The organism is Tissierella simiarum (assembly GCF_018917865.1).
In the GTDB taxonomy this organism is placed as follows: domain Bacteria; phylum Bacillota; class Clostridia; order Tissierellales; family Tissierellaceae; genus Tissierella_C; species Tissierella_C simiarum.
Genome location: NZ_JAHLPM010000020.1, coordinates 1 through 57,671, shown reverse-complemented (window position 1 = coordinate 57,671; position 57,671 = coordinate 1). Strand labels below are relative to the sequence as shown.

Sequence of the window (57,671 nt, the reverse complement as noted above, 5' to 3'; positions counted from 1 at the left end):
AAAAAAGTAGAAGAAGCTTATACTGAAAATTTAATTCCAGACTTATATTTTAAAGATACTTTTCTACGGCATTTTGTACAAGGAATTATGGGTGCTGGTGATTCTAGGGATTGTGATAACTATAAATGGTTTAACTATATTTATTTAACTGATAGTGATAAACCTGAAAATATAAATGATCAAAGGATTATGGGAAATATTATTGGTTTCGCAAACAGGGATGAACCATACTCAGGGAATGATCCAATAAGAGGAACTATTAATAGAAATGAAACCAAATTTGAAGTAACAGATAATAAGATAAAGATTAACTTTGTATTTGACTTCCCAACCCATGCTGCAAATGGAAGAATAGAAAGTATATATTGGGCAGAAAGCACACCTGATAATATAGACTATTTTTATAGAGGTCCTGCTATTTATGGCAGAGAAAATAGTGATAGTAGATATAGTATTCCCAGTGATTTAAATCCTAGAAGATATTATGCTGTAAATCGATTATTTGGTAATGCGAAAACAATAAAATTTACAAGCCCTACTAAAGGATGGCTATTAGTAGATGGGAAGAGTACGAGCATTACTCAATCAAGTTATTTACAGTTTCCAGAAAACCTTAAAGGATATTGGCTTATGATACCCTTTGATATTAATACTAATGATATTGCTATTTGGAGTGAAGTAGTAAGACTTTTAAATAATGATGGAAGTGCCTTAGAAATAGATAATAGTAATCCTATTAAAAAATATGATGGGCTAAGCAATATATCACCTTATATTGAAGAAGATGGTGAACTGGTTTTCATAGGGTATTACACCTATACAGTTTCTAGTAATAATATGATGAGAATTTATAAATGGAGTAAAGTTGGAGTCCTATTAAGTTCTGTTGATATAAATATAAGTCAAGATTTTAAAGATACAGCTTACAATGTTTCATTTACTTATAGAGCAGTTTCAAGCCTAGGTATGTTTATTGATGGATGTATAGATATTGTAGGCACTACTGTAAGAATGGATGATCAGTTTAATGAAAAAGTATATACCAGTAGATGGCTAAGGGTAGATAGTCAGGGAAACAAAGTTCAAGATATGAATATTAAACCTAAAATAGGAAATTCAACTTGGTTTGAAACAAGAGGTATGGATAGTGGGAATATTGAAAGAAGATGCTATATTGAAAGTATTTCTAGAAGTGCAAATAGGATATATTTATACTATACAAGCACTCAGGGAGGAACTAGCTTTTATCAAGTAATAAATAAGCAAGGGAATTTATTAGAACCATATAGGAAGAATTTTTCTATAAATAGTAGTTATTATGCTTATTATAATATACTTGGCACAGATAGATGGATAAGTAGGTATTATGGAGGAAATAGTAATAGTTTATTAATACAAGCACTTCTTACTAGTAAACCCATAGGAGCACATACCAAATTAGCACAACCTGTTGAAAAAACTGAGGCAAATACAATGAAAATACAGTATATGTTTGAAATAGATCTTATTAACTATGGTGAGAATTATTATTAAATGGGAGGGATTTGATTGAAAGATACATTAAACTTAATAAAGGGAATTTTCACAGCTATCGGAGGATATCTAGGCTATATACTAGGTGGACACGATGGCTTTTTATATGCCCTTATTGCATTTGTAGTAATTGATTATTTAACAGGTGTGATGCTTGCAATAATCAAAAAGGAAGTTTCAAGTGAAATTGGTTACAAGGGAATTTTTAAAAAAGTAATGATATTTTTGATGGTGGCAATAGGACATACCATAGATGCTTACCTTATTAAAAATGGAGGAGCAATTAGAACAGCAGTCATCTTTTTCTATATATCTAATGAAGGAATAAGTATCTTGGAAAATTCGGCTAGTATTAGATTACCTATTCCAGAAAAATTAAGGGATGTTTTATTGCAACTTAAGGATGGTGAAAAGTATGATTAAACTTTGCTTTGATTATGGACATGGTGGAAGTGATTCAGGGGCTATATATAAAGATAGATGCGAAAAAGATGATGTATTAAAAATAGGAAAAGCTGTAGCAGATATATTGAGAAGGCATGGAACTTTAGTAGATGAAACTAGAACGAAGGATGTAACTTTGAGTCTTAAAAATAGAAGTGATTTTGAAAAGAAAAAGAAATATGATTACTTTATTTCATTTCATAGAAATGCCTTTAAACCTGAAAAGGTACAAGGTGTAGAAACATTTATCTATATTAATCAAACTGAAAAAGCTAAAAGACTTGCAGAAAAAGTACAGAAGAACTTAGTAAATATAGGTTTTATTAATAGAGGTGTAAAAAAGATAAATTTTCATGTTTTAAGAGAAACAAAATCTCCAGCTATATTGATTGAAATAGGTTTTATCGATAACTCAAAGGATAATGCTTTATTTGATTCAAAGTTTAATGAAATTACTAAAGCTATAGCAAAGGCAATATTAGATGAGGTTGGAATAAACTATATAGAAAATAGTAATGAAGAGGTACTTTACAGAGTAATGGTAGGCTCATATTCAAAGAAAGAAAATGCAGAAAGGCAAGCAGAGAAACTAAAGAAAGCTTGGATTTGATGCTGTAATAATGCCTTATAAAGCTTGACTTCTATCAACTAATAAGTGATATATAGACTACCAAGTTGATAGAAAGGAGGAATTCTAATGCGTGTAAGGATTATACAGCCAACTATAAAACCACAATTAAAGAAAAGGGTATGTGCCTATGCGAGGGTTTCCACAGGTTCTGAACTTCAAGGGGAGTCACTAGAAAATCAAGTCACTTATTATGAAAACCTAATTAAGAGTAATCCTGAGTATGAATTTGTAGAAGTCTTTGCAGATAGAGGGATTACTGGAACTACAGATAATAGACCAGAATTTCAAAGAATGATTAAAATGGCAAGACAAGGGAAGATTGATTTAATCATTACAAAGTCAATATCAAGATTTGCAAGAAATACTACAGTAATGCTTGAAACAGTAAGAGAATTAAAAGAATTAAATGTAGAAGTAAGATTTGAAAAAGAAAATATAAATATATTATCAGGGGATGGAGAGCTAATGCTAACCATCCTCTCTTCTTTTGCAGAAGAGGAAAGTAAAAATATAAGCCAAAATACAAAATGGTCTATGAAAAAGAAGTTCCAAAAAGGAGAACTTGTAATTAACACAAAACTATTTCTTGGATACGATAAGGATGAATTTGGAGATTTAGTAATTAATAGAGAAGAAGCAAAGATTGTTCATAGAATATTTACAGATTATCTAGCTGGTAAGGGAGTATTTACCATAGCAAGGGAACTTAATGATGAAGGTGTTCCGACGATTAAGGGTGGTAAGTGGCAAGAAACAACAATCTTACAGATTTTAAAGAATGAAAAGTATAAAGGTGATGCTCATCTGCAGAAGTATTATACACCAGATCATTTAATGTATAAAAGCTATAAGAACAATGGAGAAGTTGATAGTTATTATATAGAGGGAAACCATGCTCCCATAATATCAAAAGAAATGTGGGAAAAGGCCCAAGAAGAAATTGTAAGAAGAGCAGAAGAAAAAGGAAACATAGAAGGGGATAGAGATAAATACACAAAGAGATATCCTTTAACAGGAATGCTTTACTGTAGCAAATGTAGATTCTCTTTAAGAAGAAGAACCTGGAATAGTAAGCATAAATGTAGGAAGATAGTATGGCAGTGTAGTAATTATATTATGAATGGAAAGGCTTCATGCACAGGAACTACAGTTGATGATGAGATTATAAGCAACCTTAATATAGATGAAGAAACGGTCGTCAAGGAGGTTATAAAGGATGGCAAAAAACATTACATTTATACCAGCAAGAACGAGAAACATGAATCTTGCAGAGAACCTAGAGCCACAGAAAAAGAAAATGGCAGCATACTGCAGGGTGTCAACAGACCAATTAGAACAACTATCTAGCTATGAAGCACAGGTAAGTTATTATACAAACTTCATAGAAAACCATCCTGATTATGTAATGGCTGGAATTTATGCAGATGAGGGTATAACGGGAACTAATACAAAGAAAAGAGAACAGTTTAATAAAATGATTAAAGATTGCAAGGCTGGAAAAATAGATATGATAATAACTAAATCAATTTCTAGGTTTGCCAGGAACACCCTAGATTGTTTAAACTATGTAAGAGAACTTAAGGAATTAGGAATTGGGGTAATTTTTGAAAAGGAGAACATCTCAACATTAGACTCTAAAGGAGAAGTACTAATAACAATACTAGCAAGTCTTGCCCAAGACGAAAGTAGATCTATCAGCGAAAACTGTACCTGGGGAATAAGAAGGCAATTTGAACAAGGAAAAGTAAGAGTAAATCACAAGAAGTTCTTAGGCTATGATAAGGATGAAGATGGAGAGCTTATTATAAATAAGGAAGAAGCGAGGATTATAAAAAGGATTTACAAAGACTACCTTGATGGCAAAGGAGCCAATAGGATAGCAAGAGAACTTGAAGAGGAAAAAATTCCAAATTGGAGTGGAAAACCTAAATGGTATGAAAGTAGCATAAGAAAAATGCTGAGTAATGAGAAATACAAAGGAGATGCCCTTCTTCAAAAAACCTATACTGTTGATTTTCTAACAAAAGAAAGGGCAGTAAATAACGGAGAAGTTCCCATGTACTATGTAGAGAAAAGCCATCCAGCAATTATAGACAAAGAAATGTGGGAAGCAGTTCAGCTTGAAATGAAAAGAAGAAAAGACTATATGGAAAGGTATGGAGTTAGACAACTTGATTTTATAAAGGTAGAAGACAATCCATTTACAGGAAGAGTTATTTGTGGAAACTGTGGTAGTGCCTTTGGAAGAAAAACTTGGAATTCAACAGATGAGAACTTAAAGAGAAGAGTGTGGCAGTGTAATAGAAAATATGAAAAGAAGGGTGAAGTAAGGTGTAAGAATAAACATATAGATGAAGAAGTTTTATATAAGGCATTTGTTAGTAGCTTTAATGCCTTGGTGGAAAATAAGGAGTATTTTATAAAGGATTGGAAAGCTGAAGATGAAGATGAGTTAAGGAGATATAGGGCTAGGGAGTTTATAGAGATTATAGGGGACGGAGAGTTAATTAAAGAATTTAATATAGATTTGTACTTTAAGATGATTGAGAAGATGACAGTGTTTGAGGATGGGAAGATAGTTGTAAGTTTTCTGGGTGGAACAGAGGTTGAGTGTGTAATTGAATAAGGTGGAGATTGAGTTTAGAGCCAGTTGGGATTTGAGGAGAAATCTTGATTGGCTTTTTTTGTTTATTCATATATAATTGTGGATAAAATTAGAAGTGTTTAAAAATTAGAAATTTAATACTGGAGGGGTTACATGGATACCATAAAAAGATACAAAGAATTGTTTCTTAGTGATAATAAAGGAAATATTAATTATGAAAAGAATATCGAAGATTTCTTTGATTACTTAAAAAATATTAATATATTTGATATGCATGAAATTAAATTTGAAAACTTCTTAGAAAGTATTTCTTTTTTGAATGATAAGAATATAATAAATAGGGAAAATACAGCAAATAGATATTTAGAAGCAATTAAAGCTTTTTATAAATTTTTAAAGAGGAATGAATACGCTGATGATATTTTTGAAAGAGCCACTTATCAACAGAATTATGAAGAATATATAGAGACGATTAAATTCAAAAATCCTATAGATAACGCAGAGTTGAAATTTGAAGAGATAAAAATGGTATTGTGCTTTTTAGACGACTATTTTCTTAGGTTTAATAACTATGATGTATTAATGAACAAGAATAAAAAGGCGGAGATGAACAGATACTTTAAGTATCTAAAATTAAGATTATTAATAAAAATAACATTAGTAGCTCCATTTAAAAAGAGTATTTTGTCTAATATAAAATTTGAGCAAATTTTTGAGAAGACTAGAACATTAAAAATTGGTGAAGCAAGATTAGAACTAACAAGTAGCATATTTCATAATTTAATTAATTATAAGGTATTTGTAAAAAAATATATTATGAGCAATAATAATATTACCATAGATGAAAGGGACAATCTAAAAACCTATGTATTTGGAGATACAGAAGATTTTTATCTAATGTTAAATGATTATCTTAATCAATTAGCTTCAGATATTAACAAATCGGGAGCTAAAATAAAGATACCAGATTTTAACCATGAAACATTACGAAAAACAGCAATTATTATGATGGTTAATTCAAATATTGATATTAAGGTAATTTCAAAGCTTAGTGGTAATGATGTTTCTACCTTAGCACAGCAATATTATAGGGAAGATAGAAAGAAGACAATAACTGTTAAAGACTTAGCAGAATTAGACTATTTGAAATATATTTAGAAAATAAAAAATACTTAAGAGTAATTATTTTGATGGAGATCTAATTATAAGAATATATATGATTAATAACACGGATACAGGTATAGAAGCTGGAATTGTTGAAAATATTAAATCGGCTTAAATAGATTATGAGTGCTATTTTGAACATAATCTTGAAAATAGCCATCATTTTTATTTATTTGAAGAGGATGATAGGAATACAGTTATGCATCTAGGAAGGCAAACCAAGAATTTAAATACTAAAAGTGAATGATTGTAATTTTATTCATAATTTAAGGTATGCAAATTACCATAAAGGATAAAGCATATAAAAATTAATGTTAATCGATATGAAATAAAGGGGGAGATGCAAAGTGGGATGAGCATTAATGAGTTTGATGAACAATTAGTCTTGGATATTGAAAATAAATTAGGTTTAGAATTTATAAATAAAAAAAGAATATACAATGGATTTCTAAATGAAAAGTATTTAAAAGAAATTAGTAACTCTGAGAGTATTAGAGATAATAAGTATATTAAGATGCTAGGTATCAGTGTATTTAATTTAATAAAAGCTGAATATATATTTCGGAATAAAACAACAGATTTTGAAACCTTTAAATTTATAGATCAAGGTACTAAAAAGGATATTTTAGACAAATCTGAATGGTTTACAAATATCAATGAAATCTTAAAAATACATAATGAAGATGACAAGCTGTTAACTAGTGCGCATGCTGCCTTCAATATAATCCTTGGGAATTATTATATAGAAAATGGCTATGAAGGTACTAAGATAGTAGTCCTAAAAGATATCGAAAGAGAAATAGATAACTTTATTAAAAAGCCACAATATGATTGGAGTGAAATTATTAAAGAGTGGGGGCGAAACAATGATATAAGAACACAATTTAATTTTGTTGAAAAATATGAAATAGCAGATAAGATGACTTATGAAGTAAATTTAAACATTTTGGATAATGTAGTTACTGGTTATGGTAACTCTATGAGAGAAGCGAGGATTGATGCAGCAAACAAATATGTAGAACAATACCTTTATAATAGCGATGTTTCAAAGTTTATGCTTGATATGAGTTTTAAAGAATATAAAACAAATCATACTAAATTACCTTTTTTAAGGACAAGGGAATTGGAAGATATTGAAGCTATAGAAATAAAAAATACATGGCTTTATAATCAATGCTTTATTCATAGCTCCTATATTGAAGAGAACAAAGATACAAAGTATGACAGTAATGAAAATTTAAGTTATTTAGGTAATTATGTTAGATATTTAATTGTTGACGAGTGTAGATATAAATATAGGAATATTTTAGAAGAAGAATATGAGAATTTATTTACTAAGGCTCGTAGACAAATTACTAATAAAGCCATAAATATAGATTTATTCATGAAGTTAAATTTAGATAATTATATGCTTATGGGAAATATTGTAAAAGAATCTGCTACCATTGTAAATAGCATGGCTAAAAATACTATTAACGCTATATTAGGGGTAGCATTTTTATCAAATGATAAGATAAATAATAATTTTCTGGATATATATTTTCAGCATATTATAAATTATTTGCCAGGAGTAAAAGAGAATATTGTTAGAATTGATAGAGAGAAGTATTCACTTGGAGAGTTTGATATAAGCAATAAGTTGAATGATATTGAAAGTTATAAACAAACTAGGAATATAAAAGATTATGATGCATTATTAAATAGTGAGACTGTATCTCCATTTACAATTTTAAATGCAGAGGATTCTGTAAATGAACAAATATTATATTTAGCTGAAAAAATAAATATTAAAAATATGTATATAGCATCTGGATTCGTGTATAAAAGTGGGTTGGCTTTAATTGAAGAAGCAATTGAAACAGTGCATAGAAGAAGTGGTGACGTGGAAATTATAATAGGTAGTTTACAACATTATAATAAAAATAAAAAAAGTAATAATAATGAAATTATTATGGGAATGGATAAGATTACGGCAGGTCATTTGAATCTTCTAATAAAGGAAAAGAAGATAAGAGTAAAAACCTTAGAAAGTCATTTTTACCATGGTAAGTTTTTTATGTTAGAAGGTGAAAGAAAAAGTTGCTTTATAATAGGATCTTCTAATGTTAGTAATTCAGCTTTTAATATAAATAAAGAATTAAATTTATTATATATATTGGATAATAACGATGATAGCTACTTATATTTCAAGCAATGGTATGAAAATATATCCAGTGAATGCATAAAATTATATGAATTAGATGAGAGATATTTTAATGGTACTGAAATTAATTATATAACAAATTATTCAATAAGAAAAATTGAAAATGCTAAATTTATAGATAAAATTAATCATTTAACTGATGATGAAATAAAATTCAGATTAAATTTATGGATGAAGAAAGAACCTAGTTCTATATACAGTAATTTAGGGATAGAGAGTTTAAAAGATTATTATTTATTTGAATATAAGGAGTATAATTTACTAGTATTAGAATCTTTCGATCCTAAAAATTCATTCTATTGCTTTAGAAATCAAAATGTAGAAGAGCTTTTAATTAAAATAAAAGGCTTAACGAAAACAGAAATATTTGAGTTGAGTTCAATGGATAAGAGAGGATACCATATTAATGATAGACAGAAATTAGAGTTAAATATAGATTTATACTTTCTTATAAGATACTAACTAGGCTAAGATATAAGAAACACTAAAATTGGTTAACTAAATAAATATAGCGTAGTATTTAATAAACTATTATGATATAATGAAACTGTACAATTTAACACCAAAATATCAAGAGTTAGGGTAGAGATTTAGCTCTATGACCCTATACCAACCTGCAATACGTAAGGTGGTCCAGCTAAAAGTTCGATAAGGAGGTGAAAACATAGTGATTTCATATCTTCTTATCTTAGGATGAGAAGATTTTTTATTTTACTAATATTGTATAGGAGATGAATTTATGAATACTACAGGCTTTATTAGAGGCTACATGGCAAAAAATATGAGTGCTGAAGATTTTATCAAGGTAGTTGTTACAGCTTTAAGTAGAGAATTTGAAGAAGAAGTAAAATTAGAGAAAATAAATGATGACAAATATTTAATAGCAATGGATGGGTATAGTATTACAATGAATAAGGAACTTATAGATGAACTTAAAAGTCCATATGGATTAGATAAATATATTTTAGAAAACTTCGAGAATCAAGGGATTATTTTTGATAGAAATAGAAGCCAATATATCAAGTATTGTTTTGGAAATTATAATGGTTTAGAATAAGAAATATTTATGAAGTTAAATAAATCATTTACACCTTGACAAATAGTTGAAGCTGAGCAATTACTATTTGCCAAGGAGGTATGAAAAGTGAATGATGAACAAAGGCAACAGATTAAAATATTACGGTTTCAAGGGTTAGGATACAAACAAATAGCAAATGAAACTGGTCTATCAAGAGACTCCATCAGAGGATATTGCAAAAGAAATGGGTTAGATGGGTATGGAAAAGAACTAATTAAGAAATATAAGAAAATAATAGAGGAAGAATTTGTTTATATCCTATGCCTTAATTGTGGCGTGGAACTTGAACAGAATAAGAGGGGTGCTAGGAAAAAGTACTGCTCAAAAAATTGTAAGATGGAATGGGACAATACCCATAGAAAAGAATATAAATTTATTTGTGAATACTGTGGTAAAGAGTTCAAGGCTTTGGGAACCACTAAGCGAAAGTATTGTGATAATACTTGTTACACTAGGGATAGATTCTGGAGAAAAGAAGATGCAGCTGAGGTAGCAACTAAAATTTTAGAATTCAAGAAAGTGAACAATTTACCTATGTGGCTTAAGGATTTACTCCTTTCAGATAATGAAGAGTAGGGGGAATATCTTTTTCAATTCACACAAGAAAAAGCAAGGGTGGGTATGTGAGAATAAGCATGTGGGGGTATAAATGTTAATAGAAATTGATACTTCTTTGTGAAATCAAAGGATTGAAAAACCAATGGATTTAGCTGAAGTTTTTAAATTTAACGAAACATAAAGGGGGGGATACAAATACGCAAGACCCGCTATTTCTGCGTATTTATATCATACTTTCGCCCCAACCCACGTTGAGTGCGTGGTATTGATGTCAAGGCTGTAGACATTGATTTTATTGGGTTTGCAGGATTACATCAATCTTATCTACTCGACCTAAAGTTTATTTTTACGTTTGGAAAAATATATCTATGAGTAGAAAAAGGAAGATCAGTACTAAGACAGCTGAGCTTAACGCAAAGGAAGAATACAAGAAATATAAGAATTTGCATTTAGATGATGTTTCTAAAGTAGAGAAAGATTATATAAAAGCTTTAGAAAATATGGAAATCAAGCTGTTAGGTAAAGAAAATGAAAAATAATTTTATGTTATAATAATGGGAAGTAGATTATTTTTAATAGAGGGAGGGTATTCTGTGAATTTTTATATAGCATCGAGTTTCAAGAATATTGAACAGGTACGAGAGATTTCTAATGAGCTAAAGTTAAAAGGTTATATCCACACATATGATTGGACTCAAAACGAAAAAGCTAGTTCCCTTGAAAAATTAGCTACTATCGGTGTAAAAGAAAAAGAAGCAGTGATGAATTCGGATTTCCTTGTTATTCTATTGCCAGCAGGTAAAGGAAGTCATATTGAGTTAGGAATAGCCCTTGGGCTTAGAAAACGAATATATATATATTCCCCGACAAATGAAATCTACGAATATGATAAAACAAGCACTTTTTATCATATAGAAAGTGTAAATAAGTTTGTTGGGAGTTTTGATTTATTCACGCAATACCTAATGGAACAAGAAAATCAAGTTAAAATGAATCTTAATAAGAAGGATTAAACCGTCTTTTATTATGTAATCTATAAAGTTATTTTATAAAAGTAAGGTTTGAGAGGTATAATTATTGAAAATATACCCTTCCCCCAAGGGGCTACCAGCCCCTATGGTCATCAGAATCACAGCAACAAGGCATGTGGAGTGCATAGCGTTGATACAAAAGGAAATTATGTAGAAATCCTCAGATTCAAGCAGTTTCATGACCATTTTGAGTTTATAGAAGATGAGCATAATTTCAAGAAAAAAGTATTAAAAAAATATTTCAATGTTTCAGTAGTAGTCAACCTAGTCTGTGGAGATACAAAGAAATAAATTAAAACTAAATAAATATAACCTAACAGCAAAATTAAACCCTTGCTGTTTTTTATGTCAAAAATCAAGGAAGGAGGTATTATTTATGGGGGAAATAAATTTTAGCTATTACCATGGCAAAGAGTCGGAGAAGTTTTCATTCTTTAGAATACCAAAGGTACTGTATATAGATCCAATATTCAAAAATCTATCATCTGATGCTAAGGTACTCTATGGAATACTCTTAGATAGGATGGAATTATCTATGAAAGATAATTGGGTTGATGAAAATAATAGAGTATACATTTACTTTACCATAGAAAATATCATGGAAGTTATGGGCTAGGGAATAAAAAATCTGTAAAGGTACTTTCAGAACTTGATACAGAAAAAGGAATAGGACTTATAGAAAAAGAAAGGCAGGGACAAGGAAAGCCTACTAAAATTTATGTAAAAAACTTTATTGTGGATAACTTTTCAGAGATGTCAAAAGGTTAAAAATAAACAACAGGAGAAAAGCCTATGAATAAAATAATAGAAGATATAAGATATGAATTTTCTCTAATCAATAAAAAGAAATTATTTTTAAAATTTGTGCCATATATTTTTATTTACTATACTTTTAACAAATTGGGAGAAATGTATAGGTGGTTGTAATCAGATAATTTCTTTATTACTATTTATCAGATGTTGCTTTACATAGGACAATTATTCAAACCGCCATTTCCAAGTTTTTATTATAAAGATATAGATTTTGGAATAGCAGGGGTATTTGGAATATACTTAGTAGTTTATTCCAAAGGAAAGAATGCAAAAAAATATAAAAAGGGAGAAGATTATGGTTCAGCTAGATGGGGAAATTCAAAAGATATTAAACCATATATAGATACAATTTATGAAGAAAACATTATCTTAACGAAAACTGAAAGATTAATGATGAATGGAAGGGAAATACGAGATGGGAAAGGGAAAATTATTTATTAAAGAGATAAAAAAGGAAAGATAATATACGAGCCATATAGAATCAAAGTATTAAATACTATTAACTTTAAAAAGTCTATGCGTTATAACCCTTTTGGGTATATTAACTCCGAAAAAGACATATTGAAGCTAGTAAATACTATAATTGCCAATACCAAGGGAGAAGGTGAAAAAGCAGGAGAAGACTTTTGGGTAAAGGCAGAAAAACTATATTACACAGCCCTAATAGGATATATTTTCTATAAAGCTCCAAAGGAAGAACAAGAGCGGTATATTGAATTGGCTGATGGAGGGTTATCGGCTGATGCTGGAAACGAGGATGGATGCGCTGTCGCGTGAGGCAAATCCGCATGGGGACGATACCGGCGAGAAATTTCCGCTGGATTAAGATTTGTGGAGCCGACCGGATTTATCTATCATAAGTATCATATGTGTCATGTTCGTGGCAAAATATATATCCGCACCAGGTCATCCTGCGCGGGTATATGATACATATGAGAGATATGATACATGGTTTGGTGCGGCTCCGCATTTTTCTTCGCTGCTGGTGAAAGGGGCTGGATAGTGGCGATAATGAAGGGATATGGCGGTTTGGGGGGTGAGTTGTGTTATGCTTATTAGGAACGACACCTAACTGCAAACTTAATATTTTGGTATGTATAACCGCATAAAAAGATAACCGTCCTCCATATCGTCTGTCATTTCAAAGCCTAGGCTACTCCATAACCTTTGTGCGGCTATATTTTCCGGCTCAACTGGTAAAGAAATTTTACTTGCGTTGTACTCTTTACACAAATATTCAACACAAAGCCTAGCTGCTGCCACTCCATAGCCTCTTTTCTGAAAACGGCTATCTATCATGAAATTTATGATTTGATGGTTCTCTTCGCCAATATACATTAAAACATAGCCCACCATCACATCATCGGCATAAATTGCAAAGTGGCGCGAATCATCATAAAACACCCACGCCTCGGCCAAAGACCACGCGACAGGGTCTACAAAGTCTGCATTGGCAACAGATGCACTCAAATTCAAACACTCTTCATAATTATCTTCGTTAATCGTTCTTAATTCTACCAAAAGAATCCTCCTTTCTTAAACATAGCCAAGGTTGTTTAATATAAATAATACCGCGTTACGCCTATTTCCTTCGTGTTCGTATAAAAGAATGGTACAATATAGCTCACAAACAGTATAGCAAAATCCGATGCGAGTTGCTATGTCTTTTTATTTGCGGAGCCGATCGGGTTTATTTATCATAAGTATCATATATCCGCGCCGGGTCATCCTACGCGGGTACATTATACTTATGAGAGATATGATACATGGTTTGGGGCGGCTTCAATAAAAAGAAGGTATATAGATTATGTAAAGAATTAAATGTGCTAAGACTCCAAAGGATTGTTAAACCTAAGTATCCAAGGAAAATAGTTCAAAATAGAGACATTACAAACTCTAATTCCCTTTGGGAAGTAGATATTAAATATGGTTACATCCATGGTGAAGATAGATTTTTTTATATAGCCTCTTTTCTAGATGTATATGATAGAAACATAGTAGAATACCATTTAAAACCCCAAATAAAAATGCCCGTATAGAATCTTTCCATAGATTACTAGAGGATAAATATTTATGTATAATAAAAGAAGCGAGAAACATTAAAATATAGATAATCTAAGAAAAAGAAAGTATTCGTGAGTTTTTGTCCAATATTAATGGGTCAATCCGCAACAATTGATAGGGAAATCAAAAATTATGAGTTAAAACTTCGAGAAGTAGATTTGAATAAATCTCGCCTAGAAAATGAAACTTGGTACTTTTCTATAGTGGATGTTATATCAATATTAACAGATAGCAATGAGCCTAGAAGATATTGGAGCGATTTAAAAATTAAGTTAAAAAATGAAGGAAATGAACTGTACGATAAAATCGTATAGTTGAAAATGACAGCAGCAGATGGTAAAAAAAGAATGACGGATGTTGCTGATACAGAAGAACTTTTGCGAATCATACAATCAATTCCATCCCCGAAAGCAGAGCCTTTTAAAATGTGGCTTGCTAGGGTGGGCAGTGAAAGAATTGATGAGACTATTGATCCTGAACTTACCATTGACAGAGCACTGGAAACATATCTTAAAAAAGGATATTCACGTGAATAGATAAATCAAAGATTACAAGCCATTCAAGTACGTAAAGAATTAACTGATGAATGGAATAATCGAGGTGTAAAACAAGGAATTGAATATGCAATACTTACTGATGAAATTACAAAAGCATGGGCAGGATTAAGTACAGGACAATATAAGAATCTTAAAGGATTAAAAAGGGAGAACTTAAGAGATAATATGTCTACATTGGAGCTTGTACTAAATATGCTAGCTGAAGCAACTACTACAGAATTATCAAAGACCATTGAACCTAAAAACTTTGATGAAAATAGAGGAGTGGCAATAAAAGGTGGAAGTATTGCAGGAAATGCTCGGAAGGAAATTGAAAACACTACTGGTAAACCTGTTCTCACAGAAAAAAGTGTTGTTGATTTTACTAGAGTTATTGCAGATATTATTATTGATAGGGAAGACAATAAAAAATAAAAGCAAATAATGCAAGTAATCAGAAATATATAATTCCACCAAGGGGATACTATCTCCCTACGACATCTTTATTGACCTCTCAAGGCACGTGGAATCCATAATCCTGTTGCAAAAGAAAAATAGATAAATATAATAGAAGAAAAATGAATAGAAATGTATTAGAATTGAGGACTTAGGTGAAAACTTTCAAGTCCTTTTTTAATAGAAAAATACATGGATTCCTACTTAGAGACGCAGCTTTGATTTTATCAAAAAGAACTTGACTAATGAGTCAATTCAACATATGGTATACTTATAGGGATTGACCAGTGAGTCAATATGGAGGTATCTATGGCGAGAGAGGTATTTAAAAAACTAGCAGAGGATAAAAAAAATACTATTATTAAAAGTGGAATATGTGAGTTTTCAAAAAAATCATATTCAGAAGCAAGTACAGATATAATAACCAGAAATTGTGGTATATCGAAAGGTATACTATTTTACTATTTCGGAAGTAAAAAAGAATTCTATTTTTATTGTTTGGAGAAGGCTCTGGAACGGCTTATTACAGAACTGCCAGAGCTGGAAGTAAATGATTTTTATGGGATTATATTCTCATTTATAGAAGAGAAATTCAACCTTTGCCGTGAATTTCCAGAAGAGATGCGGATTGTAAACATGGCAGCACGAGAGACGAATAGTCAGATTTCTGAGCGAAGGAATGAAGTACTCGCAAAGTATATGATAAAGGGTAAGGAAAAATCGGCAAAGGTAATGGGCAAGGCAGTGGCAGCGCTTAATTTAAAAGAAGAAGCTAATACTGAGAAAGTAACAGCGGCTCTTACCCTTTATATTGGGGCAATCATTAACAAATATTTAGAAATTTACAAAGAGATGCCAGGTCAGTTTTTTAAACAGTCAGAAGAAATAAAAGCAGAGATAAGAGCGTGTATGGATTTTATGTTATATGGTGTGGTGAAGGAGGAATCAGAATGAAGAAAATTGGTATTTTTGAAGCTATGATATTATGCAGGAAATATAAAAAAATGAATGAAGCAGAAAAGGTAAAAATACAAAAGGAACGACTTCATAAGATTGTAAGTTATGCAAGATAGAACAGCCCATATTACAAAGAGCTTTATAATAATATTGGTGATGAGTTCGAACTTTCTGAACTGCCACCAACAAATAAAAAGGAGTTAATGTCACATTTCGACGATTGGTCAACAGACCGTTCAATAAAACTTTTAGATATCAATGAATTTATGAAAGATCTTGACAATATTGGACGCAAATTCAACGAAGATTATCTTGTATTTACTACGAGTGGATCTACGGGCGATCCATTAGTAATGCTTTGTGATAGAAACACTAATAATATAATGGGTGGAATTAGTACAACAAGAGCTTTCGCCAGAAAACAAGACTTGAAAGCATTTTTGAAGGCTGGAAAAAAACAATTGGAGTATTTGCAACAGGTGGTTTCTATCTGGGAAATAGTTCAGTACGTTCAAGATTACTTGCGATGCCTTGGAAGAAAAAGCAGATGGATGTAACGAGTGCGCTGTTGCCAATATCACAGATAGTAGATGAACTGAATGCCTTTCAGCCTGCAATGCTTGGTGGGTATCCAACCATTTTGGAGCTCCTTATAGATGAACAGAAATGTGGGCGCCTTCGTATTAATCCTGTAATTATTATGACAGGTGGAGAGTATTTAAGTAATCATTTGCGTGAAAGACTCTCAGAAGTATTTCAATGTTATGTCCAGACGAATTATTCTTGTACCGAAGGAGGAACAATTGCGTGTGAATGTACAGAACAACATTTCCATATCAATGACGATTGGGTGATTATTGAACCTGTTGATAAGGATAATAAACCAGTTCCCGATGGTGTACAGTCTGATAAAATTCTACTTACGAATTTATATAATTATACACAGCCATTCATCCGGTATGAGGTTACTGATCGAGTGGTAATTCATCATGAACCTTGTGTATGTGGCAATGGATCTCCCTGGTTAACTATCGAGGGGCGTGTTGATGATATTGTCACGTTCTTGGAAGATGGTAAAGAAATAAAAATTGCTCCACTTGCCATATATGCAATATTAAAAGAAATCCATGAAATTCAAAGATTTCAGATCGTGGCTTATAAGGATAATAAAGTGGAATTAAGAATTAATCCTATCTACGGACATAGTAAAGAAGAAGTGTTTGAATCTGCCTGCATCGCTCTAATGATGTTCCTTGTCTCCCATGGTATTCATCATGTAGAGATTTCTTTATCTACGGAGGAGCCAAAACAGCATCCTAAAAGTGGTAAGTTTAAACATGTGATTAATGCTGGATAAAAACAGGCAATAAACAGTTTTTCAGTACCAATTGTGACAGGATAATAAAAAGATACACATTTGCCACCAAGGGGATAATATCAGTCTATGACATCATTATTGTACTCTCAAGGCACGTTGAAGTCGTAACACTGCTTGTGAAGTAGTAGAACGACTGAAGAAGCAGATGTACGTCTCATGTCAGGAATGTCCAAGAGCACGAAGTGTGATTGGAAAGATTCTACGACTGAGAGTATAATTCTGATGACGTATTGTGGTTTTGAAGAGAAGTAATAGGGTTTGACCGCAACATATAGTGTTTGAAGGACAAAGATTGGGTCGAAAATTGGAGAAAAAACACTGTTTTTTGACCCTTTAAAATAGGCAAAAATATAGATGACATTGAATAATTTGAGTGATGATAGATGATTATTGGGAAAATTAGGTTGATAAATGGATAGATGATTTATATACTATAGATGAACATTAGTATATAAATGTGAAACATATTTTTAAGTTATTGAGAGTAGAAATATGGATGGTGATGTATAAATGATAGTATTATATGTTTTATGCTTAATGCTAGTATTCTTTATGATTATATATTTTATAATTTGTAGTAATTTCAAAAAAGCAGCCTATAATAATAGACAAAAAAGAGATGTAATTATTGTACTTGGTTATCCAGCCAAAAAAGATGGAGGTATGTCACCAATTTTGCGAGAGCGAATAAGTAAAGCAGCAAAACTATATCATGAAGGAATTGCTGGAATAATTATTTGTACTGGCGGGGCTGTTGCTAACAACTATGTTGAGGCGGATGTCATGGCACAAGCTTTAATTGAATTAGGAGTTTCTGATTGCAGTATTATCCGTGAAAGGCTAGCAAAGAGTACATACGAAAATTTAGTAAATTCAAAGAAAATCATGCAGAATAAAGGACTAAAAACAGCAGTTATTGTTTCTTCACCTTGGCATTTAAGAAAAGCTAGCTCGTATGCGTATAGGCTTGAAATTGATCATTCAGTGGAAAAATCTAAGATTCCACATGAATACATGGTAGGAGTAGGTTTAATTTACTTATATATGTATACGCAGATGTTCATAAACCTTTTGCGCTATCATAGAGACAAACAAAAGAGTTAAGTTACCGTCTCTTAATGATGAATATTCTTTATAAAGTATGTAGTAATAGCATAACCTATGAGAGATCATGTAATTATAGTATATATTATGCGCTAAGATAATACTTTAAATTGTAATGAGCGGAGTCTTCAAATAAATAATTATTTGAGGGTTTTGTTGCTTACAATTTTGATATGAAAAATATTGAATATATTAGCAAGAATCAAGAGTGAATTATCAAAATGATTTTTATCTAGATGTATCAAGCGATATAGTATTAGACATGAAAAACTAAAAAATCGTAGAAGAAGCGATAGAAATTCAGAAAGATACCCAGCTGCCAAGGGGGTACTAGATGCTTACGACATTATTATTGTCACCTCAAGGCACGTAGAGAGTATAGTGTTGCTACAAAGACAATAAGGCTGGAAATCCTTAATTTCAAGCACTTTTACAAGCATATGGTATTTGTATCAAAGGGTGATAAAATCAGAAATAAGGAGTTAAGGAACCATATCAATGTTTCAGTAGTTATCGACCTAGAGTGTGGGAACACAACAGATTGTTCACGCAATTGAATTATCACGGGATGTTTTGATTGGTGATTATTCTACATTTAATGAATATTTTTGGTGGACAATTGGATATGCAGTTTTATCGTTAATTATTGCTATATTAGCTTTCATTAGGATCTGTAAAAGATGAGAAAAAAGGGAGGAGTTACTGATGTTATCTAAAGTAAATAAGAATTACATTTGGGCATATTTTATATCATTCTACGCTTTATGGTGTATTAGAGAATTATGGTTGGTTCAGTATTTAGATTTGATGGATTCTGTTCCTAGGGCTATAATATCAGCTACTATTAAAATGATTATTTGGGTTATTCCCGTTATCTTATTAGTTAAATTGGTAGAAAAAAGTAATCCGTCTTCTTATTTAGGATTACGCCATAACTTTGGGAAAGGCATAAAATGGGCAGGATGGATATCCTTAGTCTTTATAGCCTATTTTATCATTTTAAATCTTATAGTTTTAAAAAATGACATCGATTTTCATATAGGGTTTAATGAATGGCTTAATACCATTCTATTAGTTGGCATAATTGAAGAAATTGTTTTCAGGGGCTTTTTGTTAAGAAAATTTATGGAGTTATCTAGCTTCTGGAAAGCAAATACAATTACATCATTACTCTTTGTATCGATTCATTTTCCTATTTGGTTTTATAAAGGGTTGTTCGAATTTCCTTATATTATAAGTTCCATAGTAGTAGCTTTTGTTTTGAGTATTATATTTGGATTAATATATAAGAAAACTAACTCGCTTTGGTCAGTAATTATTATTCACTCTTTGTATAATTTATTAGTGTCACTCTTCTACTAAAGAAGGGGTATTTGAGCTGGATTTGATTTGATACGAAGGAGTCCCGCCCATTAGCGTGTAAATACCCTTCCTAGGGGGACGAATCGTAGATCAGGTTTAAAAACTTAATTGGTCATCTTATTTTGAAGATGATGGAAACAATTCCGGGACAAAATCCACAATCCACTTTCTCCATTACTGGAGCGATAAGTAATAAAATGCGTTTTGATCTTTTGAGCTTACAACATATTTCTTCACACACTAATACAACCTAAAAACCGTTGTTTGTTAGGAGTGCAAAAACTATATGGATAGTTAAAATATCAAACGGCGGTTTTGAAAATAAGAAAATTCAAAGCCGCCGTTTTTCTAAAAAAATAGAATTACGGAAGATGTATTAAGTTCGCCCTTTTTTTAGAACACGGTGGTATGAAGGAGGTTATCGCCGTGTTTATTTATGTTTACTCTGATTGGATTTCACACGACATATCGAGAAACGTCTTGAAGTGTTATGGGATTATTGTGGCTGTAATGTGCAAACACACAATTTCTAATAAAATATATCAACTTTTATGCCCAGCTAGCTTATGTTCAGTTGGGCTTTTTTTGTGTTTAATAAGATTTTTTTCAAAAAAATTGCTTCTATTTTCGGCATTTAGAAAAAACGCTTGTTGAGGGCTATGAAGGGGGAAATCATCACCCGCCTTTGCAGTTGCGAAGGGAGGCGAACAAATGGAACCTGCTCGTATCCAATGGCAAGTGCGATGTGCTTTTAATGGATTTTGCAAAAGGGTGTTGAAGAATGAAGCAATTAATGCCTATAACCAAAGGCGGCAACGACAGTCACGAGAAATGACTTTTTCCGATCTTACGCCAAAAGTAACCATAAAGAAGTGTATGATGCTTATAAGTCTGCAATTGATGCTTATACGCAAGGGCATTCTGGATCTTGTATTGAATCGTGTAGAACATGTATTGTAAGTCTATTTTCAAAATATAAGGGAACTGAAAATTTTGCAAAATGGATGCGGGGAGTTTATAATACAAGCGGAGATAATGCAACTGCAACAGTTACTGATTTAGATAAGGCACTTAAAGCAGACTTAGGAAAAGAAGACTTAGCAGATTTTTTCAATGAAAATAGAGAAGGCAAGCTGACAAAGACAAAAACAATTTATATGATTTACTCTATGATGTCGGATTACGGGACCCATAGGAATGAGAACATTATTGAATTGCCAACCATTCAAGATGCACTTTTTTGTTTAAGGTTAACAGATAATATTTTATTTTGGGTATATTCAAGAACAAACCATAATTTTAGTTAGTGAAAGGGTGAAAATAATGTCTGATGTAAAAATTGCATATGAACAGATTATAGACTTTATAGACAACCAAACAGAAAAAACATTATTGCTACGGGGCATTGCCGACAAGGAAAAACATCAATCTCTTCTCAAAGCATTAAATTCCATGGGAAACTTAAATTGAATCTAAAACAGTATATGATTTTGTAACGTGTTCTTGTGGCAGATGTAGTGTGGATGGAGGCAAAGAATATTTACGTCGGTTAGCAGAAGAAGATAGTTATATAGAACTATCAATAATTGAAAATAAGTAAAAGATAAAATTTTAGGGCGTAAGAGCTATATAGCTTTTACGTCTTTTTTATTTGAGTAAATCAAAGATTAGAATATAAGGAGGATTTATTTATGAAAAAGATTACGATTATTCCTGCGACAAACTCTTTGGAGAGTAACGGTAAATTAAAGGTAGCGGCATATTGTAGAGTGAGTACGGAGCGTGAAAGCCAGCGAAGCAGTATCGATCTTCAAATTAGGCATTATACAGAGTTAATTCAAAATAATCCAGAATGGGATTTTGTTGGTTTGTTTTATGACTATGAAAGCGGACTTAGAAAAGACAAACGTAATGGCTTAGATGCAATGTTAAAGAAAGCGTATAAAGGTGAAATTGATTATATAATTACCAAATCCATCAGTAGATTATCTAGAAATGTATTAGACATATTAATAATTATACGAGGATTAAAAGCGAGAGGCATAAATAAGCAAAATATTTGGGGGATTTGCCAAATAATACACAAAACCATGTTGAGAAATATTGGAATATGCTATAAAATGATAATAACAATGTTATTTATATCGTTATTATTTACTTGGGGCTATAATATGTCAATCGTTAATGAATTGTTAGGTATCACTAAGGGCGAAATAGAAAACCTTAATTCAGGTGAAGTGTTTTTATTAAGAGACTTATTCAAGGGTTATGAATGGAATAGGGTATCTCATAGCGATCGATTGGTTCTTAGCACCCTATTCATCAATTATATTAGGACAGATGACAGAAAAGTATATAAAAGGTTTATTGACCAGTTTGCTTGAGAAGCAGAAGTATGGATAGCAGGTATGCCAGATCATATGATACATTTGAATGGAGATAGATTTTTAGGACCGAGGTAGAGTTATAAATAATCCTTAGAAAGCTATTAAGTGGGTGAGTACATGGGAAATAAAGGTTTTATAGGAGAACTACAGAAAACATATAAACAAGGCAATATAGTACCTTTTATGGGTGCTGGTTTATCCATGCCTTATAGTGTGCCTGACTGGGGAAGCTTAATAAGAGAATGTGCATTATACATGGGTATTGAAGATATAGGAGGAACATCCTTTCTTCCTATGCTTAATCATAATTTGGACAGGCATGATTATTGGGAAGCTGTAAGAATAATCAAAAAATATTTAAATAGAACAGAGGAAGATATTCAACAATTTATAGTTAAGAAAATAAGTGATTGTATCCCTTCAAAGTTGGATGGAATTAAAAATAATTATGAGGATTTAGCTAAATATAATTTCAATATATATTTTACAACAAATTATGATCATATTGTTCAGAAATACATAAATACAAATTTTGTTCCGGTGAATTTAAAGGATGTAAAAACAAATATTCAAAGTCTTATGAATGATGTTACGATTAATAGAATTTTTCATTTACATGGTCATATTAGTGACAGTAGTAGTATAGTTATTAGCGAAGAAAAGTATAAAGAGTTATATAATAATGATGTATATAAAGCACTTTTTTCAGTTTTCTCAGGAGTTAAAACATTTCTATTCTTGGGGTTTTCATTTAATGATATATTTATACAAAACATTATTAAAGATAATAATGAATTTTTCAAATCAAAGCATTATATTATTATGGCAAATCCTACTCCAGAAAATATAACATATTTAAAACAAAACTATAATATTGAAACAATTGCATATGATCCTAACAGGTCATCCCATCAAGAGGAAATAGGTAAGATTCTTGATGAGATTTGTACTGCGTCAGATGATGAGTCAAGTAATTCATTAGATCAAGAAGAAATAGAAATACCAATAGATGAACTACCCAATAAAGAAGAAAAACAACAATTAGAAAAAAATTTATTTTGTAGAAAGCTTAGGATTGAAGTAATTGATGAAATAAAGGTAGATTATAGTAAAGAGTGTTTCTTCACTGCTGAACAATACTTTAGATGGCTTAAGAAATCGGGAATAAAAAACAATAAAAAATATGCAGATCATTTTTTGGCATTGTCTTATATGAAATATAAAGAATTGCTTATTTTAGAGTACGGAGAAGAAAAAGATAGTGGAAAGTTTTTAAAAGCAGTTCATAATTCATTAAAAAACTTAGAGTTTACAAAGCTTAAAAACATTATTAGCGATGATAATATGCCGAATGAAATAAACAAACAAGGGTTTATTCACATTTTAGCTGATGCTATAGGGGCAGAGAAAGAGGTCTGGTGGGGGGATAAGCGAATTGAAAAGGAGTAAATTACCAATAGATTTAAGATATCTATTTGAAAATAAATATATAGAATGTATGCAAATACTAGTTATATTGTTTTTGCTTAAGCAACGTAGAAAAGGAATAGATATTGATGAGATACTTTATTATTATACTATGCTTTCATTGACTACTGTTGATTCAAAAAACAATTATTATATTGATGAGACATATCTCCAGAATAACTATTTGACTTATGAAAAGATAATTAGAGATAATGTTATTATATTATCGAACCAGGAATTGGTAGAAATAAGGGTAGAACATTTAAAGAAAAGGAATGTAATGTATATCAAGATAACTGAAGCGGGAAAATCAGTGGTTTCAAATTTAGAGAATAATTACTATAAAAAAGAAATTGAAAAATGCCAAAATATAATAACAACTAGAAAATTTAGTGTAAAGAATCAAAGAAAGGTTTTGGTTAGAGATGAAAACTAGATTAAGATTGTTAAGACTTATTATTTCTGGAACAACCTATAAAAGAACATTAGATATTGATGAATCATTAATAATAATTAAGGGTGATGGATTTTCAGGAAAATCATTAGTATTAAATTTAATTGATTACTGTTTGGGTGGTAAACAGGAAGCAATAGATTTATCTGTACAAATGGAATTAGCAGAGTATTGCGATGAAGTGTTTTTGGAACTAAGAGCAGGAAATAAGATTTACACAGTTAATAGAAGCTTAAAAGTAAATAGAAATATTATAAATATTTATTTATGTAAATTTGATGAATATCATGAATATTCTCCATGGAAGAAAAAGGTTGAAGAAGCGAATGAGTTTTTTGCAGAACAATTTCAGATTCCACTACATTCAATTTTAAGAAAAAGACCTGGAAGCAACGATTTTAATCAAGAAAAGATATCATTTAGAGATTTTATGAGGTTTGTATTTATACGTCAAGGAGAACTTGGTACAAATCAGTTTTTACAAAATAATAATACTTTTGTATCTGGTAAAAATAAGGAAGTATTTAAAATTATAAATGATCTAGTGATAACTGACTTGGAAGAAATAAACAAAGAAATTCAGATCAAACAAAATGAACATAATAAACTAGACAAAATTAATAATGGTTTAGAAGAATACTTGTCGAATAGGGAATCTGAAAATTTAAACAAGTTAATCACTGTTAGGGATGAATACTCGGAAAATATAGATACTCTTAACAAGAATAAAAAAGAACTTCTTAATAGGAATAAAAATGATAATTCAAGAGTTTTTAGCAATTTAAAAAATGATATCAAAGAAATTGATGAGATAATTTTTGATAAGAATGAAAATATAAGAATTCTTGATTTTTCAATTAGGAACAAAGAAATATTGCTTCAAGACTACTTTAATGAGAGAGAAAAATTAGAAGCTACATTAGAAGCAATTAAAAAAATCAAAATATCAGAACATAGTGAAAGATGTCCTCTTTGCCATACTGTTGTTGAAGTTAAACAAGAAAACTGTGAAACTAATGAAGATATTGAGAAGGCCCTTAACCAAATTCAAGATAAAATTGAAACTTTACAAAATTTAATAAAGGTTGATAGTAAAAAGATAGTTATTGAAAGAAGTGACACTAGTAAAATTAGTGAAAAACGAAAAATTTATGTTACTGCGTTAAATGAATACAAGAAGAATATGGACACTCCTTATTTATCAGAAGTTGAGTCTATTAATTCTTTAATTAAGGATATAACAGAAGAAAGAAATAAAATTAATTCTTTTATTGATATCCATCATGAAATAGATAATAACGCGAGTAAAATAGTCCGTTTATCTGGTCAACTAGAAACACTAAATAAGAAGAAAAATGAATTGCTAAAATTACAAAAAAGAGAAGACGATATTCTTTCGGCATTAAATAAAAAATATAGAAAATTAATGTTGCGATTTAATTTCACAAGTATTCAACAAGATAAATGCTACATAAGTAAGGACAATTATTTGCCTTATTATAATGGAATTAGCGTACTAAAACATACCAGTGGCTGTCTATTACTATGTATGCAAATTGCTTATTTAGGTGCGATTTTAGAGTTAAATATAGAGGAGGAAAATAATTGTCATCCTGCTTTACTTATGTTGGATACCGTTAGTAATAACATCGGAACTAATACAGACTCTACTGATAGTATTGATCCAGAAACGTATGGTGAACTATTTAAATATCTAGTTGAAACCTCAAAAGATAATCAAGTTTTTATAATTGATAATACTCCTCCTAAAGTTATAGAGCCTAATAAAGAGTTTATTTTTAGAAGAGTAAATGATGGTGAATCATTATGTGGTTTAATTGATATGTCTAAAAACGAAATAAAGCCAGAAGATAAGTAGATTTTAAGTCTTTGGTAAATAACCTATTAAGAATATGATGTTTTAAGTGTTGTAAATTATAATTATTTAGATTGTCATAACTATTAGAATCAACTAAATGTCTGTATTTAGTAAAGAATAAGGTTCCTATAGTGATGAATTTATTATAGGTTAATTGTAATTAACCTACAAATATTTTAATAATACTATTAGTTTTAGTATGTTAAGGTCTATTTGGGAAAGTTGCTAACGGGAAAAAGAATAATTACTAAATACTTTTTAATTCATGTATTTAAAAATATCATAAGATATTTAACTAATAGAAGTAAAAGGAATTGTTTTATCTAAATTATCTTAATGAGGTAGTTATGAAGTTGATTTGCATGGAATAATTAATAATAGTGCATTTGGAGGTGGAAAAGATGTCTGATAACAACGGAAGAATTGGGGTAAGTAGAGTACAGTCACTGGTGTATGAAGAACTTATGTGGATATTCAGAGAGCAAGCCATAGATGATTATGGCATTGATGCACATATTGAAATACGAAATTCAGGACGTGCAACTGGACAATTAATTGCGGTACAAATCAAGTCAGGAGTAAGTTATTTTAGAGAAATAAAAGAAAATAGTATTGTTTTTAGGAGTGATGCACGTCATTTATCATATTGGATTAATCATTCTTTACCAGTGATCATAATACTATACAATCCTGATACCACCGAATGTATATGGGAATATATTAATATGGATACGGCTGTTAAAGTATCAGATACTAATTATAAAATATTGATATCTAGAGAAAATATTTTTAATGGAAATGCCAAAGTTAAATTAGAACAACTAACAAGTTACAGTGATCCGTCGACATATTTAATATCATCTGAGAAAAAAATGACGGATAATTCTACGGGAAATAAGGATATGTATATTGATGAAATTATCTTGAATAATGGTTATCAGTGTTATTACTCCTATGGCTTAGGGCTGGTGAGGATAGAAGCATATTTACCCGTAAGTATAGAGCAATCACTATCATGTTGTATAACTTTTCAACAGGCAGGCTTATCAGATTGTATGATTACTTTTGATGAGGATTTAATAGAAAATATATTATTCACTGACTGTGATAAAGGTCTTACTGAGGAACGAAAATTTATTACATATATAGATGATGATAAGGTAGGTATTGATTTTCCTAATAATAGATTTGTGATAGACGTAGAAACAGCACAACAACTATGTGAGATAATTAAAGGTTTACATAAATCATATTTAAAAAGAAAGCAAGAGTTGTATAGCATTATAGGAGCTAGTGACTTTAAAGAAGAAGGTAACGGGAAATTTAAAATAATAAGAGTACCTATAAATATTTGGATTGAAATGGTGGATTTTGCACAAGAACATGACCACTCTTATGGAAATACTAAATGGGATATATTCCATCCACTTAATCTATATAGAAAGGATCATATAATTATTTATAAAAATCACTTAGATAAGGTTAAGGCAGATGTTTTAGTAGAGCTATATGTCAGGGATATAAGTGGTAATTTTGTTGATATCGTTTGGAAAGCTGGAAATACGCCCCTAACAAGTAAAATGGATGGATTTGATAATTTAATAAAGTGGAAGGTTAATTATACACATGATTGGATTTTAAATGAATTTATCCCTTATATTTTTTATTTGAATATGCAAGATAAAAGAAATAATTTTGAGAAACTATTTAAAAATAGGATTAAATTTGAAGAGTTCAAAGATAAATTTAACTATTCATTATATAATATTGAGTCACTTGCTTATAAAAATAATGTAACACTATTATAGAGAATAAAGGTAATCAGACAAAAGATAGTAAGCTTAGAAAGCTTTGGAACTTAAGGTTATCTCCTAGTTGAAAATATAAGTGTACTTTTGTTCTTTTAGAGTGCTTTAAATTTTAAATTTTGATGGTTAGGGTTAAGGGACAAAATATATTAATTTGAAGTTTATATTAGAGAAGTGGCAATAATATGTGGTAAGCGTGCATTACTTATCTTGATATTGGATATCCCAATAACTTAGCCATGTATATATTACAGAATATTGTTAACAAGATTTAGCGTGATTATGATATGTACGGATTATGCAATAAAAACTAGTGGATTAGCATTAATAACGATTTAAAAGCAATTCATACTGAGAGGTTTTTCTAATTAGAAGAATTAAAATAATACATATTAATATAACATTTTAAAGTGTAATAAACAAAGCCTTCAAACAAATAAGTTAAATAAGTGTTTGAGGGTTTTATTGCTTACAATTTTGATACAAAGTATATTAGAATGTATTGGTAAAAATAAGGTATCAGATTACCAAGGTAATTCTGGTTTATATTTAGCAAGTAATAAGTAATAGATATTAAAACTTTGAAATGTTCGTTGAAGAAACGCTAGAACTTACGGAAAATATCCTTTAACCAAGGGGTATTAGTTACCTATGACATCATTGGATAGGTTACAATAAACTAGACAATAAAAATAAGGTCATGTAAACTAATAGTAGAAAAAGGAAAAAGTTTATGTAATAAAAAGAGAAAGAAGAACCTATGCCGAAGAATTCAAAGAACAAATGGTAAAACTATATGAAAGTGGTAAGCCTAAGAAAGATGTTATGGTGGAATATGACTTAACAATTACAATTACTACATTTAATATTTGGATAAAAAGAAGCCAAACAACTGACCTTTTAAAGAAAAAGATTATCGTTCTCCAGAAGAAAATGAATTAATAAAGTTAAGAAAAGAAAAAAATCAACAGTACAAAATGGAGATGGACATCTATATATTCTAATCAAATTAACTAAAGGAGAGGCCTATGAAAATAGATAATAAGGTTGTGAAAGCATTAAGAGTAATAGGACAAGTTTTTATTGTATTATTTATAGCATTAAGTTTTTTTGATTTATATAAATATAATACTGCCTATAAGTATGGTTCTGCACCATTTTATTTATATGTATTGGTAAGGGCAGTTGAATTTTTGATTCCTAGCCTAATTTGTTTTATAATTGCTAGGTTCTTTAAAAAGGAAAAGGTATAAAATGGAAGGAGTGTTATTTAAATCATAATGAACAAAGCCTTCAAATAAAGAGTCATTTGAGGGTTTGGTTGATTACAATTTCAAAAGAATTATAAAATATAAAGCTAGATCAAACTATATGAAAAATATCTATGGAGAATATAGACCGGCTAATTACGTCTATCATTTTATAGTTTCAAAAAATATATATGGCTTATTTTTAGAAATATACCTCGCCACCAAGGGGGTACTAGCTACCTATGACATCATTATTGTACTCTCAAGGCACGTTGAAGTCGTAACACTGCTTGTGAAGTAGTAGAACGACTGAAGAAGCAGATGTACGTCTCATGTCAGGAATGTCCAAGAGCACGAAGTGTGATTGGAAAGATTCTACGACTGAGAGTATAATTCTGATGACGTATTGTGGTGGTAAGGAGAAAAAATAGGTTTCGACCACAACATATAGTGGTTTGAAGACGAAATTTGGGTCAAAAAACGGTGAAAAGACACCGTTTTTTGACCCTTAAAAATAGACGAAAAAATAGATGACATTGGATAATTTGAGTGATGACAGCGGAAATATTGAAAAGTAGAGTTGTAAAAAAGGTATGGTTGGTTGATAGACTAGCAGATGAATTATACAATATAATGTACATAAGTTGAACAATGTGACATATAAAAAATGTGAAATAATTTAATAAATAGTAATTTTAGGAGGTATTAGATAATGGAATTATGGGATGCATATAGAGAAGATGGAACACTTGCGGATTGCAATTTAGTTAGGGGTGAGGTAATCCCTGATGGTTTATTTCATTTGGTAAGTGAAATAATAGTTAGGCATGAAGATGGTATGTTTCTACTTATGCAAAGAGATTTAATAAAGCCAAATTTTCCAGGTTTGTATGTAGCAAGTGCAGGTGGTAGTGCAGTGGTAGGCGAGAGACCTTATGATACTGCAATCAGGGAACTCAGGGAAGAAACAGGTATTGAAGCACCAAAATTAGAGCAGATATACAGATGTATGAGCAAGGATACTATATATTATGGCTATATATGTAAAACTAACTGTAATAAAGATTCAATTACGCTTCAAGAAGGTGAAACAATATCCTATTTGTGGCTGACAAAAGAAGAATTCTTTAAGTTTATTGAATCAGACAAGTATATGCAAAGTCATAAAGAAAGAATGAGTGAATATTTAGATACAATTAGGTAAATTCTAATTTGAAAGAGGCGTATGATATGAAAAAAGATACAAATAAATATTTAACAATGGGTATACCACTTGGATTGTGCTTTGGTGTTTGTATAGGAATTATTATAAGCATTATCATGAATTTGGATAACTTTATATTCTGTATAGCTTTAGGGGCTGGACTAGGAATGCTTATTGGTATCATAGTTGGTTCTATTTTAGATAGTAACAACAAAAGATAAAGCGATTTACAAATTCCAATTTGTTTTATAAAATTATGAGAATCTCTCTTATCATTAATACAGAAAACAAATACATTAATATGTAAAAACCTTGATGCATTTATTTAATATAACTCCAAAACTATATACAGAAAATAGAAGAGGCGAAGTCTTCGGTCAACTAATGATCGAAAGGCTTCGTCTCTTTTTTATTTGCATAAAGGAGATTCCATGAAGAGAATATTAATATTATTGATAACATTTCTAATGGTATTTAACTTAATGATATCTATTTCTGTTCTTGCAGTTGGAGATGGAAACATAGATTCAGGCGGTGGAGGAATGGGAAGTGGTACAAGTGACAATAAATGGTCACCTGGATATGATGGAGTGAGAGTGACTGTAGTTCGTGCAAGTGATCATTCAGTGGTGACTGTACCTATTGATTTAACTAATAAACAACCTCCATCAACTATGTTTCATTTTGGAAAGGTATCTAAGATTCAGTATAACAGTGGCAGAAACTTATCACCTGTCCAAGGGGCATATTCTTTTATAAATCCTTCACAGTCCATCTCTAAAATAGTAAGTACAGATGGGAAAAATAATATTGAGGCTATAAAAAGCTATTTTACAGATGAGCAGGTTATTCGTTCAATTGTATCTCGTACAGGAATGGATTATGATATATTAATTGGTGGAGATTATAAATTACTCCTAGAACCTATGGCATATTATACATTTCAAGGGGTTATGGTTGTTACAACAGCAACGGAAGCTGCCATGTATGATGAACAGGTAAATGGATTATTGAGAAGTAAGATGGTGTCCTTATCTCATAAGAACTTGCCCCTTGCTATGTTTTTAGAGATAGGAGATTTGGGATACCCTGCATGGGGTGGTAGTACATCAACTCCAGCATCAAATGCAGATATAAAATCTTCTTTTGGGCTTGGAATTGTTCGCTTTACAGAAAAACCAGAAGAACCAATCGTTAGCACATATGATTATGAATATAGAGTAAATACTGAAGTAATCACATCAGTAATGATAAGTGGAGGACAATCTGACCTTGATAATCCAACCTATGTGAGTTTTGACATTGATGGAAGAACCTATAATGTAAGTAATGTTTATTATCCAAGAGGAGATTCACAACTTGTATGGGTAAAATGGACAACGCCAAATACAGAGCAGAATATGACTATTAATGTAACTGTTCATGGTCCTGGAAGTACAACTAAATCAACTATTAATGTAAAGATTGTTGATCTAGATAAAAACCCACCACCAAATCCTGTAGCAGATGATAGAAATGACTCGTTTTCCTATGCTCCTGTTCCAAATAGAGTGCAGAAAACAATAGCCAACTGGAGTATATGGATTCCTTGGTGGCAGGAATATTGGGTATGGCATAGTACAGGTGAGGACTCAGGGGATTGGTGTGATCATGGGTGGTGGGAATTTGACCTTGACCAATATAGTGCAAGACTTTCTGCTGACATGAGAATTACAAATGATAGTAAGAACCCTACTGGAAGTGGAAGTATTTTTAAAAGTGAATATGGCATTAATCAATTAGTAACATGCAATGTGAGTAGTAATCAAAGTTCTGCAATTACCTATCCTCAAAATGCTGTTTCTTACTTCCCAGAATTTCAATATGAAACCTATTGGAGGTTGTTAGATCGCACACCTAGTGGTTCAAGTCCGAAATTTGAATTTAAGAAAAATAAGTATTCCACATATAAGAATCGTACACATTTTACTCCTATATGGATGCCAGATGGAGCATATATGGTGAATACTTGGCTTATAGATGCATGGACTCCTGATGGGATGCTTTCTATTAATCTTACAGACTCACTCACCATAAAGGGAAATCTATGGCAAGATTGGCATATTGCTCCCCTAAAACCTTAAATACAGAAAAAGAAAGGTGGTTTTTATGAAGTTATATAAGAAAGATGTATTAGCTATCAGCATAATATTAATGATTACTTTATTATTTAGTATAACATCTTTTGCAGCAGGTTCAGGAGATGTAGCGGGTGCAATCGAAGGTATCTGGGGAGATGCATCTAAACAGATTAAGACAGTAGTAAATAAAGTAGTATTCCCAGCAATAGATCTTATTCTAGCAGTGTTTTTCTTTGCTAAACTTTGGATGGCTTACTTTGACTATAGAAAACATGGGCAGTTTGAGTGGGCAGCACCTGCAATTCTGTTTGCGTGTTTAGTGTTTACTTTGACTGCACCAGCATATATTTGGGCGATACTTGGATTATAACAAACGAGAGCCACTACACCATGTAAAGATGTAGTGGCTCAACTTGGATGTTAGTAAGATTGGTGTGCACGGATTAAATATCAATCTTGTTCTAATCTGCGTGATCTGTTTTTGCTTTCTTTTCCTATAAAAAACAAGCTCAAAAGTAAGGTAAGCACTTCTGTAATTGGTGCGACAAGCCATACTCCTGTCATACCGAACAGCGGTGGCAAGGTAAAAATACAAATCAGCAGAATGACTAAACCTCGTGCAGAAGATATGATGGCTGACTCTTTTGCTCTGCCAATCGAGGTAAAGTAAAAAGAGGAAATTGTATTAATTCCTGAAAACAGAAACGAAACGGCATAGATTATTCCCCCCGAATGCACCATCTGCTCCACGACTTCGCTTTTAACGAACAAACTACTGTACCACCCGGAACCAACTAACACGAGGGAAAGCACCACTACCCCCGAAATCAGCACCATGAAGTTGGTTATCTTACGCAGGCTTGTTGCAAGCAAATGTTCATTTGCACCATAAGCAAAGCTGATGAGTGGGCTTGCACCCTGTCCGAAACCGATAATTACCATGCTAAAGATATAGGCAATATAACCCACGATGGTAAATGCAGTCACACCGTCTATGCCGATATTTTTTAGTATCACATAGTTATAGGCAAACATAGAAATACTCAGCGACATTTCACCGATAAATTCCGAACTGCCATTGAGGAGTGTGTTGCCCAGCACCTCCCCCGAAAAATCAAATCTACGAAATTTATACACGCTTGACTTTTTGATGAAAAAGTAAAGAATGCACAATAGGGTAACAATACCTGCAAGCAAGGAGGCAATAGCAATACCCTTTATACCCCAGCTAAACCAGCGGACAAACAAATAGTCAAGCAGAATATTGAGCAACACATTTAAAATGTTGACCTGCATAAAATACTGTGGCTTACCCTCTCCTCTGATAAACATACCAAAGGATGCGTTTATCACCATAATCGGAAGCTCCAGAAGCATAATGCCGTAATAGTCCTTGAAAGATCCCGCCACCTGTGCATCAGCATTTAAGATATGAAGCATAGGGTCAAGACAGAGCCACATGATGACGCTGAGCAGGACGGCCGAAACCATTGCCGTACACATGGTCTGATTAAAAACACTGTTGCACTTTTTGATATTTCCACCGCCAAGGGCCATTCCGGCGATTGCCACGCCGCCTACCGACACCATGAGTCCCACTGCAAGGTATAAATAGACAATCGGCAGCCCTAAGTTAACCGCAGCAAGACCTTCTTTTCCCACATAGTTTCCGATAAAAAAACCATCGGTAACCGTAATCAGCGAGGTCAGCATCATTGCAATAATCGATGGAATCGAAAATTGCAAAATTGTTTTGATTTTGTTGTTTTGAATGCTCTCTAAATTCATTTTCATTTCCTCCCTATATCCATTGTTCATACCATAAAGGATAAAGGAAAGAAAAGAAAAATACTTCTGTTTTTGTGCTTTATTTGATTGGAATACAAAGATCAATTTCCATATACATGGAATCACAGTCTATCTTTCTGTAAATTTCAAAGCCATAGCGATCATCAATTTCACTGTTACTCTGTGGCAACCACACATTGAAAATGCTTTGGTAAGAAGTGTATATCTGTTTTACCAAACCTTTGAAGTGATAAATAGCGAATTTTCCACCTTTTAGCATATAGGTATTTTCAAGTTTACAGCCTTCTGGGACAGTCATGCAGATGTCATATAGACATTTGTCTATATTGGTAATGGACGGGTCATCATAGGTACGCTCAAGAAGCAATGTTAACTCGGTGATATATTCCTTATATTTTTCTTGAAATGCTCCCCAATGAACCGATAAGTCCCCATAATTTCCTTTATGCCGCTCATATATAACAGGACAATCCTCAAGAACTTCTATGGAGATTTTTTTGTTGCACTCCTCAAATGACTCTAACCCTATATCAGCATCACTAAATATTGGGTTTGCTAAAGATTTTTGCGTAATATTACGCCGAAATTCGCTTGGAGATAAATTGTGATGTTGCTTAAAAGCAGAGCTGTAGTTCGATGAGCTGTAACCGTAATCACAGCTGATATCGGTGATACTTCTAGTTTTCTCAACCTTTAAGCGAAACGCACTTTGCTCCATTTTCACTCGTTTGATAAATTCATAGATGCTTTCTCCAGTTTCCATTTTAAATATTCTGGAAAAGTAATATCTTGAAAAATTGCAATGAGAGGCAATCTCATCAACAGATATATTTTCATTGATATGATTTAAGATATAGTCTATTGCACGATTTATATATTCATTGGTTATCATTTTTCCTCCCTTTATTTTTGAAACACAGTTATTTGTAAATGGGTATATCAATGAATTCATAGAGCTCAATTACCCCTGAATAGTATTTAGTAATTTTACCATAGTAAAGACTTTACTTCAACTTTTAAATATGAACAAACAGCAGGTTTAAGCAATTGGTGAGCGAATTTTCGCTCACCGTCCTTTTGCAAGGATACTTTGGACAATATTAGGAATGTAGAGTTATAATAGTTATACCAAGTTGTCTTAATACAGCTAACTTGGTATAATTATTTAAATCAAAATTTTAATTTCAGAGATTATGCAGAAAAAAGAATAATATTATGTTAAATTTGAAGGATAGAAATTTTATTTAAAATAAGATTGAAAAACTAAAAAAAGAGGTGATTTAATGATATATGTGTCTATTGATACAAACGTATATGTTAACTTACTTACAGAAGTGATGGCAAATGATAATGTAGAAGAAAATGATACACCTAGTCAACTAGAAGACTTAAATCTTCTATGTAAACAAGGTGTTGTAACATTATTAATTCCAGAGGTTGTAAAATTAGAACTCCAAAAATCTAATAGTAAATTGGAAGAGGATTACAAAAGAGAGTATTCTAAATTAGTTGATTATATTGATAAATATTCTGAAAGTTCGTGGAGCGAAATACGTGGCGTAAAAAAGAAAATTATAGATTTGATTGAAGAGGAACAAGATAATAAAGTTTATTACTGGGAAGAAGAATATGCTAAATTAATGAACTTTTTTGGAAATGAGTATATTCAACATATAGAGTTAACCCCTGATGCAAAATGTTAACTTTGATGTTGAACTTCCAAAGAGAGAAATAGAAACGAAATGGAGTGAATTTGAACAAAAATATCCAGATTGGGATCTTAAAAATGATGAGGTTAGAAAAGAATATATTAGTATTGAAAAAGATATTGATCTAATGATTAATAAATTATTTGAAAGTAAATTACAAGATTTACCTAAAGAGATAATAGATATAAGGAAAAGAGTGTTAGATGAAATAGAAACTATATTATTAAAATGTAGGAATATGATTTCATGGGGTGATAGAAGTGAATCAAAGTTGTATCTATGGTTAAATAGTAGATACGAAATAAACTTATATTCTTCAAAGTTAAGTGATTTATTTTTAATTCGAGATAACATTCAAGAATACTTAAAGGTTCATGAAAAAATGGATAAAGAAATATTAGAAGATTATGATTGGAAAAAATGTAGCAAATGTGAGAAAACATTTGTTTATCAAGTAGATTATACGGATATACAAGGAGATAAAAATACAAAAGATATAATCTGCCCATATTGTAGAACAATAAATGGTTCAATCATTACTGATGGTTTAATAAATATTTATAGGTCAGAAGAGTTATTGTTTATATAGCTCTTTGGGTAAGCTCATATAAGAAGATTAAGTAGAAAACTTGACTAGGTTAATTACACTGGCACATAGCATAAAAACTATGTGTCTTTTTTGTTTTGAAAGTAGGTGATAAAAATATTTATATGGGATTTTATATTAGGTGATGTTATGAATCAAATTATAGACTGGGCATATGGACAAATTGTAGGTTTCCTTGCTGATTTCTTTGCTAATATGGGGAATATGGGAGTGGAACTCTTTGAGATGAGCTGGGTTAAGTCAATTGTTCTGTTCTTCTCTTATCTTGCTTGGTCACTATATGGAATAGGTCTTGTAGTATCTTGCTTTGAAACAGGAATTGAATATCAAAATGGAAGAGGCAGTGTTAAAGATGCGGGCTTAAATGCAATAAAAGGATTTATGGCAGTAAGTCTATTTACAATTGTACCAATAGAACTATATAAATTATCTGTTAACTTACAAGGGAGTTTAACTGCAGGTATCACAGGCTATGGGACTGGAATAGGTGAACTTGCAACAAATATTATTACAACATTAAATAATACAGGGGATGTTACCAGTGTCGGTAGTTCAGGAATATTTGGTGGACTTTCTATAATAACGAGTCCCTTTATGGCACTGTTTATTATTATTCTGATAGGTTATGCAGTGATTAAAGTATTCTTTGCTAACCTTAAAAGAGGTGGAATTTTATTAATACAAATAGCAGTTGGAAGCCTTTATATGTTTTCTGTTCCTCGTGGCTACATTGATGGCTTTATTCAATGGTGTAAGCAAATAATTGGTCTTTGTCTTACGACCTTTCTACAGGCAACTATATTGACAGCTGGACTAATGGTAGTAAAAGATCATACATTATTAGGACTGGGCTTAATGCTATCAGCAGGAGAAGTACCAAGGATTGCTGGAGCATTTGGACTGGATACATCTACAAAGGCTAATATAATGAGTGCAGTTTATACAGCACAGGCAGCGGTTAATACAACAAAAACTATTGTACAAGCAGTACCAAAATAAAAGTTTAAATGGAGGGTTATATGAAATTAATATTTATTGCATCTCCATATAAAGGAGATATAGAAAAGAATATAGAGTATGCGAAACAGGCTTGCCGATATGTGTTAAATGAAGGTAATGCCTTTTTTTGTCCTCATCTTCTCTATCCTCAGATTTTAGATGATAATAATCCAGAAGAAAGAGAATTGGGAATCAGTTTAAGAAAGGAAGTCTTGGCTAAATGCGATGAGCTTTGGGCATTCGGTGATAATATTTCCAGTGGGATGTTCGAAGAAATTGAATTTGCAAGAGAAAGAGGAATTCCTATAAAAGGAATTACACATCTTAATATGAAAGCAAAAGAACAGACTCTCTTAAGGTTAGGAATGTAAAAATGATTACCTTAGGGAGTCTTTTTGATGGGATAGGAGGATTTCCCCTTGCTGCTGTTAATAATGGAATCATTCCTATATGGGTAAGTGAGATAGAATCCTTTCCCATTGAAGTGACAAAGATAAGATTTCCTGATATGGTCCATGTTGGTGATATCACAAAATTAAAAGGAGAAGAATTGCCTCCTGTTGATATCATTACTGGCGGGTCACCATGTCAAGATCTATCTGTGGCAGGCACGAGGGCAGGACTTGCTGGTGAACGCTCAAGACTATTTATGGAGCAAATTAGAATCACAAAAGAAATGAGGTGTAAAGATGGAAGAGAAGGAAAAGCAAATGACCTTATACGACCTCGATACTTCGTTTGGGAAAATGTCCCTGGAGCATTCTCAAGTACAGGAGGAGAAGATTTCCAAGCGGTACTTGAAGAAAGCCCAAGAATTGCAGACAGCACCATATCTATACCTAGACCTCCGAGAGGGATATGGAAATCTGCTGGGTGCATATTGGGATATGAATTCTCCGTTGCTTGGAGAGTTCTCGATGCTCAATACTGGGGTGTCGCCCAAAGACGTAAAAGAATCTTTCTTGTGGCAGATTTTGGAGGACACACCGCTCCCAAAATATTATTTGAGCAAGAAAGCTTGTTTGGGAATACTTAGAAGGGCAAAGTTAAGGGGTAAGGAATTGCCAAGGCAATTAAAAATAGCTTTGGAAATTCAAGTGGGACTTGAGATAACAGAACAAGATTTTAATCAGGATATATCCATTAAACATAAGGCATACCATATTAATCAACGTAATGAAGGAATTGACTTAAACGGAATATCAGGTGCTTTAATGGCAACACAAAATATGCAGATGCAAACATTTATTACAGAATCTATGTTATGTCTAAATGATCAGTGTGGTAATCGAATGGATATAACAGAAAATATTACTTCTACTTTACGAGCTAGCATGGGTGGAAATTTGCCCATAGTAATAGAAAATCCACCTTCTTTATTTGATAATCATGGAAGAGACTGCAGATATAATGGACCGCTTAAGGTTGCACCAACAATAGTAGCAACCTACGGAACAGGTGGAAATAATGTACCTTTATTATCAAAACCTATTATTCCAGAAAGTTATTGTATTTCAGGAAATATTATAGGCAGACAAGTTTATAATGGTGGAAATGGGGATGGATTCCAAGAAGATATAAGTTATACCCTTACCACAAGTGATATTCATGCTATTTGTTTTCCACCTAAAACCTATCAAGAAACAGTAGGTACATTGTGTGTAGGGGACGAAAAAGGAAGTAGCGATCAATATGTAAGTCAAGACAAGGTGAACTGTTGCAAAGCAACAAGAGAGGGTACCCTGGGGTATAAATGTATTATAGGTTATGAAAAGATGATATTCGGACAATCAGAGTTCGCCAATTATAAAGAAGATTGTGCAACCCTTAGAGCAGGAGGAGATAGTGGGGGAGGAAGTGAGAATCTAGTAACTACAAAAAAACTAGTTCGAAGACTGACTCCTTTGGAATGTGAAAGGCTTCAAGGATTTCCAGATAGATGGACTAATATTAAAAAGGCATCAGATAGTGCAAGATATAAGGCATTAGGCAACAGTGTAGCAATCCCTTGTGTAGATTTTATTATGCAGGGGATTGCTTATTTTCTAAGAAAGTTTAAAGAAGAGGGGGCTGAGTAAAGGATGTATATGTATCCAGATAATTTAAAGGCTAAAGCAACATTATGGTTATGGGAACTTAAGGACATTGGAGTCATTGGAATAGGATTTCTTGTCTCTGTATTTGTTTTAGTACAGCTAGGTTTTATGCCACCAATTGTAATAACAGTAGTTTATGCTTTTTTAACCATACAATTTGAAGGTACAAGCATACTAAATTTTATTCGATATGCTTGTGCCTTTTTTATTTTAAAACAACAAGTATTTGAATGGAGGTTATAAAGTAGGGAGAAAGCAGAGAAAAAAGAAAAACAAAAGCAGTCTACAAGGGAACTTATTGGTATAGATGAAATCACAGATTTTAGTACTAAGACTCCTTAGGGAGAACTTGTATATTTTATTATTCATCCAACTAATATCTCAGTATTATCTGATGAAAGTATAGGAGCTAGAATTTATGCCCTTATGACAGTACTAAAAGGAATAGCTGAAATAGAAATGCTATGCCTTAATTCAAAGGAAAACTTTGATGATAATAAGCAGTATTTAAAAAGAAGAATGGAGATGGAACAAAATCCTGTTATAAGAAATTTACTAAAACAAGATAGCATTAACCTTGATAGAATGCAGGTACAGATGGCAACTGCCCGAGAGTTTCTAGTTATAATAAGACTAAAGGATGAAAAGGAATTAAATATATTTCCTTATCTTGCAAGAATTGAAAAGAGTTTAAAAGATCAAGGATTTGAATCCAGAAGGGCTGATAATCAGGATATTAAAAGATTACTTGGAGTATATTATGAGCAGAATGTAACAACGGAAAAATATGAAGATTATGATGAGGAGAGGTGGGTAATTTTCAATGATTAAATAAAGTAGAGATAGAAAATATGAGTTTATTTGATAAATGGTATATGGTACAATTCGTATAATTAAAGGATTATGAAAACTATACTAAAAATACCATTAATGAGTTAGGACCATTTGAAGGTGAAATGCTAAAGCAGATAAAAGACTTTTATCGCGTTGGATTAACATGGACATCTAATGCATTAGAGGGTAATTCACTAACTGAAAGCGAGACTAAAGTTTTAATAGAGGATGGTTTAACTGTTGGGGGAAGACCTTTAAGAGATATGTTTGAAGCAGTAGATCATGCAAAAGCATATGACCATATGTTTACTTTGCTTGGGAATAAGGAAATTATGGAAAAGGATATTCTTTATTTGTATAAGCTGTTCTATCAAAATATTGATGAAGAATTTACTGGGAAATATCGTGACATTCCTGTATTTATATCAGGATCTAACTATCCAGTTACCAAAGTAGAAAATATCCAAAGTGAAATAGAGGACTTATGTAAATGGATAACTACAGAAAGAAAAAAATATCATCCTGTCGAATTTGCAGCTATTCTTCATAAGAAGTTTGTGTTTATTCATCCATTTAAAGACGGAAACGGAAGGGTAGCAAGGCTACATGAATACAGCACTAATACAAGATGGATATCTGCCAGCGCTAATTCCTCCAATCTTAAGAAGTGAATATATTTCACTCCTAGAAAAAGCACATGAAGATGATAAACCATTTATTAATTTTATTGCAGAAAGGGAACAAGAGTCATAAAAAGATTTTTTAAGATTGCTTCATATATCACTACCTAAACCTGAGAAGGATAATAATGAAATGAAGATGGAGTAAAAGGTATTACAGAAACAATGTGAAGCAGAAAAATATATAGGATATAGATAAATCGGAATTTATGGAGGAGATATAATATGGCAGAAAAACAACTTTCTTTAGAAGAAGAGAAAAGATTAGATATTGATATATGGATTATTGCGTTGATAACATTTGGTGTGTTTCTATGTTATGCGGTAATAGGGAATCAACTTATAGCATATGTGAAAGAACCTGAAAATTCAGTGCTTTCCCGTTTGTTACTTAGCGCTAGTGCTCAGTTTGGTGTAGCTGGATTGGGAATTACTGTTGTTTGCCTTTTACGAAAAGAAAAGTTTTCACTATTTGGATTAGTAAAACGAAATACGTTTAAATCTATCATAGGGTCAGTTGCCTGCTTTATTCCGTATTTGTGTTATATTTTTGTTTCAGGACAATATGAGGGGTATCAGCCATTTGGTATTTTAATTGCTGACGATGTACTTAAAAGCGGATTTCCAACTAACATTTTAGGAATGTCTTTAATTGCTGTAGTTTGGGGTTTTTTTGAAGGATTTAATTATAGTGTAATAAGTGATAAACTAAACAGCAGATATCCTTCAAAAAATCAATGGTTAGACATAGGTGCTATTACTTGTGCTGTAGTATGCATTTTGTTTCATCCATTCAATACCTCGTTTTGGGGCATTATTGAAATTGTCACTACTTTCATATCAATCTATGGAATGTTGATAGTGAAAAAGAAAACAGGAAATGCTTGGGGTTGTGTGTTTGTCTTTTGTTTCATTTGGAACGCACTCTAAATTCCAATTTATAAATGAAATTATGAGTATAATCTTGAATTTGTAGTTAAGAAAAAACTGAATAAATTATATATTAACTTATATATATTAGAGCCTTGCATTAATGTGCAGGGCTTTTTGATGTCAAAAAAGAAAGAGAGGCAAGATAATAATATGGTAAAAAAGAAAATACTGTATTTGTCAACTGAAATCTGTACCATATAATAATCGAAAAGTGTATCATTTAGGGTAAAAAAATTAATTGGTTTCTTCTAACCATTCTCTAGTTCCTTTTATTCTATAAGAGTCACCATTCATATTTATTACATAAGATTTATGGGTTAATCTATATATTAAGGCAGCTGTTAGAACCGCATCGTTAAAGATCTCATTGCATCTGTCAAATGATAAATTAGTGGTAATTATCGTAGATTTTCTCTCTGTCCGAAGGGAGAGAAATATAAATAGTAATTCACTTCTTTCTTTATCAAAAGAAATATGGATTGTCAACACTAATTTAGACAGTTTTTTTAAGTTCTACTTTAATTTTTCTAGTACCATAGTTGTTTCTACTTGCTTTAAAATATCATTTTCCATTTTTAGCTGTTGGTTTTCTTTCCTTAACTTTATTAGTTCATTTTCTTCTGGAGAACGATTATCTTTTTCTTTAAAAGATCCAGTTGTTTGGCTTCTTTTTTATCCAAGTATTAAAGGCAGTAGGTGTTAAGTCATATTCAGCCATAATATCACTCTTAGACTTACCACTTTCGTATAGTTTCATCATTTGTTCTTTGACCTCAGGGGTATAGGTTCTTCTTTCTCCTTTTGTCATATAAACGATTCTCCTTTTAATATATTGATATTAGTTTACATGACCTTAATTTAGTTGTCTAGTTTATTGTAACCTATTCATTTTCCTCCCTGACAAAATAATCATTAGTAATTTTAAAAACCTACAGCATTATTCGGGGAAATTTATCAGAGGTCTGCATCACATATGTTTTACTTTTCTAGAATTAAACCTCTCCTATCTAATATTTATCTATATATTAAATGGTACCATATAGTATATAATATACAGACGAATAGATTGAAAAAAGAAAGAGTTGATATATTGAATAAGAAAAATTTTAAAGATTATAATCTTAGTGATGAGATTTTAAAATCTGTTGATTTATTAGGATATAAGAATTTAACAAAAGTACAAGAAGAAACATTACCTATAATATTAAAAGGTAAAGACTTAGTTGTAAAATCACAAACGGGAAGTGGAAAAACTGCTGCATTTGCAGTTCCCATATGTGAGTCTATATATTGGGATGAAAGAAGCCCACAAGCATTAGTAATAGTTCCAACGAGAGAACTTGCAATGCAAGTAAGAGAAGAATTTTTTAATATAGGTAGATTTAAAAGATTAAAAATAGTAGAAGTTTATGGAAAAGCTCCATATGGAAGACAAGAAAGAGAATTAAAAGAGAGAGCCCATGTGGTAGTAGGAACACCAGGACGTATAATAGATCATTTAGAAAGAGGAAATTTAAGAGTAGATAAAATCAAATATTTAGTATTAGATGAATCTGATGAAATGTTAAATATGGGATTTTTAGAACAAGTTGAAAATATAATTGAAAAATTACCAGAAGAAAGAGTAAATTTATTATTTTCAGCTACAATGCCAGAAGATATAGAAGAACTTTCTAAAAAATATATGAATAACCCTAGTTATATAGAAATAGAATCTAGTAGCAATACTTTAGATAGAATAGAACAAGTAAGATATAATGTGGAAGGTATTGAAAAAATAGAGTTATTAAAAGATATAACAGTAGTTGAAAATCCAGATAATTGTATTATATTTTGTAATACTCGTGATGATGTAAACTTTGTATATAATGCTCTAATGGATGAAAACTATTCTTGTGATAAAATCCATGGAGGAATGGAACAAAGAGATAGAACAGAAGTAATGGAAGATTTTAAGATGGGTAAGTTTAGATTTTTAGTTGCAACAGATGTTGCTGCAAGGGGAATAGATGTTGAAGATATAACCCATGTAATAAATTACGATATTCCAAGAGAAGTTGAACCATATATTCATAGAATAGGAAGAACTGCTCGTAAAGGTAAAACTGGAAAGGCTATATTACTCCATGATAACTATGAAGAAAAGTATTTAAAAGATATTTTAGAGTATATGGGAAAAGATATTAAATTAGTAGAGCCACTAACTGAAGAAGAAGTAGAAAAGAATAATGCATCTTTTAGAAAGAAAATGAATGAAGAAAGAGAAGATATTCGAATAAAAGGTGAAAGTTTAAATGAGGGAATTTTAAAACTTCATATAAATGCTGGAAAGAAAACTAAAATGAGAGCTGGAGATGTGGTTGGTGCAATTTGTAGTATAGATGGAGTAAATGTTGAAGATATAGGTATTATAAATATTATAGATGTATCAACATTTGTTGAAATTTTAAATAATAAAGGTGATATGGTTTATAAAGCTCTACAAAATACTAAGATAAAAGGTAGAGTTAGAAACATTAGTATTGCAAGAAGATAGAAGATATTAGGAATGAAGTTTTATTTTCTCAATTTAAAAATATTCTTTAGCCTGGGAGATAATAATTTGAGAACATAAAAAATTCTGAAGTAATATGTAATGGAAATTAACAGTTCTTATTGTAAATTTATTTATATATGCATATAATGTATTTAATAGCGATGATAAAAACTAAGGTTTATAAATCTCCCAGAGAGCCGGTGGTTGGTGGGAACCGGTGAGAGGTTAAACTGTTCCATTTTTAGAGCTGTCGGCGACGAGTCGAAGGGTGTGCCCTTTATAGCACTTCAGAGTGGTCAGTCTTTTCTGACAATTTGGGTGGTACCGCGGATGCTTTCCGTCCCATATTATTTGTATGGGTTCGGAAGGCTTTTATTTTTCTAAACTCATACTGTTATTTCTATAAAAATAAAATATATGAGGAGGAAAATAATGTTAGACATTAAATTATTGCGTGAAAACACTGAGATTGTAAAAGAAAATATTAGAAAAAAATTTCAGGATGAAAAAATCATACTTGTAGATGAAGTTATTGCTTTAGATGCTCAAAATCGGGAAGCAAAGTCAAGACGTGATTATCTTAGAAGCAGAAGAAATTCAATTAGTAAAGAAATTGGCGTATTAATATCAAAAGGAAAAAAGAATGAAGTTGAATTAGCAAAGGCAGATATAGCTTCTATGGCAGATGAACTTGCGGAATTAGAGAAGAAAATCGATGACCTGGATGTTCAGATTCGTAAAAGGATGCTTGTTATCCCAAATATTATAGACCCCACTGTACCAATTGGTAAGGATGATAGCAGGAATGTTGAAATTGAAAGATTTGGAGAGCCTGTTGTACCTGATTTTGAGATACCATATCATGTTGACATTATGGAAAAGTTAAATGGTATTGATTTGGATAGTGCAAGAAAAACAAGTGGAAGCGGATTTTATTATCTTTACGGTGATATAGCACGTTTACATTCTGCAATTCTTTCCTATGCACGAGACTTCATGATTGACAGAGGATTTACCTATTATATACCTCCATTTATGATTAGAGGTGATGTTGTGAACGGTGTTATGAGCTTCTCAGAAATGGAAAATATGATGTATAAGATTGAAGGCGAGGATTTATATCTTATAGGAACAAGTGAACATTCTATGATTGGTAAGTTTATTGATACGATTATAGATGAAGAAAAACTTCCTCAAACACTAACCAGCTATTCACCGTGTTTTCGTAAAGAGGTTGGTGCTCATGGTATTGAGGAGCGTGGTGTGTATAGAATTCATCAATTTGAAAAACAGGAAATGATTGTGGTATGCAAACCAGAAGATAGTGCAAGCTGGTTTGAAAAGTTATATCAGTATACTGTTGAATTTTTCCGCACTTTAGATATACCTGTACGTACTTTGGAGTGTTGTTCAGGTGATTTAGCAGATTTAAAAGTAAAGAGTATAGATATAGAAGCATGGTCACCGAGACAGAAAAAATATTTTGAAGTTGGAAGTTGCTCTAATCTAGGAGATGCACAGGCAAGACGTCTTTCTATCGGAATAAAAAGCAAAAATAAAGAAAACTATATCCCACATACTCTTAACAATACAGTCGTAGCACCTCCAAGAATGCTGATATCATTTTAGAAAATAATTTAAAAGAAGATGGCACCATATCAATACCTAAGCCATTGCAAATGTATATGGGTGCTAAAGAGTTGATCAAATAATTATTATTCTCTACTGAATGGAGCTAAATCACAGAATGGATGGAATTATGACCTATCCCTTTAATATCTTTGGAAGTGGATGGGAAAAGGTCACTTCAACAGTAGAACAATTGCCTTTCAAGGGTGACAATAGCATCCTTGATATTGCGACGTTCTTTAATGTATGTTGGAGTAATTTCTTGGTAAATGTCATCAATTAGGATATAAGCGACTGTAATAAAGTCTTTTAAATCAGTAAACTCTTTAGTAAAACATTTATTAGAAAACTCTAGCATATGTTATCCTCCTATCTTAATTTCTTTGTAGGTATTAATGATGAGTTAACACAATTGCTGGAGTTTTTATATTTGTAAATTTTAACTAGCATAACGAGTTAATTTAGAAAAGGTACAGACTATTATGGAAGGGAGAGTAAAATTAAAATGAATGGTTTTTTATTGTTAATACCATTTTTGATGATAAGGTTTGGGCTTCTATCAATTATAAATAAAGGTGCGATAAAACGTGCGTCTCATTTCCCACCAATGTCTGGAAATGAGATATTAGCATATTGGATATATCAGATTTCAAATATTGCAATATTTGTGTTCTTGTTTTTCCTTACAGTTATAATAGAGTTTTCTTGGAGATTCTATATAGGGCTAATCATCTATATAATTGGATTAATATTGTGTGCAATTTCAGTAATAAATTTTGCAGTTCCTTCCAATGAGGGATTTAATTATAATGGACTTTACCGTTGCTCTCGTAATCCTATGTATGTATCATATTTAATATATTTTGTAGGGTGTGCTTTGCTGACCCAATCGTTGGTTCTATGTGGAATAGTCTTAATATTTCAAATAACTTCACATTGGATTATTCTTTCTGAAGAAAGATGGTGCATTGAGAAATTTGGAAAAGAGTACAAGCAATATATGAAAAAGGTTAGACGATATATTTAATCTGCAATCTTGTAGTTGCTAAATTCCAATTTACCATATGTAGCTTATTCCCAAAATTGTAGAAAAACCTGTTGATGCGAATCTCAAAATATCAAAATGTAAAATTCTTTTTCATCACAAAGTATAGCAAATACAATGTTGCAGACCTTAGACTCACAGCGGATAAAAAGTCGATTTCTTTGTAAGATTCAATTCTTATACCTCAGCTTGTATATTTCCGTCAAAAGAAATACAATAGAGCTATGGAGGTGTTATGCGTGGATTATATAACGACAAAAGAAGCAGCGAAAAATTGGGGAATCACAGACAGAATGGTAGTGTACCATTGCTCTGCCGGGCGGATTAAGGGAGCTAAAAAAATGGGAAATACATGGCTTGTTCCGGTTGACGCTGAAAAACCGGCTGACGGACGATACAGGAGCAGTAAAGTAAAGGATGGTGAAAATAAATGAAACGGATATTTTTGGTTGAGGACGATAAGGCAATCGCTAAAAACCTTATGCTTTTGCTCCGCTCCGAGGGATTTATAGTCACTCACGCCCCTACGCGGAGTGAAGCCCTTGCCGCGCTTGCCGGGAATAAATTTGACTTGGCGTTGATTGATATTTCTTTGCCTGACGGAAATGGCTTTACGGTTTGCACGGAAATCAAAGAAACAGGAGATGTTCCCATTATCTTTCTGACGGCTTCCGGCGATGAGGCGAGTGTTGTTACCGGGCTGAACATGGGCGCGGACGACTATATCACCAAGCCTTTTCGCCCCCGTGAACTAATCGCACGAATCAGAACAGCCCTGCGAAAAAGCGGACGTTCTCCATCGGCTTTTGAAATCTGCGGGCTTCATGTCGATATGGCAAGCGGCATCGTGAAAAAGGATGGCAGCGAGGTTTTTCTTTCAGCCTTAGAATACCGCTTGCTGTTGGTGTTTATTAACAACCCTAAAAGTATTATCACAAGGAGCAGGTTGCTTGACGAATTGTGGGACGCTGCGGGCGAGTTTGTCAATGACAATACATTGACTGTGTACATTAAACGCCTGCGGGAGAAGATAGAGAACAACCCCGCAAGCCCGCAAATCATTCTGACCGTTCGCGGGACGGGATATAGATTGGGGGACGGGTATGTTTCGGAATAGAGAGTTCCGGCAGCTTGCAATTTTGTTCTCCTTAATAGCTGCCATCACTGTGACGCTGGGATTTGCAATAAATAGGTTGGCTGGAATCCTTGCCATTGCTTCTGCTACCGCCTTTGGAACAGCTTTTTTTGTGTTTACCAAAGCCCGATATAAAAGCATTGCGCAGATTTCAGATCAAATCGATCTTGTGCTTCATAACGCTGACCATCTGTATATTGGTGAATCGGACGAGGGCGAACTTTCCATTTTGCAAAGCGAGATAACAAAAATGACGCTGCGTATTCGGGAGCAAAACGACGCGCTGAAAAAAGAAAAAGAACATCTTGCTGATTCGCTGGCCGACATAGCTCACCAACTCCGCACCCCTCTCACATCCGTAAACCTTATTCTATCATTGTTAGAGAATAACCCTGATGAAAACCAGCGAAAAGCATTTGTGCGGGAAATAGAGGAATTGCTTGTGCAGATGGATTGGCTGATTACTTCACTATTGAAATTATCCCGCTTGGACTCGGGCATTGTGGTGTTCCAAAGGGAGCAGATAGATGTAAACAACTTGATATGCGCCGCGCTTCGCCCGTTCCTAATTTCAATGGAGCTGCACGATATTGCTTTGCATACAGACGTGCCGAAAGGGATAATCATTGAGGGCGATTCGGCTTGGCTTTCGGAAGCAATTCAAAACATTCTCAAAAATTGCATGGAAAGCGCAGGAGATAACGGTAAGATTGAGATTGTCTGCACAGACAACCCACTGTTTACCGAGATTGCCATCCACGACAGCGGCACGGGCTTTGAAAAAAAAGATTTACCCTGCCTGTTTGACAGGTTCTATCGTGGGAAAAACGCAGGTGCGACAGGATACGGAATCGGATTGGCTCTCTGCAAGATGATTATAACACGGCAGGGCGGGACGATTACCGCCAAAAATCACCCCCAGGGCGGTGCGATTTTTGCTATCCGTTTTCCAAAGTGACTAATCTCTCACCTGAAAGTCACAGAGATGTAAGTTGAAGGTTCTATTATATAGGTAGACCAAGAGAAAAGGAGGCTTACATAATGGAGTTTTTAAAAATTGAAAATTTATGCAAGGTCTACGGCAAGGACGAAAACCAAGTTATCGCCCTTGACCATGTTTCGCTTACAATCGAAAAGGGGGAGTTTACCGCAATCATCGGCTCCTCCGGCTCCGGTAAATCCACATTGCTTCATATCATAGGCGGCGTGGACGTGCCCACAAGGGGAAAGGTGTATTTAGACGGGCAGGATGTATATGCTCAAAGCAATGAAAAACTCGCCATTTTCCGCAGGCGGCAGGTCGGACTGATTTACCAGTTTCACAACCTCATTCCCACCCTGAATGTGGTGGAAAACATCACCTTGCCTATCCTGATGGACAAGCGCAAGGTCAACGAGGAACGGCTGAATGACCTGCTCGAAATGCTTGGGTTGCAAGACCGCAAAACTCATTTACCCAATCAGCTTTCGGGCGGTCAGCAACAGCGGGTTGCCATAGGACGCGCTTTGATGAATGCCCCGGCGGTCATGCTTGCCGACGAACCCACAGGCAGTTTGGACAGCCGAAATGGACATGAAATCATCAAACTGCTGAAAGAAAGCAATAAAAAATATGGGCAGACCCTGCTCCTCGTCACCCATGACGAAAATATCGCCCTGCAAGCAGACCGCATTATCGGCATATCAGACGGCAAAGTAGTGAGAGACGAGAGGGTGAGACCATGAACATTTTTAACAAAGTTACCCTGCAAAGCATGAAAAAAAGCCGTACACGAACGATTGTAACGGTTATCGGAGTTATCCTGTCTGCCGCCATGATTACGGGAGTCGCCACCTTTGCCGTGTCCCTGCAAAGCTATATGATAAACGGTGCTGCTGCCAAATATGGTGATTGGCATATTGAAATCCCGGACGCAGATTCCTCCTTTGTGCTGGAACAGGCAGAGGAGAGCCCAGTGGCAAATGCTGTAGTGCTACAGAACATTGGCTATGCCACACTGGAAGGCGGACAAAATCCTGACAAGCCATATCTTTTTATTGCCGGATGGAACGAGGAAGCCTTGGATGCTCTGCCCATCAAGCTGCTTTCCGGCAGACTGCCGGAGAACAGCAGCGAGGTAGTGATACCGGCTCATATTGCGGCAAACGGCGGCGTGAAAATTTCGGTGGGGGACACACTCACCCTCTCGGTCGGCAACCGCATGAGCGGCGATCAGAAGCTTAGCCAGAACGATTCGTATTGTGCCGGGGAGGAAAGGCTTGTAACCACGACAGAGAAAACATATACGGTTGTCGGCATCTGCCAACGACCGGCAATCGAGGAGTATGCTGCACCTGGATACACTTTAATCACAAGAGAGGATACAGCCGCAGCGGACAGTCTTACCGTATTTATCACGCTGAAGAACCCATATCAGGTTCATTCTTATGCAGACGGCATATCAGACAATTACAGTTACGTTTTGAACGATGATGTACTACGTTTTATGGGACTTTCAGGGGAAAAGATGCTTACAGTTCTCCTGTACTCCATTGGTGGCATTTTGATTGCCCTGGTTATGCTCGGCTCGGTGTTCCTGATTTATAATTCATTCAACATCTCATTGAATGAACGCACACACCAGTTTGGAATTCTCATGTCAGTAGGTGCCACAGAAAAACAGCTGCGTAATTCTGTTCTGTTTGAGGGACTTTGCATCGGTACAATGGGCATTCCCATCGGCATTTTGGTCGGGATACCAAGTATCAAGCTTGTGCTTTCTCTTGTGGCAAAAAATTTCGCAAATGTTATGTATGACAATGTACCGTTGACTTTGGTGGTATCTGTTCCTGCTCTTGTTGCTGCGGCGGTTATCAGTATGATCACCATTCTGATTTCGGCCTATATTCCGGCAAAGAAGGCTGCCAGTACGCCTGTGATGGAGTGTATCCGCCAGACAAACGAGGTCAAAGTGGAAGCCAAAGCGATAAGAACCTCAAAGCTCGCGAAACGCCTTTACGGTTTAGAGGAAACACTTGCGTTAAAAAACTTTAAGAGAAACAAGCGGCGTTATCGCAGCATTATTCTGTCGCTTACGTTAAGCGTCGTATTGTTTGTGTCGGCAAGCTCTTTCGGAACCTATCTGAATCAGCTCGCGGAGAATTCCTCTGTGGTAGTTGAAGAATATGACATCTGTTTCTATACGCGAGACATGGAGGAAAGCGAGCTGTTCCAGCTTTATGATGAGCTGAAAACCGCCGACGGCGTTACGGAAAGCACTTATCAGGCACTTTCGACCTATTCCTGTGTGCTCAATACAAGTGATTTGTCAAGTCATTTTTTTGACGAGTACGGCGAGCCCATCGGTTATAATGGGACAAGTGAAACGGTGGAAGTGCTGTTGGATATTCAGTTTGTTGAGGACAGGGTCTATCAGAACTTGCTCGAAGGCCTCGGCCTGTCCGCAGAGGAATACATTGGGCAGGACAAAAAAATGATTATGGCAGGAATTCTGCCCGAGAGTTGGTATACGCAGGAAGAGCCCATGGAATTTACGCTCCACTCCAATACCGGGGATCAGACGAAAACGATTCGTGCAACCTTTGTAAAGGACTACCCAGATCTGCTGCCTGCGGAGCCGGGTGAATGGGCCGGATACACGCTTATGGTGATGGCCCCTTATGGGGTAAAGCCGCAGTTTGACGCACTTGGCGCAACTGTAAAACCTACAAAGCTGGGCATGACCTTCAAGTCGGAAAATCCAGGTCAGTCTACAGCTGAGATGCAGAGGATGATTGAAGGAGCCAGCATTACCGCCGACTATAATCTGTATAACGTCTATGAGATACTGGAGCAAAACCGTAATATCACATTCATTGTCAATCTGTTCTCGGTTGTTTTTATCATAATGATTTCGCTAATCGCAGTTGCAAACGTCTTCAACACGATTTCCACCAATATCAAGCTGCGCAGACGGGAATTTGCCATGCTCCGTTCTGTGGGGATGTCCGACCGGGATTTCAATAAGATGATGCGCTTTGAATGCACTCTTTATGGAACGCGGACGATGCTTTGGGGACTGCCTCTCGCAGGAATTCTTTCCTGTCTGATTTATAAGGGCATGATTATCGGCGGTGGAAATGTTGATTTTGTGTTCCCATGGGGCAGTATGGCAATCAGCGTGTTTGGTGTGCTTTTTATTGTATTTATTACAATGCTATATGCCATTAGCAAGATAAAAAAAGAAAATATCATTGACGCAATTCGAGATAATATGAGTTGATTTAGATATTGAAAATACAGAATCCATCCTACAGAAGTAATGTAAACCACAAAGGAATGCTGCCCTGCAGTAATAAAAAAACTGTTTTTTTAGGACATGACGGTATCAATGAGGTATCGACATGTCCGTTTTTTATTATCATTCATACCCTAATTTCTGTTACTCATTAAAAAAGTTTATACTCACAAATAGGATATTCTGGCTATAAATATGAACAAACATATCATTATGTAATTGTTAATAATTCCCTTATGCCCGGTTGCGCTATACAGCTGGGCTTTTTGCGTTTTATCGAAAACTTTTTTTCCCGAAATGTAACTGGCAGCCCTTTCGTGTCGGGACTTAGTGTGAAAGGAGGCAAAGGTTCAACACTCACTCTCTTTCATGGCAAGAAAGGGGGTGAGAAACTATGAAGCCGTCTTCTTTTCAGACTACTATTGAAAACCAGTTTGATTACATCTGTAAGCGTGCTATGAACGACGAACGCAAGGACTACATAAAAATCTTGTCCAGACAGTCTAAGTGGGAAATGTTTTTTTCTGAAATGGGCGATTACCTTATCAGTCAGTTTTCAGTCGTAGGCAGTTATTCAACGGATTATCAGATTTTCACATGGAATGGATTTACGGTTGGTGTGGAGAACGATTTACTAAGCGAAGCATTGCGTAATTTGCTGGACAAGAAGCGTGAGATTATCCTGATTTTACGATTTAGACTTTTGGTGTTAAAATTATTTTTCTTGGAATTGGAAGCTCTAAATTTAGAATCATCAACGGCCACTACCTTCTTACCAAAAAGGTCCCATTCTTTATATAGAGCTACAAATTGTTTAAATACTAAATTTATGGCCTCTTTATTATCTTTTCTAAAGTCAGATATTGATTTAAAATCTGGAGTTAATCTTCTTAGTAGCCACATTACTTCTATATTTGTTTGAGTAGCCTTTTCTAATATTCTTGATGATGTGATTCTATTCATATAACCATAAATATATAGTTTAAGTAAATCTTTCGGATCATAGCTGGATCTGTCTTTATCTTTAGGTGCTAGGTGCTGCATTTTTAAAGCCTAGTGTAATCATATCTAATGATGTCACAAATGCATCTATTATTCTTACAGGATTATCTTCTGATATATAGTCATCTATATATTCAGGAAATGTAATCTTACTTTTTCTATTTATTCCTTCTATATATCTCATGCTACCATCCTTTCTTATGATATCATGGGTAAATTGTAGCATATTTAACCTGGATTATGTCAACTAATTATTGGATTTTCTACACGATCTGCCGACCCCGGTGGCTTTTATATCGGCAAGGACAAGTACGGCAGCAACATCATCATCGACTTCAATCAGCGAGCTAAGGACAAGACCAATAGCAGCATCCTTGTCCTGGGCAACAGTGGCGGGGGCAAAAGTTACCTCCTGAAGCTGCTTTTAACCAACCTCCGGGATTCAGGAAAGCACGTTCTTCTGCTTGATCTAGACCCTGACCCGGAATCTGGGGGGCTGTTATACCGATCTTATGGGCGGCGAGCACCTGATTAATGTAATGCAGCCCAAAGTTTTCCCGAGCATCAGGAGGTACTTGGTGAATTTGTAAAAAAATTGTAGGAAATTATAAAAAACTGCAAAGAATTGTAAGGATTTGCAAAATTCATAAAATTTGCAAAATTTATCTTGACTCTTGATAAATGTTTTAATATAATTCATATATACATCAGGGGATAATGCAAAAAAAGTGGAACGTCATGCCATACTAGGGAGGTGAAAATATAATGAAAATGAAGCCAATTATTGAAGCTAGTTGGGATTTACAAAATGTAGCTAAGGATGAGTCAAACCAGGAGAGTTCACAGATGGGACCAATGATAGGAATTGGTGATCGCTTTTGTTGTGCTTGCTAAGCTTAGTAAAATGGTTTAGCTTACTCTCTTACTGAATATTTGATTCGAAAAAAGCTAAGCTACATAACCCTTCTATCACAATAGTCCAAAGTGTTCAGTGATAGAAGGGTTTTTATCACAGGTAACATCCCGCCAAACATTTTGCTTATTATGGTTCGCGGCAATGGGATTTGTTGCGAAATTATGTGTGTGCCATAAACTTGGCGGAGATGATGGGTATTTGGCTTATATATACTTTCATCGCCGGCAAGCATAGGACTTCATTAACACCACAATCAGCTTTAGGGAGGGAAAGCAATGAAATTAATTAAACACATGATATTTGTAGACATACACGATAACAAAAAACTGTTGATAAACTCTTTAACAGGCACTATGGACGAAATTGATGCCCCTATTTACGAAACCTTGTCCAAGTGGCAGGCTTGTGAAGAGATTGTAACGGAGAATGATTTGGAGGCTGAGTTATTGAGTAATCTCCAATCCAGGGGATATCTGGTAAATAACTACGAAGAGGAAATAGCCAAAAAGAATGAAATTTTAAAGGTATTGCGTAACGAGCACGTTCAAAGGCAAAAAGACCAAAGAACTGTCGTCTTTGTTATGACTTATGATTGCAACTTCAGATGCCCTTATTGCTTTGAGGGTGATGCCTATCTTAAAAAAGAGGTCATAACTCCGGAACAAATTGATGCCGCCTTAAAGCTTGCAGGTGAGGGCGTGCAGTCGATATGTCTTTTTGGAGGAGAGCCGTTGCTTCCAAAAACCAGACCCGCTTTGGAACATCTTTTTAATAAGGCCCCAGACAAAACATATCAAATTTTCACCAATGGGTATTATCTGACAGAATTCCTTGATTTGCTTTTGTCTATAAATATTTCTCAAGTTTTAATCACTTTAGATGGCAGTGAAGAATCTCATAATAGCAAGAGGGTCTTAGCTAACGGAAAGCCTACGTTCAAAAAAATTATGGATGGTGTAGAGAAGTGTTTAGAAAGCGGGATAAATATCCGAATCAGAATGAACCTTGACAAAAGCAATTACGAGGAAGGAATTGATTTAAGAGAAAAGCTGCTTGACAGATTTTCAGGATATAAGGACAATTTATCGTTTGAATTGGCCACACTGCTTGGAGACTCTTATGATGAACGAATTGATATAATGACTGAAATATATCATTCGGATATAAAGTACTCGTTCGAGGATAGGGAAAGAATAAACAATTTTATAACTAAAAAAAATTCAATACTGGACCACTTAGTGTATGGTAGAGCCATAAATCCTTTGTACTCCTATTGCTACGCTCACGTAGATGGCATGGCGTTTGACCCTTATGGCGATATTTATCCATGCTTGGGGTGTGTTGGCAAGGACCGCTTTTCTATAGGAAAGTATCATCCCTTAATTGAGTTCAAGGAAAACTCAATACGTAACCGTAATATAGAAAAAATTCCTGAATGCAGGGATTGTACATATTCTCTTCTTTGCGGAGGAGGCTGTCCTTTGGGGTTAGATGAAAACGGTGATTTTTTCAAGCCTGTGTGCTATTCCGTCAAAACTCTTTTGCATAATGAGCTTCCCTTATTTTATAAAGAAATGGAAGAAGCTATGAAAAAAACCGAGGAAACAGTAAATAGTGCCAATTGATGGAACGGGAAATCGTCTCGGAGAGAAGCTTGCTAAAGAGATTGAAAGAGTCATGGGTACAAAGAATAGGACAGGCGGATAACGGGCGAAGCATAATTAACGTAGCCACATTAGTGGGGTGAGATGGCAGAGACTTGTTGGGTACGTTAAAGGACAGCGTAGAGTATCTTGATTTCAATTATGGAGACGCTGTCTATATGGACGCGGCAGCCGTGCTTAAATTTTCGAACTGGGGGATATAGGGTCATATGGATATGAAATGATAAATAATGTTTTAACGGTAAATGAAAATGAAGCCTTAGTAATTCGCTGGCGATTTGCTTTGGAAAATAAAGGATTAATCATTTCAGACAAAATGAAAGAATTAGGAATACCAAGCTCGCTATCCATTCAGAGGTATACTAAATGCCGCCAAGATCACAAAATTACAGATTTTAGTAAGTTCAGAATAAGTCATACTAGTCCTATTGTTTCGGTTGAGGTTTTTGAAAAGGTTAAAGCCGCATTAAAAGCGCGCGAACAAAAGGATGAAGACCTGATTTGGGAGGTAGAGGGAGACTCCGATTCTATCATGGTGTGAAAAAGAGCTGTTTCAGTAGGCTGCCCACTGCATCTAAATCATTCAAACAACACATATTGTTTGAATGATTTAGATGCAGTGGCGTCAAACCTTTCAAGCACAAGGGTTCTGGGGCTTTCGGAAGGCAATTTCCGAAAGCCCCAGAACCCTAGATGCACATCAGAAACGCTGTAAATCGTTGATATAACTGGCCTTGCAGCATTTTTTCTTATTCGATGAGCTTTACCGCTCATCTGATTTATTACACCCATTAGAACGCCTTACCTCCTCCCTTCAGCCCCTGGCAGACTGCAATGTCAATCAACGATTGACTGCACAATCCGCCGGATATGCCCTAAAGGAGAAAGACTTTATTCTAGAAGACAGAAACCTATAGATGAAAATACAAAAGCAATAATATATAGAAATTATGAGGCTTGTGGTAAATGTGAATTTAAAGACAAATGTACAAAAGATAAGAAAGGAAGACGAATAAGAAGATCTATCTTTTTTCAAAAAGAGTACACCCATCATGTATAGGTGGGTGGTGAATTTTTACTTAGCTAAAGCTAAGTTTTTTCTTTTATTAGATTGCATAAATAATAGCATTTATTGTAAAATCGTGACTACTATACTATAATATTACTATAATTTTCTAAGAAAGGAGGATTTAAATGCCCCAAAAGCCTACTAAAGAAGTTTTGTTTGGTGTTCAAAAACAACAGCTTAAACATTTATCTAAAGGTGAATATTTAGCTTTAAGAGAGTTATGCTTTTTAAGCAAAAATATGTAT

Annotated in this window: 66 protein-coding genes, 3 pseudogenes and 1 other annotated feature (1 of these 70 running past the window's edge); of the genes and pseudogenes, 60 read left to right on the top strand and 9 right to left on the bottom strand. The window is 33.4% G+C overall.

The window, feature by feature from the left end; translation table 11 throughout:
• The 14 genes and pseudogenes from KQI42_RS17895 to KQI42_RS21905 form a co-directional block, all read left to right on the top strand.
• A protein-coding gene (locus KQI42_RS17895) for a hypothetical protein (RefSeq protein WP_216521745.1) crosses the window boundary here: on the top strand, positions 1-1,533 show its 3' portion. It extends 141 nt beyond the left edge of the window; only the last 1,533 of its 1,674 coding nucleotides appear in the window; its start codon lies beyond the left edge, outside the window; it ends in the stop codon at positions 1,531-1,533.
• Between the two features lie 15 nt (positions 1,534-1,548).
• Positions 1,549-1,956, top strand: a complete 408-nt coding sequence (locus KQI42_RS17890) for a phage holin family protein (RefSeq protein ID WP_216521744.1) — start codon at positions 1,549-1,551, stop codon at positions 1,954-1,956.
• Positions 1,949-2,587 carry an N-acetylmuramoyl-L-alanine amidase gene (locus KQI42_RS17885; protein WP_216521743.1) on the top strand — a complete coding sequence of 213 codons (639 nt, stop codon included), beginning with the start codon at positions 1,949-1,951 and terminating at the stop codon, positions 2,585-2,587. Before KQI42_RS17890 ends, KQI42_RS17885 begins: the two co-directional genes overlap by 8 nt.
• An 87-nt stretch (positions 2,588-2,674) precedes the next feature.
• The gene (locus KQI42_RS21095) at positions 2,675-3,955 is read left to right on the top strand and encodes a recombinase family protein (protein WP_246566729.1); all 1,281 of its coding nucleotides are present in this window, start codon (positions 2,675-2,677) and stop codon (positions 3,953-3,955) included.
• Complete coding sequence (locus KQI42_RS17875; RefSeq protein WP_343231721.1) at positions 3,867-5,234, top strand: recombinase family protein; 1,368 nt, start codon at positions 3,867-3,869, stop codon at positions 5,232-5,234. Before KQI42_RS21095 ends, KQI42_RS17875 begins: the two co-directional genes overlap by 89 nt.
• A gap of 132 nt (positions 5,235-5,366) precedes the next feature.
• A complete protein-coding gene (locus KQI42_RS17870; protein ID WP_216521741.1) occupies positions 5,367-6,371 on the top strand; it encodes a hypothetical protein in 1,005 nt (334 codons plus the stop codon).
• Positions 6,372-6,729: 358 nt separating this feature from the next.
• On the top strand, positions 6,730-9,042 hold the full coding sequence (locus tag KQI42_RS17865) for a phospholipase D-like domain-containing protein (RefSeq protein WP_216521740.1): 2,313 nt from the start codon (positions 6,730-6,732) through the stop codon (positions 9,040-9,042).
• A 277-nt stretch (positions 9,043-9,319) separates the two neighbouring features.
• On the top strand, positions 9,320-9,637 hold the full coding sequence (locus KQI42_RS17860; RefSeq protein ID WP_216521738.1) for a hypothetical protein: 318 nt from the start codon (positions 9,320-9,322) through the stop codon (positions 9,635-9,637).
• 87 nt (positions 9,638-9,724) lie between these two features.
• Entirely contained in the window at positions 9,725-10,234 is a 510-nt protein-coding gene (locus KQI42_RS17855; protein ID WP_216521736.1) for a hypothetical protein, read from the top strand.
• Positions 10,235-10,584: 350 nt separating this feature from the next.
• A complete protein-coding gene (locus tag KQI42_RS17850) occupies positions 10,585-10,755 on the top strand; it encodes a hypothetical protein (RefSeq protein WP_216521735.1) in 171 nt (56 codons plus the stop codon).
• Positions 10,756-10,809: 54 nt separating this feature from the next.
• Entirely contained in the window at positions 10,810-11,229 is a 420-nt protein-coding gene (locus KQI42_RS17845) for a hypothetical protein (RefSeq protein WP_216521734.1), read from the top strand.
• A gap of 48 nt (positions 11,230-11,277) precedes the next feature.
• Entirely contained in the window at positions 11,278-11,538 is a 261-nt protein-coding gene (locus KQI42_RS17840; RefSeq protein ID WP_216521776.1) for a hypothetical protein, read from the top strand.
• An 85-nt stretch (positions 11,539-11,623) separates the two neighbouring features.
• A complete protein-coding gene (locus KQI42_RS21090) occupies positions 11,624-11,863 on the top strand; it encodes a replication initiator protein A (protein ID WP_246566728.1) in 240 nt (79 codons plus the stop codon).
• Between the two features lie 431 nt (positions 11,864-12,294).
• Positions 12,295-12,837: pseudogene (locus KQI42_RS21905) on the top strand (type IV secretory system conjugative DNA transfer family protein); the annotation flags it as partial.
• Positions 12,838-13,140: 303 nt separating this feature from the next.
• Here KQI42_RS21905 and KQI42_RS17825 read toward each other — a convergent pair.
• The gene (locus tag KQI42_RS17825) at positions 13,141-13,581 is read right to left on the bottom strand and encodes a GNAT family N-acetyltransferase (protein ID WP_216521732.1); all 441 of its coding nucleotides are present in this window, start codon (positions 13,579-13,581) and stop codon (positions 13,141-13,143) included.
• A 635-nt stretch (positions 13,582-14,216) separates the two neighbouring features.
• Here KQI42_RS17825 and KQI42_RS21075 point away from each other — a divergent pair.
• From KQI42_RS21075 to KQI42_RS17730, 23 genes are all read left to right on the top strand, one after another.
• Positions 14,217-14,438 carry a BRO-N domain-containing protein gene (locus KQI42_RS21075; RefSeq protein WP_246566725.1) on the top strand — a complete coding sequence of 74 codons (222 nt, stop codon included), beginning with the start codon at positions 14,217-14,219 and terminating at the stop codon, positions 14,436-14,438.
• Positions 14,439-14,444: 6 nt separating this feature from the next.
• The gene (locus KQI42_RS21070; RefSeq protein WP_246566724.1) at positions 14,445-14,660 is read left to right on the top strand and encodes a BRO-N domain-containing protein; all 216 of its coding nucleotides are present in this window, start codon (positions 14,445-14,447) and stop codon (positions 14,658-14,660) included.
• Between the two features lie 186 nt (positions 14,661-14,846).
• Positions 14,847-15,095: a hypothetical protein gene (locus tag KQI42_RS21065; RefSeq protein WP_246566723.1), complete on the top strand. Its 249-nt coding sequence runs from the start codon at positions 14,847-14,849 to the stop codon at positions 15,093-15,095.
• Positions 15,096-15,425: 330 nt separating this feature from the next.
• Entirely contained in the window at positions 15,426-16,070 is a 645-nt protein-coding gene (locus KQI42_RS17815) for a TetR/AcrR family transcriptional regulator (protein ID WP_216521730.1), read from the top strand.
• Positions 16,067-16,189, top strand: a complete 123-nt coding sequence (locus tag KQI42_RS21530) for a hypothetical protein (RefSeq protein ID WP_281420509.1) — start codon at positions 16,067-16,069, stop codon at positions 16,187-16,189. The genes KQI42_RS17815 and KQI42_RS21530 overlap by 4 nt, the downstream gene beginning before the upstream one ends.
• 150 nt (positions 16,190-16,339) lie before the next feature.
• Positions 16,340-16,630, top strand: coding sequence for a hypothetical protein (locus KQI42_RS17810; protein WP_216521728.1), 291 nt, complete (start codon positions 16,340-16,342; stop codon positions 16,628-16,630).
• Positions 16,621-17,430: a hypothetical protein gene (locus tag KQI42_RS17805; protein WP_216521726.1), complete on the top strand. Its 810-nt coding sequence runs from the start codon at positions 16,621-16,623 to the stop codon at positions 17,428-17,430. The genes KQI42_RS17810 and KQI42_RS17805 overlap by 10 nt, the downstream gene beginning before the upstream one ends.
• A gap of 531 nt (positions 17,431-17,961) precedes the next feature.
• Complete coding sequence (locus KQI42_RS17800; RefSeq protein WP_216521724.1) at positions 17,962-18,555, top strand: YdcF family protein; 594 nt, start codon at positions 17,962-17,964, stop codon at positions 18,553-18,555.
• A 705-nt stretch (positions 18,556-19,260) separates the two neighbouring features.
• The gene (locus KQI42_RS17795; RefSeq protein WP_042683003.1) at positions 19,261-19,917 is read left to right on the top strand and encodes a CPBP family intramembrane glutamic endopeptidase; all 657 of its coding nucleotides are present in this window, start codon (positions 19,261-19,263) and stop codon (positions 19,915-19,917) included.
• 872 nt (positions 19,918-20,789) lie between these two features.
• Complete coding sequence (locus KQI42_RS17790) at positions 20,790-21,224, top strand: hypothetical protein (protein WP_246566722.1); 435 nt, start codon at positions 20,790-20,792, stop codon at positions 21,222-21,224.
• Positions 21,225-21,231: 7 nt separating this feature from the next.
• Positions 21,232-21,387 (top strand): hypothetical protein, encoded by a 156-nt coding sequence (locus tag KQI42_RS17785; RefSeq protein ID WP_216521774.1) that lies wholly within the window; start codon positions 21,232-21,234, stop codon positions 21,385-21,387.
• A 49-nt stretch (positions 21,388-21,436) separates the two neighbouring features.
• On the top strand, positions 21,437-21,517 hold the full coding sequence (locus KQI42_RS21900) for a DUF7695 domain-containing protein (protein ID WP_425519803.1): 81 nt from the start codon (positions 21,437-21,439) through the stop codon (positions 21,515-21,517).
• 91 nt (positions 21,518-21,608) lie between these two features.
• Complete coding sequence (locus tag KQI42_RS17780) at positions 21,609-22,301, top strand: recombinase family protein (RefSeq protein ID WP_216521722.1); 693 nt, start codon at positions 21,609-21,611, stop codon at positions 22,299-22,301.
• A 120-nt stretch (positions 22,302-22,421) separates the two neighbouring features.
• Positions 22,422-23,753: an SIR2 family NAD-dependent protein deacylase gene (locus tag KQI42_RS17775; RefSeq protein ID WP_216521720.1), complete on the top strand. Its 1,332-nt coding sequence runs from the start codon at positions 22,422-22,424 to the stop codon at positions 23,751-23,753.
• Positions 23,740-24,207, top strand: a complete 468-nt coding sequence (locus KQI42_RS17770) for a hypothetical protein (protein WP_216521718.1) — start codon at positions 23,740-23,742, stop codon at positions 24,205-24,207. The genes KQI42_RS17775 and KQI42_RS17770 overlap by 14 nt, the downstream gene beginning before the upstream one ends.
• Positions 24,197-26,104 (top strand): coiled-coil domain-containing protein, encoded by a 1,908-nt coding sequence (locus KQI42_RS17765; protein WP_216521716.1) that lies wholly within the window; start codon positions 24,197-24,199, stop codon positions 26,102-26,104. The genes KQI42_RS17770 and KQI42_RS17765 overlap by 11 nt, the downstream gene beginning before the upstream one ends.
• A gap of 401 nt (positions 26,105-26,505) precedes the next feature.
• A complete protein-coding gene (locus KQI42_RS17760) occupies positions 26,506-27,912 on the top strand; it encodes a DUF4365 domain-containing protein (protein WP_216521714.1) in 1,407 nt (468 codons plus the stop codon).
• A 783-nt stretch (positions 27,913-28,695) separates the two neighbouring features.
• Entirely contained in the window at positions 28,696-28,854 is a 159-nt protein-coding gene (locus KQI42_RS17755; RefSeq protein WP_216521712.1) for a hypothetical protein, read from the top strand.
• 86 nt (positions 28,855-28,940) lie between these two features.
• Positions 28,941-29,165, top strand: coding sequence for a hypothetical protein (locus KQI42_RS17750; protein ID WP_216521710.1), 225 nt, complete (start codon positions 28,941-28,943; stop codon positions 29,163-29,165).
• 709 nt (positions 29,166-29,874) lie between these two features.
• On the top strand, positions 29,875-30,366 hold the full coding sequence (locus KQI42_RS17745) for an NUDIX hydrolase (RefSeq protein WP_216521709.1): 492 nt from the start codon (positions 29,875-29,877) through the stop codon (positions 30,364-30,366).
• A 26-nt stretch (positions 30,367-30,392) separates the two neighbouring features.
• Positions 30,393-30,587 (top strand): hypothetical protein, encoded by a 195-nt coding sequence (locus KQI42_RS17740; protein ID WP_216521707.1) that lies wholly within the window; start codon positions 30,393-30,395, stop codon positions 30,585-30,587.
• Between the two features lie 210 nt (positions 30,588-30,797).
• Positions 30,798-32,489, top strand: coding sequence for a DUF8193 domain-containing protein (locus tag KQI42_RS17735; protein WP_216521706.1), 1,692 nt, complete (start codon positions 30,798-30,800; stop codon positions 32,487-32,489).
• Between the two features lie 25 nt (positions 32,490-32,514).
• Positions 32,515-32,856: a DUF3852 domain-containing protein gene (locus KQI42_RS17730; RefSeq protein ID WP_216521705.1), complete on the top strand. Its 342-nt coding sequence runs from the start codon at positions 32,515-32,517 to the stop codon at positions 32,854-32,856.
• Between the two features lie 80 nt (positions 32,857-32,936).
• On the opposite strand, the gene KQI42_RS17725 is transcribed toward KQI42_RS17730, so the two are convergent.
• Together KQI42_RS17725 and KQI42_RS17720 are read right to left on the bottom strand one after the other, a co-directional pair.
• Positions 32,937-34,274: an MATE family efflux transporter gene (locus KQI42_RS17725; protein ID WP_216521704.1), complete on the bottom strand. Its 1,338-nt coding sequence runs from the start codon at positions 34,272-34,274 to the stop codon at positions 32,937-32,939.
• Positions 34,275-34,353: 79 nt separating this feature from the next.
• Complete coding sequence (locus KQI42_RS17720; protein ID WP_216521703.1) at positions 34,354-35,187, bottom strand: AraC family transcriptional regulator; 834 nt, start codon at positions 35,185-35,187, stop codon at positions 34,354-34,356.
• A 391-nt stretch (positions 35,188-35,578) separates the two neighbouring features.
• On the opposite strand from KQI42_RS17720, the gene KQI42_RS17715 reads away from it, so the two are divergent.
• The 10 genes from KQI42_RS17715 to KQI42_RS17670 all read left to right on the top strand — a co-directional run bounded on the left by KQI42_RS17715 (position 35,579) and on the right by KQI42_RS17670 (position 42,150).
• Positions 35,579-35,998, top strand: a complete 420-nt coding sequence (locus KQI42_RS17715; protein WP_216521702.1) for a hypothetical protein — start codon at positions 35,579-35,581, stop codon at positions 35,996-35,998.
• Positions 35,985-36,593 (top strand): hypothetical protein, encoded by a 609-nt coding sequence (locus tag KQI42_RS17710; RefSeq protein ID WP_216521701.1) that lies wholly within the window; start codon positions 35,985-35,987, stop codon positions 36,591-36,593. The genes KQI42_RS17715 and KQI42_RS17710 overlap by 14 nt, the downstream gene beginning before the upstream one ends.
• Before the next feature lie 105 nt (positions 36,594-36,698).
• Positions 36,699-37,610: a conjugal transfer protein TrbL family protein gene (locus KQI42_RS17705; RefSeq protein WP_425519799.1), complete on the top strand. Its 912-nt coding sequence runs from the start codon at positions 36,699-36,701 to the stop codon at positions 37,608-37,610.
• Positions 37,611-37,630: 20 nt separating this feature from the next.
• Complete coding sequence (locus KQI42_RS17700; protein ID WP_216521699.1) at positions 37,631-37,981, top strand: DUF7768 domain-containing protein; 351 nt, start codon at positions 37,631-37,633, stop codon at positions 37,979-37,981.
• Between the two features lie 2 nt (positions 37,982-37,983).
• Complete coding sequence (locus tag KQI42_RS17695) at positions 37,984-38,646, top strand: DNA cytosine methyltransferase (protein WP_216521698.1); 663 nt, start codon at positions 37,984-37,986, stop codon at positions 38,644-38,646.
• A complete protein-coding gene (locus tag KQI42_RS17690; protein ID WP_216521697.1) occupies positions 38,633-39,688 on the top strand; it encodes a DNA cytosine methyltransferase in 1,056 nt (351 codons plus the stop codon). Before KQI42_RS17695 ends, KQI42_RS17690 begins: the two co-directional genes overlap by 14 nt.
• Before the next feature lie 3 nt (positions 39,689-39,691).
• Positions 39,692-39,949, top strand: a complete 258-nt coding sequence (locus tag KQI42_RS17685) for a hypothetical protein (RefSeq protein WP_216521696.1) — start codon at positions 39,692-39,694, stop codon at positions 39,947-39,949.
• A 183-nt stretch (positions 39,950-40,132) separates the two neighbouring features.
• Positions 40,133-40,537 (top strand): hypothetical protein, encoded by a 405-nt coding sequence (locus tag KQI42_RS17680; protein ID WP_216521695.1) that lies wholly within the window; start codon positions 40,133-40,135, stop codon positions 40,535-40,537.
• A 125-nt stretch (positions 40,538-40,662) separates the two neighbouring features.
• Positions 40,663-41,211, top strand: a complete 549-nt coding sequence (locus tag KQI42_RS17675) for a Fic family protein (protein WP_216521694.1) — start codon at positions 40,663-40,665, stop codon at positions 41,209-41,211.
• Positions 41,212-41,445: 234 nt separating this feature from the next.
• Positions 41,446-42,150, top strand: coding sequence for a hypothetical protein (locus KQI42_RS17670; protein ID WP_216521693.1), 705 nt, complete (start codon positions 41,446-41,448; stop codon positions 42,148-42,150).
• Between the two features lie 237 nt (positions 42,151-42,387).
• Here the strand turns inward: KQI42_RS17670 and KQI42_RS17665 are convergent, their stop codons facing one another.
• Both KQI42_RS17665 and KQI42_RS17660 read right to left on the bottom strand, forming a co-directional pair.
• Positions 42,388-42,642 carry an ATP-binding protein gene (locus tag KQI42_RS17665; RefSeq protein WP_343231718.1) on the bottom strand — a complete coding sequence of 85 codons (255 nt, stop codon included), beginning with the start codon at positions 42,640-42,642 and terminating at the stop codon, positions 42,388-42,390.
• A 154-nt stretch (positions 42,643-42,796) separates the two neighbouring features.
• On the bottom strand, positions 42,797-42,961 hold the full coding sequence (locus KQI42_RS17660; RefSeq protein ID WP_216521692.1) for a transposase: 165 nt from the start codon (positions 42,959-42,961) through the stop codon (positions 42,797-42,799).
• 258 nt (positions 42,962-43,219) lie between these two features.
• Here KQI42_RS17660 and KQI42_RS17655 point away from each other — a divergent pair, with 258 nt between their 5' ends.
• Together KQI42_RS17655 and serS are read left to right on the top strand one after the other, a co-directional pair.
• Positions 43,220-44,689, top strand: coding sequence for a DEAD/DEAH box helicase (locus KQI42_RS17655; protein WP_281420508.1), 1,470 nt, complete (start codon positions 43,220-43,222; stop codon positions 44,687-44,689).
• 152 nt (positions 44,690-44,841) lie between these two features.
• Positions 44,842-45,037, top strand: a binding site (T-box leader).
• An 84-nt stretch (positions 45,038-45,121) separates the two neighbouring features.
• Positions 45,122-46,401 (top strand): annotated as a pseudogene (gene serS / locus KQI42_RS17650) (serine--tRNA ligase).
• A 122-nt stretch (positions 46,402-46,523) separates the two neighbouring features.
• Here serS and KQI42_RS17645 read toward each other — a convergent pair.
• Positions 46,524-46,676 (bottom strand): annotated as a pseudogene (locus KQI42_RS17645) (IS982 family transposase); the annotation flags it as partial.
• 147 nt (positions 46,677-46,823) lie between these two features.
• On the opposite strand from KQI42_RS17645, the gene KQI42_RS17640 reads away from it, so the two are divergent.
• From KQI42_RS17640 to KQI42_RS17615, 6 genes are all read left to right on the top strand, one after another.
• Positions 46,824-47,345, top strand: coding sequence for a methyltransferase family protein (locus tag KQI42_RS17640; RefSeq protein ID WP_216521689.1), 522 nt, complete (start codon positions 46,824-46,826; stop codon positions 47,343-47,345).
• A 257-nt stretch (positions 47,346-47,602) separates the two neighbouring features.
• Positions 47,603-47,797 carry a helix-turn-helix domain-containing protein gene (locus KQI42_RS17635; RefSeq protein WP_087919642.1) on the top strand — a complete coding sequence of 65 codons (195 nt, stop codon included), beginning with the start codon at positions 47,603-47,605 and terminating at the stop codon, positions 47,795-47,797.
• Positions 47,794-48,480, top strand: coding sequence for a response regulator transcription factor (locus KQI42_RS17630; protein ID WP_216521688.1), 687 nt, complete (start codon positions 47,794-47,796; stop codon positions 48,478-48,480). Before KQI42_RS17635 ends, KQI42_RS17630 begins: the two co-directional genes overlap by 4 nt.
• The gene (locus tag KQI42_RS17625; protein WP_216521687.1) at positions 48,467-49,456 is read left to right on the top strand and encodes a sensor histidine kinase; all 990 of its coding nucleotides are present in this window, start codon (positions 48,467-48,469) and stop codon (positions 49,454-49,456) included. The genes KQI42_RS17630 and KQI42_RS17625 overlap by 14 nt, the downstream gene beginning before the upstream one ends.
• A gap of 83 nt (positions 49,457-49,539) precedes the next feature.
• On the top strand, positions 49,540-50,223 hold the full coding sequence (locus tag KQI42_RS17620; RefSeq protein ID WP_216521686.1) for an ABC transporter ATP-binding protein: 684 nt from the start codon (positions 49,540-49,542) through the stop codon (positions 50,221-50,223).
• Positions 50,220-52,760 carry an ABC transporter permease gene (locus KQI42_RS17615; protein WP_216521685.1) on the top strand — a complete coding sequence of 847 codons (2,541 nt, stop codon included), beginning with the start codon at positions 50,220-50,222 and terminating at the stop codon, positions 52,758-52,760. Before KQI42_RS17620 ends, KQI42_RS17615 begins: the two co-directional genes overlap by 4 nt.
• Before the next feature lie 600 nt (positions 52,761-53,360).
• On the opposite strand, the gene KQI42_RS21895 is transcribed toward KQI42_RS17615, so the two are convergent.
• A complete protein-coding gene (locus KQI42_RS21895; protein ID WP_216521770.1) occupies positions 53,361-53,819 on the bottom strand; it encodes a transposase in 459 nt (152 codons plus the stop codon).
• Positions 53,800-53,961, bottom strand: coding sequence for a hypothetical protein (locus tag KQI42_RS17600; protein ID WP_216521684.1), 162 nt, complete (start codon positions 53,959-53,961; stop codon positions 53,800-53,802). The genes KQI42_RS21895 and KQI42_RS17600 overlap by 20 nt, the downstream gene beginning before the upstream one ends.
• A gap of 66 nt (positions 53,962-54,027) precedes the next feature.
• On the opposite strand from KQI42_RS17600, the gene KQI42_RS21725 reads away from it, so the two are divergent.
• From KQI42_RS21725 to KQI42_RS17585, 4 genes are all read left to right on the top strand, one after another.
• A complete protein-coding gene (locus KQI42_RS21725; RefSeq protein WP_216521768.1) occupies positions 54,028-54,312 on the top strand; it encodes a helicase HerA domain-containing protein in 285 nt (94 codons plus the stop codon).
• A 230-nt stretch (positions 54,313-54,542) separates the two neighbouring features.
• The gene (locus KQI42_RS21525; protein WP_281420507.1) at positions 54,543-54,671 is read left to right on the top strand and encodes a hypothetical protein; all 129 of its coding nucleotides are present in this window, start codon (positions 54,543-54,545) and stop codon (positions 54,669-54,671) included.
• Between the two features lie 297 nt (positions 54,672-54,968).
• Positions 54,969-56,318, top strand: coding sequence for a radical SAM/SPASM domain-containing protein (locus KQI42_RS17590; protein ID WP_216521683.1), 1,350 nt, complete (start codon positions 54,969-54,971; stop codon positions 56,316-56,318).
• A 259-nt stretch (positions 56,319-56,577) separates the two neighbouring features.
• Entirely contained in the window at positions 56,578-56,898 is a 321-nt protein-coding gene (locus KQI42_RS17585; RefSeq protein WP_216521682.1) for a hypothetical protein, read from the top strand.
• Positions 56,899-56,936: 38 nt separating this feature from the next.
• Here the strand turns inward: KQI42_RS17585 and KQI42_RS17580 are convergent, their stop codons facing one another.
• A complete protein-coding gene (locus tag KQI42_RS17580) occupies positions 56,937-57,149 on the bottom strand; it encodes a hypothetical protein (RefSeq protein ID WP_216521680.1) in 213 nt (70 codons plus the stop codon).
• Between KQI42_RS17580 and KQI42_RS21890 the strand changes: the two genes are divergently transcribed.
• Positions 57,139-57,417 carry a transposase gene (locus KQI42_RS21890; RefSeq protein ID WP_216521765.1) on the top strand — a complete coding sequence of 93 codons (279 nt, stop codon included), beginning with the start codon at positions 57,139-57,141 and terminating at the stop codon, positions 57,415-57,417. The genes KQI42_RS17580 and KQI42_RS21890 overlap by 11 nt on opposite strands.
• The last annotated feature ends 254 nt before the right edge of the window (positions 57,418-57,671 follow it).

Excerpts from the sequence above, each read along its gene's own strand:
- KQI42_RS17885 (WP_216521743.1), top strand. The coding sequence starts at position 1,949 with ATGATTAAACTTTGCTTTGATTATGGACATGGTGGAAGTGATTCAGGG.
- KQI42_RS21095 (WP_246566729.1), top strand. The coding sequence starts at position 2,675 with ATGCGTGTAAGGATTATACAGCCAACTATAAAACCACAATTAAAGAAA.
- KQI42_RS17875 (WP_343231721.1), top strand. The coding sequence starts at position 3,867 with ATGAATCTTGCAGAGAACCTAGAGCCACAGAAAAAGAAAATGGCAGCA.
- KQI42_RS17870 (WP_216521741.1), top strand. The coding sequence starts at position 5,367 with ATGGATACCATAAAAAGATACAAAGAATTGTTTCTTAGTGATAATAAA.
- KQI42_RS17865 (WP_216521740.1), top strand. The coding sequence starts at position 6,730 with ATGAGCATTAATGAGTTTGATGAACAATTAGTCTTGGATATTGAAAAT.
- KQI42_RS17860 (WP_216521738.1), top strand. The coding sequence starts at position 9,320 with ATGAATACTACAGGCTTTATTAGAGGCTACATGGCAAAAAATATGAGT.
- KQI42_RS17850 (WP_216521735.1), top strand. The coding sequence starts at position 10,585 with ATGAGTAGAAAAAGGAAGATCAGTACTAAGACAGCTGAGCTTAACGCA.
- KQI42_RS21090 (WP_246566728.1), top strand. The coding sequence starts at position 11,624 with ATGGGGGAAATAAATTTTAGCTATTACCATGGCAAAGAGTCGGAGAAG.
- KQI42_RS21075 (WP_246566725.1), top strand. The coding sequence starts at position 14,217 with ATGGGTCAATCCGCAACAATTGATAGGGAAATCAAAAATTATGAGTTA.
- KQI42_RS21070 (WP_246566724.1), top strand. The coding sequence starts at position 14,445 with ATGACAGCAGCAGATGGTAAAAAAAGAATGACGGATGTTGCTGATACA.
- KQI42_RS21065 (WP_246566723.1), top strand. The coding sequence starts at position 14,847 with ATGTCTACATTGGAGCTTGTACTAAATATGCTAGCTGAAGCAACTACT.
- KQI42_RS17815 (WP_216521730.1), top strand. The coding sequence starts at position 15,426 with ATGGCGAGAGAGGTATTTAAAAAACTAGCAGAGGATAAAAAAAATACT.
- KQI42_RS21530 (WP_281420509.1), top strand. The coding sequence starts at position 16,067 with ATGAAGAAAATTGGTATTTTTGAAGCTATGATATTATGCAGGAAATAT.
- KQI42_RS17810 (WP_216521728.1), top strand. The coding sequence starts at position 16,340 with ATGAAAGATCTTGACAATATTGGACGCAAATTCAACGAAGATTATCTT.
- KQI42_RS17805 (WP_216521726.1), top strand. The coding sequence starts at position 16,621 with ATGGATGTAACGAGTGCGCTGTTGCCAATATCACAGATAGTAGATGAA.
- KQI42_RS17800 (WP_216521724.1), top strand. The coding sequence starts at position 17,962 with ATGATAGTATTATATGTTTTATGCTTAATGCTAGTATTCTTTATGATT.
- KQI42_RS17795 (WP_042683003.1), top strand. The coding sequence starts at position 19,261 with ATGTTATCTAAAGTAAATAAGAATTACATTTGGGCATATTTTATATCA.
- KQI42_RS17780 (WP_216521722.1), top strand. The coding sequence starts at position 21,609 with ATGAAAAAGATTACGATTATTCCTGCGACAAACTCTTTGGAGAGTAAC.
- KQI42_RS17775 (WP_216521720.1), top strand. The coding sequence starts at position 22,422 with ATGGGAAATAAAGGTTTTATAGGAGAACTACAGAAAACATATAAACAA.
- KQI42_RS17765 (WP_216521716.1), top strand. The coding sequence starts at position 24,197 with ATGAAAACTAGATTAAGATTGTTAAGACTTATTATTTCTGGAACAACC.
- KQI42_RS17760 (WP_216521714.1), top strand. The coding sequence starts at position 26,506 with ATGTCTGATAACAACGGAAGAATTGGGGTAAGTAGAGTACAGTCACTG.
- KQI42_RS17755 (WP_216521712.1), top strand. The coding sequence starts at position 28,696 with ATGGTAAAACTATATGAAAGTGGTAAGCCTAAGAAAGATGTTATGGTG.
- KQI42_RS17750 (WP_216521710.1), top strand. The coding sequence starts at position 28,941 with ATGAAAATAGATAATAAGGTTGTGAAAGCATTAAGAGTAATAGGACAA.
- KQI42_RS17745 (WP_216521709.1), top strand. The coding sequence starts at position 29,875 with ATGGAATTATGGGATGCATATAGAGAAGATGGAACACTTGCGGATTGC.
- KQI42_RS17740 (WP_216521707.1), top strand. The coding sequence starts at position 30,393 with ATGAAAAAAGATACAAATAAATATTTAACAATGGGTATACCACTTGGA.
- KQI42_RS17735 (WP_216521706.1), top strand. The coding sequence starts at position 30,798 with ATGAAGAGAATATTAATATTATTGATAACATTTCTAATGGTATTTAAC.
- KQI42_RS17730 (WP_216521705.1), top strand. The coding sequence starts at position 32,515 with ATGAAGTTATATAAGAAAGATGTATTAGCTATCAGCATAATATTAATG.
- KQI42_RS17725 (WP_216521704.1), bottom strand. The coding sequence starts at position 34,274 with ATGAATTTAGAGAGCATTCAAAACAACAAAATCAAAACAATTTTGCAA.
- KQI42_RS17720 (WP_216521703.1), bottom strand. The coding sequence starts at position 35,187 with ATGATAACCAATGAATATATAAATCGTGCAATAGACTATATCTTAAAT.
- KQI42_RS17715 (WP_216521702.1), top strand. The coding sequence starts at position 35,579 with ATGATATATGTGTCTATTGATACAAACGTATATGTTAACTTACTTACA.
- KQI42_RS17710 (WP_216521701.1), top strand. The coding sequence starts at position 35,985 with ATGCAAAATGTTAACTTTGATGTTGAACTTCCAAAGAGAGAAATAGAA.
- KQI42_RS17700 (WP_216521699.1), top strand. The coding sequence starts at position 37,631 with ATGAAATTAATATTTATTGCATCTCCATATAAAGGAGATATAGAAAAG.
- KQI42_RS17695 (WP_216521698.1), top strand. The coding sequence starts at position 37,984 with ATGATTACCTTAGGGAGTCTTTTTGATGGGATAGGAGGATTTCCCCTT.
- KQI42_RS17685 (WP_216521696.1), top strand. The coding sequence starts at position 39,692 with ATGTATATGTATCCAGATAATTTAAAGGCTAAAGCAACATTATGGTTA.
- KQI42_RS17680 (WP_216521695.1), top strand. The coding sequence starts at position 40,133 with ATGACAGTACTAAAAGGAATAGCTGAAATAGAAATGCTATGCCTTAAT.
- KQI42_RS17675 (WP_216521694.1), top strand. The coding sequence starts at position 40,663 with ATGCTAAAGCAGATAAAAGACTTTTATCGCGTTGGATTAACATGGACA.
- KQI42_RS17670 (WP_216521693.1), top strand. The coding sequence starts at position 41,446 with ATGGCAGAAAAACAACTTTCTTTAGAAGAAGAGAAAAGATTAGATATT.
- KQI42_RS17660 (WP_216521692.1), bottom strand. The coding sequence starts at position 42,961 with ATGACAAAAGGAGAAAGAAGAACCTATACCCCTGAGGTCAAAGAACAA.
- KQI42_RS17640 (WP_216521689.1), top strand. The coding sequence starts at position 46,824 with ATGAATGGTTTTTTATTGTTAATACCATTTTTGATGATAAGGTTTGGG.
- KQI42_RS17630 (WP_216521688.1), top strand. The coding sequence starts at position 47,794 with ATGAAACGGATATTTTTGGTTGAGGACGATAAGGCAATCGCTAAAAAC.
- KQI42_RS17625 (WP_216521687.1), top strand. The coding sequence starts at position 48,467 with ATGTTTCGGAATAGAGAGTTCCGGCAGCTTGCAATTTTGTTCTCCTTA.
- KQI42_RS17620 (WP_216521686.1), top strand. The coding sequence starts at position 49,540 with ATGGAGTTTTTAAAAATTGAAAATTTATGCAAGGTCTACGGCAAGGAC.
- KQI42_RS17615 (WP_216521685.1), top strand. The coding sequence starts at position 50,220 with ATGAACATTTTTAACAAAGTTACCCTGCAAAGCATGAAAAAAAGCCGT.
- KQI42_RS21895 (WP_216521770.1), bottom strand. The coding sequence starts at position 53,819 with ATGCAGCACCTAGCACCTAAAGATAAAGACAGATCCAGCTATGATCCG.
- KQI42_RS17600 (WP_216521684.1), bottom strand. The coding sequence starts at position 53,961 with ATGAGATATATAGAAGGAATAAATAGAAAAAGTAAGATTACATTTCCT.
- KQI42_RS21525 (WP_281420507.1), top strand. The coding sequence starts at position 54,543 with ATGAAAATGAAGCCAATTATTGAAGCTAGTTGGGATTTACAAAATGTA.
- KQI42_RS17590 (WP_216521683.1), top strand. The coding sequence starts at position 54,969 with ATGAAATTAATTAAACACATGATATTTGTAGACATACACGATAACAAA.
- KQI42_RS17585 (WP_216521682.1), top strand. The coding sequence starts at position 56,578 with ATGATAAATAATGTTTTAACGGTAAATGAAAATGAAGCCTTAGTAATT.
- KQI42_RS17580 (WP_216521680.1), bottom strand. The coding sequence starts at position 57,149 with ATGGGTGTAATAAATCAGATGAGCGGTAAAGCTCATCGAATAAGAAAA.